The organism is Pseudomonas sp. CAN1, assembly GCF_030462585.1.
Lineage (GTDB): Bacteria > Pseudomonadota > Gammaproteobacteria > Pseudomonadales > Pseudomonadaceae > Pseudomonas.
Genome location: NZ_JASMRU010000011.1, coordinates 115,078 through 155,738, shown reverse-complemented (window position 1 = coordinate 155,738; position 40,661 = coordinate 115,078). Strand labels below are relative to the sequence as shown.

Annotated in this window: 36 protein-coding genes and 3 pseudogenes (1 of these 39 running past the window's edge); 22 read left to right on the top strand and 17 right to left on the bottom strand. The window is 65.7% G+C overall.

What is annotated here, in order from left to right; translation table 11 throughout:
- A pseudogene (locus tag QO207_RS16855) lies at positions 1 to 344 on the bottom strand (SDR family NAD(P)-dependent oxidoreductase); the annotation flags it as partial.
- Between QO207_RS16855 and QO207_RS16850 the strand changes: the two are divergent.
- The 4 genes and pseudogenes from QO207_RS16850 to QO207_RS16835 form a co-directional block, all read left to right on the top strand.
- Positions 337 to 846 (top strand): annotated as a pseudogene (locus QO207_RS16850) (SDR family NAD(P)-dependent oxidoreductase); the annotation flags it as partial. The pseudogenes QO207_RS16855 and QO207_RS16850 overlap by 8 nt on opposite strands.
- 33 nt (positions 847 to 879) lie before the next feature.
- Complete coding sequence (locus QO207_RS16845; protein WP_301533484.1) at positions 880 to 1,563, top strand: VIT1/CCC1 transporter family protein; 684 nt, start codon at positions 880 to 882, stop codon at positions 1,561 to 1,563.
- A gap of 276 nt (positions 1,564 to 1,839) precedes the next feature.
- Positions 1,840 to 2,178: a ribonuclease E inhibitor RraB gene (locus tag QO207_RS16840; RefSeq protein ID WP_253451827.1), complete on the top strand. Its 339-nt coding sequence runs from the start codon at positions 1,840 to 1,842 to the stop codon at positions 2,176 to 2,178.
- Positions 2,179 to 2,393: 215 nt separating this feature from the next.
- Positions 2,394 to 3,098 carry a type 1 glutamine amidotransferase gene (locus QO207_RS16835; protein WP_301533490.1) on the top strand — a complete coding sequence of 235 codons (705 nt, stop codon included), beginning with the start codon at positions 2,394 to 2,396 and terminating at the stop codon, positions 3,096 to 3,098.
- 233 nt (positions 3,099 to 3,331) lie between these two features.
- On the opposite strand, the gene QO207_RS16830 is transcribed toward QO207_RS16835, so the two are convergent.
- The 5 genes from QO207_RS16830 to ydcS form a co-directional block, all read right to left on the bottom strand.
- Positions 3,332 to 4,756 (bottom strand): gamma-aminobutyraldehyde dehydrogenase, encoded by a 1,425-nt coding sequence (locus QO207_RS16830; protein WP_301533483.1) that lies wholly within the window; start codon positions 4,754 to 4,756, stop codon positions 3,332 to 3,334.
- A gap of 159 nt (positions 4,757 to 4,915) precedes the next feature.
- Positions 4,916 to 5,737, bottom strand: a complete 822-nt coding sequence (locus QO207_RS16825) for an ABC transporter permease (protein ID WP_205335075.1) — start codon at positions 5,735 to 5,737, stop codon at positions 4,916 to 4,918.
- Positions 5,727 to 6,578 (bottom strand): ABC transporter permease, encoded by an 852-nt coding sequence (locus QO207_RS16820; RefSeq protein ID WP_301533489.1) that lies wholly within the window; start codon positions 6,576 to 6,578, stop codon positions 5,727 to 5,729. The genes QO207_RS16825 and QO207_RS16820 overlap by 11 nt, the downstream gene beginning before the upstream one ends.
- A 47-nt stretch (positions 6,579 to 6,625) precedes the next feature.
- Positions 6,626 to 7,645 carry an ABC transporter ATP-binding protein gene (locus QO207_RS16815; protein ID WP_301533482.1) on the bottom strand — a complete coding sequence of 340 codons (1,020 nt, stop codon included), beginning with the start codon at positions 7,643 to 7,645 and terminating at the stop codon, positions 6,626 to 6,628.
- A 190-nt stretch (positions 7,646 to 7,835) separates the two neighbouring features.
- A complete protein-coding gene (gene ydcS, locus QO207_RS16810) occupies positions 7,836 to 9,002 on the bottom strand; it encodes a putative ABC transporter substrate-binding protein YdcS (RefSeq protein ID WP_301533481.1) in 1,167 nt (388 codons plus the stop codon).
- A 328-nt stretch (positions 9,003 to 9,330) separates the two neighbouring features.
- On the opposite strand from ydcS, the gene QO207_RS16805 reads away from it, so the two are divergent.
- From QO207_RS16805 to QO207_RS16790, 4 genes are all read left to right on the top strand, one after another.
- Positions 9,331 to 10,743, top strand: coding sequence for a circularly permuted type 2 ATP-grasp protein (locus QO207_RS16805; protein ID WP_207887153.1), 1,413 nt, complete (start codon positions 9,331 to 9,333; stop codon positions 10,741 to 10,743).
- A 2-nt stretch (positions 10,744 to 10,745) separates the two neighbouring features.
- On the top strand, positions 10,746 to 11,696 hold the full coding sequence (locus QO207_RS16800) for an alpha-E domain-containing protein (protein ID WP_301533480.1): 951 nt from the start codon (positions 10,746 to 10,748) through the stop codon (positions 11,694 to 11,696).
- The gene (locus QO207_RS16795; protein WP_301533479.1) at positions 11,693 to 12,502 is read left to right on the top strand and encodes a transglutaminase family protein; all 810 of its coding nucleotides are present in this window, start codon (positions 11,693 to 11,695) and stop codon (positions 12,500 to 12,502) included. The genes QO207_RS16800 and QO207_RS16795 overlap by 4 nt, the downstream gene beginning before the upstream one ends.
- Positions 12,503 to 12,569: 67 nt before the next feature.
- Positions 12,570 to 13,304 (top strand): proteasome-type protease, encoded by a 735-nt coding sequence (locus QO207_RS16790; protein WP_301533478.1) that lies wholly within the window; start codon positions 12,570 to 12,572, stop codon positions 13,302 to 13,304.
- A gap of 362 nt (positions 13,305 to 13,666) precedes the next feature.
- Here QO207_RS16790 and QO207_RS16785 read toward each other — a convergent pair whose 3' ends face one another.
- Positions 13,667 to 14,470 carry a cytochrome c gene (locus QO207_RS16785; protein WP_301533477.1) on the bottom strand — a complete coding sequence of 268 codons (804 nt, stop codon included), beginning with the start codon at positions 14,468 to 14,470 and terminating at the stop codon, positions 13,667 to 13,669.
- A gap of 675 nt (positions 14,471 to 15,145) precedes the next feature.
- Here QO207_RS16785 and QO207_RS16780 point away from each other — a divergent pair.
- The 4 genes from QO207_RS16780 (at position 15,146) to QO207_RS16765 (ending at position 20,273) form a co-directional block, all read left to right on the top strand.
- A complete protein-coding gene (locus QO207_RS16780) occupies positions 15,146 to 16,351 on the top strand; it encodes an acetyl-CoA C-acetyltransferase (protein WP_301533476.1) in 1,206 nt (401 codons plus the stop codon).
- Positions 16,352 to 16,455: 104 nt separating this feature from the next.
- Positions 16,456 to 18,600 carry a 3-hydroxyacyl-CoA dehydrogenase NAD-binding domain-containing protein gene (locus QO207_RS16775; RefSeq protein WP_301533475.1) on the top strand — a complete coding sequence of 715 codons (2,145 nt, stop codon included), beginning with the start codon at positions 16,456 to 16,458 and terminating at the stop codon, positions 18,598 to 18,600.
- A gap of 161 nt (positions 18,601 to 18,761) precedes the next feature.
- Complete coding sequence (locus QO207_RS16770; RefSeq protein ID WP_301533474.1) at positions 18,762 to 19,316, top strand: cysteine hydrolase family protein; 555 nt, start codon at positions 18,762 to 18,764, stop codon at positions 19,314 to 19,316.
- A 204-nt stretch (positions 19,317 to 19,520) separates the two neighbouring features.
- Positions 19,521 to 20,273 (top strand): amidotransferase, encoded by a 753-nt coding sequence (locus QO207_RS16765; RefSeq protein ID WP_301533473.1) that lies wholly within the window; start codon positions 19,521 to 19,523, stop codon positions 20,271 to 20,273.
- A 364-nt stretch (positions 20,274 to 20,637) separates the two neighbouring features.
- On the opposite strand, the gene QO207_RS16760 is transcribed toward QO207_RS16765, so the two are convergent.
- The 4 genes from QO207_RS16760 to QO207_RS16745 form a co-directional block, all read right to left on the bottom strand.
- Complete coding sequence (locus tag QO207_RS16760) at positions 20,638 to 21,609, bottom strand: magnesium and cobalt transport protein CorA (protein WP_301533472.1); 972 nt, start codon at positions 21,607 to 21,609, stop codon at positions 20,638 to 20,640.
- Between the two features lie 101 nt (positions 21,610 to 21,710).
- Complete coding sequence (locus tag QO207_RS16755; protein WP_301533471.1) at positions 21,711 to 21,932, bottom strand: hypothetical protein; 222 nt, start codon at positions 21,930 to 21,932, stop codon at positions 21,711 to 21,713.
- A gap of 357 nt (positions 21,933 to 22,289) precedes the next feature.
- Positions 22,290 to 22,484, bottom strand: a complete 195-nt coding sequence (locus QO207_RS16750; protein ID WP_301533470.1) for a hypothetical protein — start codon at positions 22,482 to 22,484, stop codon at positions 22,290 to 22,292.
- Between the two features lie 158 nt (positions 22,485 to 22,642).
- Entirely contained in the window at positions 22,643 to 23,332 is a 690-nt protein-coding gene (locus QO207_RS16745) for a crotonase/enoyl-CoA hydratase family protein (protein WP_301533469.1), read from the bottom strand.
- A gap of 236 nt (positions 23,333 to 23,568) precedes the next feature.
- On the opposite strand from QO207_RS16745, the gene QO207_RS16740 reads away from it, so the two are divergent.
- Both QO207_RS16740 and QO207_RS16735 read left to right on the top strand, forming a co-directional pair.
- Complete coding sequence (locus QO207_RS16740; protein ID WP_301533468.1) at positions 23,569 to 24,843, top strand: hypothetical protein; 1,275 nt, start codon at positions 23,569 to 23,571, stop codon at positions 24,841 to 24,843.
- 22 nt (positions 24,844 to 24,865) lie between these two features.
- Positions 24,866 to 25,150, top strand: a complete 285-nt coding sequence (locus tag QO207_RS16735) for a GNAT family N-acetyltransferase (RefSeq protein ID WP_017516909.1) — start codon at positions 24,866 to 24,868, stop codon at positions 25,148 to 25,150.
- Positions 25,151 to 25,355: 205 nt separating this feature from the next.
- Here QO207_RS16735 and QO207_RS16730 read toward each other — a convergent pair whose 3' ends face one another.
- Both QO207_RS16730 and QO207_RS16725 read right to left on the bottom strand, forming a co-directional pair.
- A complete protein-coding gene (locus tag QO207_RS16730) occupies positions 25,356 to 26,432 on the bottom strand; it encodes a 3-deoxy-7-phosphoheptulonate synthase (protein WP_301533467.1) in 1,077 nt (358 codons plus the stop codon).
- Positions 26,433 to 26,612: 180 nt separating this feature from the next.
- Positions 26,613 to 27,032 (bottom strand): PilZ domain-containing protein, encoded by a 420-nt coding sequence (locus QO207_RS16725; protein WP_301533466.1) that lies wholly within the window; start codon positions 27,030 to 27,032, stop codon positions 26,613 to 26,615.
- Here QO207_RS16725 and QO207_RS16720 point away from each other — a divergent pair.
- The 5 genes from QO207_RS16720 (at position 27,031) to cysB (ending at position 31,021) form a co-directional block, all read left to right on the top strand.
- Complete coding sequence (locus QO207_RS16720) at positions 27,031 to 27,417, top strand: thioredoxin (protein ID WP_301533465.1); 387 nt, start codon at positions 27,031 to 27,033, stop codon at positions 27,415 to 27,417. The two genes, QO207_RS16725 and QO207_RS16720, sit on opposite strands and share 2 nt — an antisense overlap.
- A 56-nt stretch (positions 27,418 to 27,473) precedes the next feature.
- Positions 27,474 to 28,364: a putative 2-dehydropantoate 2-reductase gene (locus tag QO207_RS16715; RefSeq protein ID WP_301533488.1), complete on the top strand. Its 891-nt coding sequence runs from the start codon at positions 27,474 to 27,476 to the stop codon at positions 28,362 to 28,364.
- A 21-nt stretch (positions 28,365 to 28,385) separates the two neighbouring features.
- Positions 28,386 to 29,297 carry a 5'-nucleotidase gene (locus QO207_RS16710; protein ID WP_301533464.1) on the top strand — a complete coding sequence of 304 codons (912 nt, stop codon included), beginning with the start codon at positions 28,386 to 28,388 and terminating at the stop codon, positions 29,295 to 29,297.
- Positions 29,298 to 29,393: 96 nt separating this feature from the next.
- Positions 29,394 to 29,879, top strand: a complete 486-nt coding sequence (locus tag QO207_RS16705; protein WP_301533463.1) for a universal stress protein — start codon at positions 29,394 to 29,396, stop codon at positions 29,877 to 29,879.
- Between the two features lie 167 nt (positions 29,880 to 30,046).
- Entirely contained in the window at positions 30,047 to 31,021 is a 975-nt protein-coding gene (gene cysB / locus QO207_RS16700; RefSeq protein ID WP_024765699.1) for an HTH-type transcriptional regulator CysB, read from the top strand.
- A 56-nt stretch (positions 31,022 to 31,077) separates the two neighbouring features.
- Here cysB and QO207_RS16695 read toward each other — a convergent pair whose 3' ends face one another.
- The 3 genes from QO207_RS16695 to QO207_RS16685 all read right to left on the bottom strand — a co-directional run bounded on the left by QO207_RS16695 (position 31,078) and on the right by QO207_RS16685 (position 33,520).
- Positions 31,078 to 32,262, bottom strand: a complete 1,185-nt coding sequence (locus tag QO207_RS16695; protein ID WP_301533462.1) for an MFS transporter — start codon at positions 32,260 to 32,262, stop codon at positions 31,078 to 31,080.
- Positions 32,263 to 32,355: 93 nt separating this feature from the next.
- Positions 32,356 to 32,700: a hypothetical protein gene (locus tag QO207_RS16690; RefSeq protein WP_301533461.1), complete on the bottom strand. Its 345-nt coding sequence runs from the start codon at positions 32,698 to 32,700 to the stop codon at positions 32,356 to 32,358.
- 85 nt (positions 32,701 to 32,785) lie between these two features.
- A complete protein-coding gene (locus QO207_RS16685; RefSeq protein WP_301533460.1) occupies positions 32,786 to 33,520 on the bottom strand; it encodes a phosphoadenylyl-sulfate reductase in 735 nt (244 codons plus the stop codon).
- Between the two features lie 189 nt (positions 33,521 to 33,709).
- Between QO207_RS16685 and thrH the strand changes: the two genes are divergently transcribed.
- Complete coding sequence (gene thrH, locus QO207_RS16680; RefSeq protein ID WP_301533459.1) at positions 33,710 to 34,327, top strand: bifunctional phosphoserine phosphatase/homoserine phosphotransferase ThrH; 618 nt, start codon at positions 33,710 to 33,712, stop codon at positions 34,325 to 34,327.
- Between the two features lie 267 nt (positions 34,328 to 34,594).
- On the opposite strand, the gene pabB is transcribed toward thrH, so the two are convergent.
- Positions 34,595 to 35,950 carry an aminodeoxychorismate synthase component I gene (pabB, locus tag QO207_RS16675; protein WP_301533458.1) on the bottom strand — a complete coding sequence of 452 codons (1,356 nt, stop codon included), beginning with the start codon at positions 35,948 to 35,950 and terminating at the stop codon, positions 34,595 to 34,597.
- Positions 35,951 to 36,112: 162 nt separating this feature from the next.
- Here pabB and QO207_RS16670 point away from each other — a divergent pair, with 162 nt between their 5' ends.
- Positions 36,113 to 38,821 (top strand): helix-turn-helix transcriptional regulator, encoded by a 2,709-nt coding sequence (locus QO207_RS16670; RefSeq protein WP_301533457.1) that lies wholly within the window; start codon positions 36,113 to 36,115, stop codon positions 38,819 to 38,821.
- 1 nt (position 38,822) lies between these two features.
- Positions 38,823 to 40,661 (top strand): annotated as a pseudogene (locus QO207_RS16665) (LuxR C-terminal-related transcriptional regulator); it runs 737 nt beyond the window's last position.

The following is a 40,661-nucleotide window of genomic DNA, read 5'->3' as shown; positions in this document are numbered from 1 at the left end:
GCCTGGCGCCACGCGGCCTTGGCGATGTCCTCGGCCACCAGGGTGACGCCCAGGCGGCGTAGCACTGCCTGGCGCAAGGTCTGGCTGGCGACCATCGGCGTGCGCACGAAGGGCGGCATCAGGTCGGCGACGCGGATGCCCAGCTCGCGCCATTCCAGTTCCAGCGCCTCGGTCAGCCCGCGCACGGCGAACTTCGACGCCGAGTAGCTGGCCATCTGCGGCACGCCGTAGAGCCCGGACGCCGAGCCCATGTTCAGCACCTGCGCGCCCGGCGTGCGCTTGAGGAACGGCAGCGCGGCGTAGCAGCAGTTGAGGACGCCCTGCACGTTGATGGCGATGATGCGCTTCGGCCGCTTCGAGGACATCAGCCTCGCCGAGCACAATCGCATCATCGCCATCAACGTGCAGGGCGTCCTCAACTGCTGCTACGCCGCGCTGCCGTTCCTCAAGCGCACGCCGGGCGCGCAGGTGCTGAACATGGGCTCGGCGTCCGGGCTCTACGGCGTGCCGCAGATGGCCAGCTACTCGGCGTCGAAGTTCGCCGTGCGCGGGCTGACCGAGGCGCTGGAACTGGAATGGCGCGAGCTGGGCATCCGCGTCGCCGACCTGATGCCGCCCTTCGTGCGCACGCCGATGGTCGCCAGCCAGACCTTCGAGCCGCCAGTGCTACGCCGCCTGGGCGTCACCCTGGTGGCCGAGGACATCGCCAAGGCCGCGTGGCGCCAGGCACAGAGCGGCGGCGTGCACCGGCCCATTGGCGCGATGTTCCGTGCCATGTACTGGTCCGGCCAGCTGTCGCCACCGGCGCTCAACCGCTGGGTGATGGCCTGGCTCAGCCGCGCTTGAGTAGACTGCAGGGGCGGCAGAGGAGGCCGTCCCATGCAGCCAACCCCGGAACCCCAGCCATCGGCCTGGCAGCGCGTGCTGCAGGACATCACGTCACCCTTCGACCGCATCAGCGAGATGACCTACGGGGTGATCATGACCCTGACCATCATCTCGGTGATTTCCGCCGCCAGCGGCGGGGCGACCCGGCAGGACCTGATCATCGCCGCACTGGGCTGCAACCTGGCCTGGGGCATTGTCGACGCGATGATGCTGCTGGTGCGCCTGCGCGTTGAACGGGTGCACCGCCATGGCCGCCTGCGCGCCCTGCGCAGGACTTCCAGCGATATCGACTTCCGCGAGGGCCTCGACGAGTTCCTGCCGCCGCGGCTGGTGGCCGTGCTGCAGCCCGATGAAGTCTGGCAGCTGCGCCAGCGCCTGATGCGCTCCGAGCTGGGCACCGGGCAGCTTCGCCATGGCGGCACGGAGGTCTGGCTGGCGGCGCTGCTGATCGTGCTGCTGGTCACCGGCATCACCCTGCCGCTGATCCTGCCGCTGTGGCTGGTGCCGGACGACCTGCTGGCGCTGCGCCTGGCCCAGGGCATCGGCGTGGTCATGCTGTTCGGCCTGGGCTGGCTGCTCAGTCGCTGGTCTGGCGATTCGCCCTGGCCGGGGGCACTGGGATTCATGGCGCTGGGTGTGGCCATGACCGGCCTGTGCATCGCGCTGGGCGGCTAGCGGCGCGGGGTTGCGCCCATCGCCGCCTGTCGCCGCCGAACGGTGCAAAGCGTCAAAGCAGCGGCACGTACCGTGGTCAGGCGCTACTCTGAGGAATGTGGCCGGTAGATTCCGTTGCGCCGCTCGGCGCGTTCGGCGGAGTTGGCCACCATTTCGGGGGACGTTGCAGCATTTGACGTTTCCCGGCGGCACACTGAAGTGCCCGGAACGCGCCCGTCCAGGGCGTGTTCGTTGGCGGGGAATACACTCTGAACGTCTCGAAAGGAGGTGCGTACCATGGAAAAGCCCCTCTCGGAGGATATCAGCGTCAACGTGTTGCGCCGGATGAAGGAAGGTGGCTTCGATTTCGCTCGTATTCATCCCATCGACTTTTTCGCCATCTTTTCCGATGAACAGAACGCCCGCAAAGCTGCCCGGCAGTTTCGCGGCGAATCGCTGAGAACCCAGGTCGAAGCGCGCGATGACGGCGGCTGGAACCTGCAGATCAGCAAGGTGATGTTCGCCACCCATGCCGCCATCGGCGATTTCGAGCACGACCTTGAGGAAGTCGTGTTGCCACTGGGCGGTACGCTCGATGGCTGGGGCGTGACCCAGGAGGTCACCTCCCTGCGTTGATCGCAACACGTCGTTGAGCCGTTTCCGGACGGCCGATCTTCTACCCGCACTCTTTACCCGTAAGAACGAGAATGCGCGCCGTCGCCACTGGTGACGGCGCGCCTTTCTTCGTCTGCCATGCAGCGCCCTGGCGGCAGCGCTGCAAGGACGCGCTTGCGGACACGCCAGGTTTCCTCGGCGCCAGCGATGCGGCAGACTGCGGCGCGGAGGTGAACATGACCGATATCCTGATCCTGACCCACGTCGATTTCTGCCCGCCCGGCCACCTGGGCGCGCTGCTCGACCGTCTGCAACTGCCGTTCGACGTGCTTCGCGCCGACCTGGGTGAGCTGCAAGGCTACGACCTGGAGCGGCCGAAAGCGGTTGCCATCATGGGCGGCCCGATGAGCGTGAACGACGACCTGCAATGGCTGCGCGACGAGATCGCCGCGATCCGCCGCTTCATCGCGCGCGACGTGCCGATGATCGGCCACTGCCTGGGCGGCCAGCTGCTGGCCAAGGCGCTGGGCGCCGACATCCATCGCCAGCCGTACACCGAGCTGGGCTGGCAGCCGATGCGCCGCCAGGAAGGGCAGAGCCCGTGGCTGGCGCACCTGCCCGAGGAGTTCCCGATCTACCAGTGGCATGGCGATACCTTCGACATTCCCCAAGGCGCCACGCGCTTGCTGTCCAGCCCCTGGTGCGAGAACCAGGGCTTCAGCTTCGGCGAGCGCATCCTCGGCCTGCAGGGCCACCCGGAGATGACCGAGGAGCTGGTGAGCGGCTGGGTCAACGGCTTCCCGGAATACCTGGACCCGAGCCAGCCGAGCCAGGAAAGCGCGGAGTCGATGCTGGCCGACCTGCCACAGAAGGTCGCGGCGATGAACCGCGTGGCGGAAGGTTTCTATCAGCATTGGCTGAAGCTGGCCGGGCTGATCTGACCGGCACCTCGCTTCACATCAATGGTGCATGACGCACCTCGTAGGATGGCGTGGAGCGCAGCGATACCCATCGATCCCGTGCACCGGCAGCATGGGTATCGCTGCGCTCCACCCATCCTACGTATCCGATCCCGCGAGGTGACGCTTTTCGTAGGAGCGAGCTTGCTCGCGAACAAGCCCCGGAGCCAGGGGTCGCGAGCAATGACGATGGCGTCCCCCTCGCTTGCAGGTACTCAATGCTTGAACATGATGTGCCGCGCCACGGTGTAGTCCTCCAGGCCGTACATGGACAGGTCCTTGCCGTAGCCGGACTGCTTGAAGCCGCCGTGGGGCATCTCGCTGCACAGCATGAAGTGCGTATTCACCCAGGTGCAGCCATATTGCAGGCGCGCCGCCACCCGTGAGGCGCGGCCGACATCCTTCGTCCACACCGACGAAGCAAGCCCGTAGTCGGAGTCGTTCGCCCAGCGCACCGCTTCGTCCGCATCGCTGAACGGGGTCACCGACACCACCGGGCCAAACACTTCGCGGCGGACGATCTCGTCGTCCTGCTGGGCGTTGGCCACCACCGTCGGTTCGTAGAAGAAGCCGTTGCCGCTGACCATCTTGCCGCCCGTGGCGATCTGGATGTGCGGGCTGGCCTTGGCGCGCTCGACGAAGCCGGACACGCGGTCGCGCTGGGCCGCGGTGATCAGCGGGCCAAGCTCGGTGTTCGGGTCGTTCTGCAGGCCGGTCTTGAGGCTGGATACCGCGCTGGCGAGGTCGGCGACAAAGTTGTCGTAGACCTTCTTGCCGGCGTAGATGCGGCAAGCGGCGGTGCAATCCTGCCCGGCGTTGTAGAAGCCGAAGGTGCGGATGCCGGCGATCACGTCTTCCAGGTCGGCGTCGTCGAAGACGATCACCGGGGCCTTGCCGCCCAGTTCCATGTGCAGGCGCTTCACGCTGTCGGCGGCGCTCTTGATGATGGCCTTGCCGGTGCCCACCGAGCCCGTCAGCGAAACCATGCGCACCAGGTCGTGGCTGACCAGCGGAGCGCCCACGCTCGGGCCGCGGCCGAACACCAGGTTGACCACGCCGGCAGGGAACAGCTCGGCGATGAATTCGGCAACTCGCAGAGCGGTGAGCGGTGTCTGCTCGGACGGCTTGAGCACTACGCAGTTGCCGGCGGCCAGAGCCGGGCCGAGCTTCCACGCGGCCATCATCAGCGGATAGTTCCACGGCGCGATGGAGGCGACCACGCCCACCGGGTCGCGGCGGATCATCGAGGTGAAGCCGGGCAGGTATTCGCCGGCCGCGGAGCCGGGCAGCACACGGCAGGCGCCGGCGAAGAAACGGAACACGTCGGCGATGGCCGGGATTTCGTCGTTCAGCGCGGCGGCGTAGGGCTTGCCGCAGTTGTCGGACTCCAGCCTGGCCAGCTCCTCGGCGTGCTCCTCGATGCGGTCGGCGAGGCGCAGCAGGAGCATGGCGCGGTCTTTCGGCGCGGTCTGCGACCAGCCGTCGAAGGCCGCGTTGGCGGCGCGCACGGCGCTGTCCACCTGGGCTTCGCTGGCCTCGGCGATCTGGCCGATCACCGTGCCGGTGGCGGGGTTGAGGATATCCAGCGCGGCGCCTTCGCCGGCGACGAACTGGCCGTTGATCAGGAGTTTGGTTTGCATCGGAGTCTCCTTTTCTTCAGTGGGTTTCCCTCTCCCCAACCCTCTCCCTGAAGGGAGAGGGGGCTGTCCGTGCCGGCGGAGGCCGTAGTTTCTTCCTGCGCCGATCTGGTCCCCTCTCCCTTCAGGGGGAGGGCTAGGGAGGAGGTGTTTGGCACAGAGTCACTTGCCGCTCCCCGCCACGTCGCTGGTCCCGCGCGTCAGGTAGTAGGCACCGAGAATTGGCAGCATGGTGGCGAGCATCACCAGCATGGCGACGACATTGGTGATGGGCACGTCGCGCGGGCGGGTCAGCTGGTTGAGCAGCCACAGCGGCAGGGTGCGCTCGTGGCCGGCGGTGAAGGTGGTGACGATGATCTCGTCGAACGACAGGGCGAAGGCCAGCATGCCGCCGGCCAGCAGCGCCGTGGCGATGTTCGGCAGGATGATGTAGCGGAAGGTCTGCCAGCCGTCGGCGCCCAGGTCCATGCTCGCCTCGATCAGGCTGAAGGAGGTGCGGCGGAAGCGGGCGATCACGTTGTTGTAGACGATCACTACGCAGAAGGTCGCGTGGCCGATGACGATGGTCAGGAAGCCTGGTTCGATGCCCAGCGTCTTGAACGCCGAGAGCAGGGCGATACCGGTGATGATGCCGGGTAGCGCGATGGGCAGGATCAGCATCAGCGAGATGCTCTCCTTGCCGAAGAAGTCGCGGCGGTACAGCGCGCCGGCGGCCAGCGTGCCGAGGACCATGGCGATCAGCGTGGCGACGCAGGCGATCTTCACCGACAGCCAGATGGAGTCGAGCACGTCGCCGCGCTGGAAAGCGATGCTGAACCACTTCAGGGTGAAGCCCTGCAGCGGGAAGCTGTAGGCCGACTCCTCGGTGTTGAAGGCGTAGAGCAGGATCACCAGGATCGGGAAATGCAGGAACACCAGCCCGCCCCAGGCCGCCAGGCGCAGGAACCAGGAGGGGCGATCGGTGGAATGTGCGTCAGAGCGCATCGAAGGCCCCCAGCCGCTTGGCGATGGAGAGATAGACGGCGATCAGCACGATGGGCACCAGGGTGAAGGCCGCCGCCAGCGGCATGTTGCCCACCGCGCCTTGCTGCACGTAGACCATGGTGCCGATGAACAGCCCGCTGGGGCCCACCAGCTGCGGGATGATGAAGTCGCCCAGGGTCAGGCTGAAGGTGAAGATCGAGCCGGCCACCACGCCGGGGAAGGCCAGCGGCAGGATCACCTGGAAGAAGGTCTGCCGCGGGTGCGCGCCGAGGTCCGCCGAGGCCTGCAGCAGCGTCGGCGGCAGGCGCTCCAGGGCGGCCTGGATCGGCAGGATCATGAATGGCAGCCAGATGTAGGTGAACACCCAGAAGCGCCCCAGGTGCGAGGTGGACAGGGTGTTGCCGCCCACGCCGGGGACTTCCAGCAGCAGGTCCAGCATGCCGAGCAGGTGCAGGTGCTCGATCACCCAGTAGAGGATGCCGCCCTTGGCCAGGATCACCGTCCAGGCGTAGGCCTTGACGATGTAGCTGGCCCACATGGGCAGCATCACTGCGATGTAGAAGAACGCCTTTTCCTTCGGCCCGGCGTAGCGCGCCATGTAGTAGGCGATGGGGAAGGCGAGGATGGCGCTGGCCACCGACACGGCAATCGCCATGCTGAAGGTGCGCAGGACGATGTCGTAGTTGGCCGGGTTGAACAGGGCCTGGTAGTTGGCCAGGGTCAGGTCCGGCGTCACCGCCATGGTGAAGTCGTCGAAGGTGTAGAAGCTCTGCCAGAGCAGGGCGAACAGCGAGCCGATGTAGATCACCCCGAACCACAGCAGCGGCGGGATCAGCAGCATCAGCAGGTAGAGCGTGCTGCGCCGGTAGAGGAAGCTGGAGATCGCTCTCACGGCGCCGGTTCCTCCAGCAGCGGCACCAGCGCGCTGCGCGCCCAGCTGGCGGTGACCGCATCGCCGGGTTTCGGCCGTGGTTCCTCGCGCTCGCCGTTGGGCAGGGCGGCGACCAGGCGCACGCCGTTTTCCAGTTCGATCTCGTAGCGGCTGCTGGCGCCCATGTACTGCACGTCGAACAGCGTGCCGCTGACTTCCAGCTCGCCTTCGCCAGCGCGGCCGAAGCGCACGTGCTCGGGGCGCAGCGAGTGCGGCCGCGATTCGCCCAGCAGGCGTTGGGCGAGGTCGCCGCGCAGCACGTTGGCGGTGCCGACGAACTCGGCGACAAAACGAGTGGCGGGGCGGCGGTAGAGGTTGCCGGGGGTGTCGACCTGCTCGATGCGGCCCTTGTTGAACACCGCCACGCGGTCGGACATGGACAGCGCTTCGCTCTGGTCATGGGTGACGAAGATGAAGGTGATGCCGAGCTGGCGCTGCAGTTTCTTCAGCTCCACCTGCATCTGCTCACGTAGCTTGAGGTCCAGCGCGCCGAGGGGTTCGTCCAGCAGCAGGACGCGCGGGCGATTGACCAGGGCGCGGGCCAGGGCGACGCGCTGGCGCTGGCCGCCGGAAAGCTGCGCCGGCTTGCGCTTGCCGTAGCCGGCCAGGGCGACCATGCCGAGGGCCTCTTCGGCGCGGTGGTAGCGCTCGGCCTTGGCCACGCCCTTCACCTTCAGGCCGTAGGCGACGTTGTCCAGCACATTCATGTGCGGGAACAGCGCGTAGTCCTGGAACACCGTGTTGACGTCGCGCTCGTAGGGCGGCAGGCCCGAAGCTTCCGCACCGTGGATGCGGATGGAGCCGGAGGTGGGTTGCTCGAAGCCGGCGATCAGCCGCAGGCAGGTGGTCTTGCCCGAGCCGGAAGGGCCGAGCATGGAGAAGAACTCGCCGTCGCGGATCTCGATGGACACCGCATCGACGGCGCGCACCTCGCCGTAGTGACGGCTGACGTCGGTGAACTGGACGGCTGTGGTCATGCTGCTGGCTACCTGAATGGCGGGGGCTGCATCAGAAAAGGTAGCGCATGGGCGCGCGGCCGCTCGGGAGGGACATGCTCTTAGTAGGAGCGAGGGGGACGCCTAGTTCTTGCTCGCGAACAGCCCCGCAGCGGAGGCTGGTTCGCGAGCAAGCTCGCTCCTACAGGTCAGCAGTGAAGCGGGGGCTTCGTCACCTACCACCCATGATCGCAATGTAGTCCTGCGTCCACCGGCTATAAGGCACGCACTGCCCCTGGGCGCACTTGGCCTGCGGGGTCTTCCAGAAGGCGATGCGGTCGAACTGGTCGTAGCCGTTGGTGGCGCAACCCTGGGCGCCCAGCAGCTGGCTGCCGGTGCAACCGGCGGGGGAGGCCGGCACCGAGCCGAACCAGGCGGCGACGTCGCCCTGCACCTTGGGCTCCAGCGACCAGTTCAGCCACTTGTAGGCGCACACCGGGTGCTTGGCGTCCACGTGCAGCATGGTGGTGTCGGCCCAGCCGGTAACGCCTTCGCCGGGGATGGTCGAGGCGATCGGCTGCTTCTCGCCCTGCAGCGCGTTGACCTGGTAGGGCCAGGAGCCGGAAGCGGCGACGCCCTCGTTCTTGAAGTCGCTCATCTGCACTGTCGCGTCGTGCCAGTAGCGGTGGATCAGCTTCTGCTGGCCGCGCAGCAGCTTCAGCGCGGCGGCGTACTGTTCCTCGTTGAGCTCGTAAGGGTCCTGGATGCCCAGCTTGGGCTCGGCGGTCTTCAGGTAAAGCGCCGCGTCGGCGATGTAGATCGGGCCGTCGTAGGCCTGCACGCGGCCCTTGTTGCTCTTGCCGTCTGGCAGCTTCTGCTCGGTGAACACCACGCTCCAGCTGTCCGGCGCCTTGGGGAACACCTTGCTGTTGTACATCAGTACGTTCGGCCCCCACTGGTAGGGCGTGCCGTAGTGCTTGCCGTCCACGGTGTGCCAGGGCGCGTCCTGCAGGCGCTTGTCGACGTTCTTCCAGTTGGGCACCAGGGCGATGTTGATCGGCTGCACGCGCTTGCCGTAGACCAGCCGCAGCGAGGCGTCACCGGAGGCGGTGACCAGGTCGTAGCCGCCCTTGGCCATCAGGCTGACCATCTCGTCGGAGGTGGCGGCGGTCTTCACGTTGACCTTGCAGCCAGTGTCCTTCTCGAACTGGCTGACCCAGTCATAGTTCTTGTCGCTCTCGCCACGCTCGATGTAACCGGGCCAGGCAATGATATCGAGGGCGCCCTCGGCCTGGCCGAGCTGCTTGAGCTCCTCGGCGGCCTGCAGTGAGGCGCTGGAAAGCAGGCCGACACCGGCGAAGGCCAGCGCCGCGACTTTCACTAGAGACACAGATGACATGGACGGACTCCTGTTGTTCTTCGTTGTGGGAGCCACTGCGGAACCAGCGCGCAGAAATTTGGCACCTCTGTTGACCGCTGCGTGTCCATGGGGAATGGCCACGCTCTTGCAGCGTAGTTCTGGCCCCGGAGGCTGACAAGAAAGCCCCGGCGCGGCCCGTGGCCCCAAAACGGGCGCGGCGCGCGGGGGCTGCAGCGGTTTCGCACCATGGCAGTGCGGCCTGCTTAAACAGCCTTTGCAAGTCATTGAATGGACAGGAAATCGACCTCTGGCACGGGCCTTGCGACAGCGCCTTTAGCCGAGTGAGAGCGGCAACAAGGAGTGGAAGATGGCTCGGGTGTTCTATGACGAAATGCATGACGCCGCTGGCGCCTGCCGACCGCACTACACGGAGTTCGCCCGCTGGCTGGCGGACATGCCCGGCGAACAACTGCAACAGCGCCGCCGCGAGGCCGACCTGCTGTTCTATCGCGCCGGTATCACCTTCACCCTCTATGGCGACGATCAGGGCACCGAACGGCTGATCCCCTTCGACACCATCCCGCGCAGCATCCCCGCCAGCGAATGGAAGATCATCGAAGCCGGCTGCATCCAGCGCGTGCAGGCGCTCAACCTGTTCCTCGCCGACCTCTACCACGACCAGCGCATCCTCAAGGAAGGCCTGATCCCGCCCGAGCAGGTCCTCGCCAACGACCAGTACCAGTTGGCCATGCAAGGCCTGGACGTGCCCGGTAACGTGTACGCGCACATCGCCGGCATCGACCTGGTGCGCGACGGCAACGGCGCCTACTACGTCCTCGAAGACAACCTGCGCACCCCCAGCGGCGTCTCCTACATGCTGGAGAACCGCAAGATGATGATGCGCCTGTTCCCCGAGCTGTTCGGCGCCCAGCGCATCGCGCCCATCGACCATTACCCGAACCTGCTGCTCGACACCCTGCGCCAGGCCAGCGAAGTGGAGCAGCCGTGCGTGGTGGTGCTGACGCCCGGCCGCTTCAACAGCGCCTATTTCGAGCACGCCTTTTTGGCACGCGAGATGGGCGTGGAGCTGGTGGAAGGCGCCGACCTGTTCGTCCGCGACGAGCGCGTCTACATGCGCACCACCGCCGGCCCGATGCCGGTGGACGTGATCTATCGCCGGGTCGACGACGACTTCCTCGACCCGCTGGCCTTCAACCCCGACTCCATGCTCGGCGTGCCCGGCTTGCTGGCCGCCTACCGCGCGGGCAACGTGGTGCTGGCCAACGCCATCGGCACCGGCGTCGCCGATGACAAGTCGGTCTATCCCTACGTGCCGGAGATGATCCGCTTCTACCTCGACCAGGAGCCGATCCTGCACAACGTGCCGACCTGGCAGTGCCGCCGGCCGCAGGACCTGTCCCACGTGCTGGCGCACCTGCCCGAGCTGGTGGTGAAGGAGGCCCAGGGCTCCGGCGGCTACGGCATGCTGGTCGGCCCGGCGGCCAGCAGCGCCGAGATCGAAGCCTTCCGCGCCCGCCTGATGGCGCGCCCGGAGGCCTACATCGCACAGCCGACCCTGAGCCTGTCGACCTGCCCGACCTTCGTCGAGAACGGCATCGCCCCGCGCCATATCGACCTGCGGCCGTTCGTGCTCTCCGCGCCGGACAACGTGCGCCTGGTCCCCGGCGGGCTGACCCGCGTGGCGCTGCGCGAAGGCTCGCTGGTCGTCAACTCGTCACAAGGTGGCGGTACCAAGGACACCTGGGTGGTGGAGGACTAAGCATGCTCAGCAGAACCGCTTCCGACCTGTACTGGATGTCGCGTTACCTGGAGCGCGCCGAGAACCTCGCGCGCATGCTCGACGTGTCCTACTCGCTGTCGCTGATGCCCCAGGACGGCCGTGGCGACGGCCTGGAAGAACTGGCCATGCCGCTGCTGATCACCGCCAACCTCGACGCCTATCTCGCCCGCCACGGCGAGCTGCACGCCGAGCGCCTGCTGAACTTCTTCGCCCTCGATGCGCAGAACCCGGCGAGCATCTATTCCTGCTTCGGCGCGGCCCGTGCCGGCGCCCACGCGGTGCGCGGACGGATCACCACCGACATGTGGGAGAACATCAACGCCACCTGGCTGGAGATGCGCGACATCGCCCACCAGGGGCTGCTGCGCTACGGCATCAGCCACTTCTGCGAATGGGTGAAGGACCGCTCGCACCTGTTCCGCGGTGCCACCTTCGGCACCAGCATGCGCAACGACGCCTTCCACTTCATCCGCCTGGGCACCTACATCGAGCGCGCCGACAACACCCTGCGCCTGCTCGATGCGCGGCATCAGGTGCTCGGCGAGCACAGCGCCGGCCCGGCCGAAGGCACGGCGCGCGGCTACTACCAGTGGACCGCGCTGCTGCGCGCGCTGTCGGCGTTCGAGGGTTACACCGAGTTGTACCGCGACGCCCTCAACGCGCGGAACATCGCCGAACTCCTGCTGCTGCGCGAGGACGTGCCGCGCTCGCTGCTGGCCTGCGCCGAGGAACTGCGCCAGATCCTCGCCAGCCTGCCCGGCATCAACGGCCGCCCGGCCCAGCGTCTGGCCGCCGAGCTGGAAGCGCGGGTGCGCTACACCGGCATCGACGAGGTGCTGGGCAGTGGCCTGCATCCCTGGATCACCGACCACATCGGGCTGGTGCGCCAGCTCGCCAACGCCATTCACAGCTCGTACCTGGAGGCCGCATGAAACTCTCCATCCGCCATGACACCACCTACCGCTACGAAGACCAGGTGCGCGCGAGCATCCAGTACCTGCGTCTGACTCCGCAGGAAAGCGAGCGCCAACACGTGCTCGACTGGCAACTGCACCTGCCGCGCCCGGCGCACCCGCAGCGTGACGCCTACGGCAACATCCTCCACGTGCTGACCCTGGACGAACCCCACGAGGCCATCGTCATCGCTGCCCACGGCCACGTGGAGATCGACGTGGAGAACGAGCGCGAGCACGATCACCTGTCGCCACTGCCGTTCCTGCGCAGCACCCGCCTGACCCAGGCCGACGGCGCGCTGCAGGAATTCGCCCGCGCCCAGTGCGCCGAAGGCCGCGACCGCAAGGCGATGGTCCGGCTGATGCAGGCGCTGAACGAACGCATCGCCTACGTACCCGGTTCGACCCAGGTGGACAGCACCGCCGCCGAAGCCTTCGCGGCCGGGCAGGGGGTCTGCCAGGACCACGCCCACGCCTTCCTCGCCTGCCTGCGCTACCTCGGCGTGCCGGCGCGCTACGTCTCCGGCTACCTCTACACCGATGTCGAGGAACACCTGGCCAGCCACGCCTGGGTGGAAGCCTGGCTGGACGACGCCTGGTACAGCTTCGACGTGACCAACGTGCTGGACCGCCCGGAGCGCCACCTGAAGCTGGCGGTGGGCCTGGACTACCTCGACGCCTGCCCGGTGCGCGGCATGCGCCGGGGCGGTGGCGGCGAGCAGATGCACGCCCGTGTCACCGTGGCGCCGGGGCATCTGCAGCAGATGCAGCAGGCGCAGCAGTGAGGATGCGTGGCACAAGCAACGGCACCGGCTTAAGATCGGTGCCAGTTCCTGCCGCCATGAGAAAGCCATGACCTATTGCGTCGCCATGAACCTCGCCCAGGGCCTGGTCTTCGTTTCCGATTCGCGCACCAACGCCGGCGTCGACAACATCGCGGTGTTCCGCAAGCTGCATGTCTTCGGCACGCCGGGGGAGCGCCTGATCGTGGTGCAGAGCGCCGGCAACCTGGCCACCTCGCAATCGGTGATCAGCACGCTGCGCCAGCGCATGGGCGGCGACGGGCCGAACCTCGGCACGGTGGAGAACCTCTTCGAGGCGGCTCGCCTGGTCGGCGCGACGCTGCGCGAAGTGGTCGACCACGACGAGAATATCGGCCAGAACCAGGGCGTCGACCTGGGCAGCTCCTTCCTCGTCGGCGGGCAGATCGGCACGGAAGTGCCGCGGCTGTTCAACGTCTACCCGCAGGGCAACTTCATCGAATCCTGCCGCGATACGCCGTACTTCCAGATCGGCGAGAGCAAGTACGGCAAGCCGATCATCGACCGCGCCATGAGCTACGCCACGCCGCTGGAGCAGGCCCTGCGCTGCGCGCTGATCAGCTTCGACTCGACCATCCGCAGCAACCTCTCGGTGGGCATGCCGCTGGACCTGCTGGTGTACCGCGAGGGCAGCCTGGAAGTGCCGGCGGGATATCGCATCCAGGAGGGTGATGCGTATTTCGAGGGGATTCGCAACCAGTGGGGCGCGGGGTTGCGTCAACTGCTGGGCGAACTGCCGGCACCGCCGGGGGATTACTGGCACTGAGCGCGGTCGCAGGGGCGGGCCGCTCTTGTAGGAGCGGATCTTATCCGCGATGCCGACCGCCAGGTCGGTGCTCCAGCCTGCGCTTTGTGTCCCGGCTGCGCCGGGATTTCGCGGAGAAGCTCCGCTCCTGCAGGTTCAGCTCACCGCGCGGCTCTTCGTAGGAGCGAGCTTGCTCGCGAACAGCCGCCACGCCGATCCTGACGACCTGCACCGTAGGGCGAGTAACCTGGAACAGGTTATCCGCCGATGCCTCGACGGCGGATAACGCTGGCGCGTTATGCGCCCTACAAAAGCCGGTTGGCTGGGGCGGGTTCGCGCCGAGCCTGACGACCTGCGCCGTAGGACGAATAACCTGGAACAGGTTATCCGCCAGCCTTCACCTTCCGCCCCGCCATGTGCTTCAGGTAGGCGACGATCTGCTCCAGTTCAGCATCGCTGATAACGTCCGCAGCAAAGCCCTTCATCCGCGCTTCCGGCCAGTGCCGCAGGCTCTGCGGGTCGCGGATGTACTGCTTGAGATAGCCCGGCGCAAAGTATTCGGTGGGGTTGTGCGGGATGTTCAGGTCGGGGCCGAACTGCGAGTCGCCGGCACCGTTCAGGCGGTGGCAGGCCAGGCAGTTCTTCTGGAACTGGGCAAAGCCCTTCTGTACCGATTCAGAGGCATTCTTCGCCGGCAGCAGCGCCGGGAAACGCTCGGCCAAGGGTTTGAGATAACGAATGCTGGCGACCTGGAATGGCCATTGCTCCGGGCCGATGCCGGCAGCTTTCGGGTCGGTCCACACCAGGTAGAACGGCCCGGCGGAAGGTTTGCCTGCGGCCAGCGGCGGCCAGGGCTTGGCCGGTTCCTCGATGGCCAGCCAGGCGCGCGAGCCTTGCTCTTCCAGCAGCGGAGCAGCGGGAAGCTCGGCGGCAAAGCCGTCCAGCGCCACGGCCTGCAGGTGGTCGGCCGGTTTCACACCTTGCAGCAGCGCGGCCAGCGGCACTGCGCGGTAATGCATGGTGCGGTTGTAGGAGACGTCGGCGGGAATCTCGATGTCCTGCGCCTTGGGATTGGCCAGCAGCTGTTCGCTAGTGAGCTCGTGCTTGCCGTCGGGCAGTTCCAGGCTGAGGGTGGCGGCGAAAGCAGAGGGGCAGAGCAGGAGCAGCGTCAGCAGCAGAGGGCGCATGGTCGCATCCGTGGCGGGAAAGGGCCGCGGAACATTAGCAGAGGCGTGCGCACTTCAGGAGGGGAGGTGGCTCGTCCCGCGCTGCGTTGACCGTGGCTCGCGGATGGCGGCGCGCGGTGCGCAGCGGCGGGATGGCCGGTTGCTGGCCCTAGCCGACCAGACGACTCAGATTGGGAATGATCAGTACGACGGTGGTTGCGAAGACGATCAGACTTGCCTGACGCCATTTTCTCGATTGTTTGTCCATGATGTCCTTCCGCCTTTCTTGTTCTTGGCACGGCCTTCCAACTGCCTGTTTCAGAGCAGCGCATGCCTTGGCTTCTGGTTTATCGAGCCGAGCCGGCAAAACCCGGCAACGGCACTCTTCGCATCATCTGCCTGATTGAGTCTAAGCCTAGTGCCGCGCGGGCTTAGACCATCTGGCAGCAAATCCTGCAGCTTCAGGCATATTCCCTCTATATGACCGGGCCGTGACAGCTCTGTTCAGCTTTTCGACCGTTCGTCTGCCGGCTGCGATAACCGCTTTCCAGAGCCTTCGGCCTGCCCGCCGCCGGTCGGTGGCTGAGCGTGGCGGTCAATTGCGCTGAGCGCTGCGGTCATTGCCCCTGGCCGACAGGCCGCTAAGGTAGGCCGACACGCCACGCCTGCGTGACGACAACTCTAAGAGAGAACGCCATGACCGAAGCATTCATTTACGACGCGGTGCGTACTCCCCGCGGCAAGGGCAAGAAGGACGGCGCGCTGCACAGCGTCAAGCCGGTCAACCTGATGGCCGGTGTCCTGCGTGCGCTGCAGCAGCGCAACCAACTCGATACCGCMCAGGTCGACGACATCGTCCTGGGCTGCGTGACCCCGGTGGGCGACCAGGGCTCGGACATCGCCAAGACCGCCGCGCTGGTCGCCGACTGGGACGAGCAGGTCGCCGGCGTACAGATCAACCGCTTCTGTGCCTCGGGCCTGGAAGCGGTCAACCTGGGCGCCATGAAGGTGCGCTCGGGCTTCGAGGACCTGGTGGTGGTCGGCGGCGTGGAATCCATGTCCCGCGTGCCCATGGGCTCCGACGGCGGCGCCTGGGCGCTGGACCCGGAAACCAACCTGCACACCAGCTTCGTGCCCCAGGGTATCGGCGCCGACCTGATCGCCACCCTGGAAGGCTTCAGCCGCGCCGACGTCGACGCCTTCGCCCTGCGCTCCCAGCAGAAGGCCGCCAAGGCCCGCGCCGAAGGGCTGTTCGGCAAGTCGCTGGTGCCGGTGACCGACCAGAACGGTATCGTCCTGCTCGACCATGACGAATTCATCCGCGCCGACTCCACCCTCGAAGGCCTCGGCGCGCTCAAGCCCAGCTTCGAGATGATGGGGCAGATGGGCTTCGACGCCAGCGCGCTGCGCAAGTACAGCTTCGTCGAACGCATCGAGCACGTGCACACGCCGGGCAACAGCTCGGGCATCGTCGACGGCGCCACCGCCATGCTCATCGGCTCCGAGGCCAAGGGTCGCGAGCTGGGCCTGAAGGCCCGCGGGCGCATCGTCGCCACCGCGGTGACCAGCACCGACCCGACCATCATGCTCACCGGCCCCGCGCCGGCAACGCGCAAGGCGCTGGCCAAGGCCGGGCTGAAGGCCGAGGACATCGACCTCTTTGAGGTGAACGAAGCCTTCGCCTCGGTGGTGATGAAGTTCATGAAGGACATGGGCGTGCCGGAGAGCAAGGTCAACGTCAACGGCGGCTCCATCGCCATGGGCCACCCGCTGGGCGCCACCGGCTGCATGATCCTCGGCACCCTGCTGGATGAACTGGAGCGGCGCAATTTGCGCTACGGCCTGGCCACCCTCTGCGTGGGCGGCGGCATGGGCATTGCCACCATCATCGAACGAATCTGATCTTGTAGGAGCGAGGGGGACGCCTAGTCCTTGCTCGCGAACCGCCTAGAGCTTCGCGAGCAAGCTCGCTCCTACAGGTCTCCCAACCTGGGAAGAGAACAAAAATGACCGATGCCATCCGTTACGACAAAGGCCAGGACAACATCGTCGTCCTGACCATGGACATGCCCGGCCAGAGCGCCAACACCATGAACGGTGTCTACCGCGAGGCCATGGCCGCCACCGTGGCGCGCCTGGAAGCCGAGAAGGAGTCGATCGCCGGCGTGGTGATCACTTCCGCGAAGAAGACCTTCTTCGCCGGCGGCGACCTGAATGAACTGATCAAGGTGACCAGGGCCGACGCCCAGGCCTTCTACGAAGGCATCCTGGTGCTCAAGGGCCAGCTGCGCCGCCTGGAAACCCTCGGCAAGCCGGTGGTCGCCGCCATCAACGGCGCGGCCCTGGGCGGCGGCTGGGAAATCTGCCTGGCCTGCCACCACCGCATCGCCCTGGACGAAAGCCACGTCCAGCTCGGCCTGCCGGAAGTCACCCTGGGCCTGCTGCCCGGTGGCGGCGGCGTGGTGCGCATGGTGCGCCTGCTCGGCCTGGAGAAGGCCTTGCCGTACCTGGCCGAAGGCAAGAAGGTGCGCCCGGACCAGGCGCTCAAGGCCGGCCTGATCCATCAGCTGGCCTCCAGCCGCGAAGACATGCTGGCCAAGGCCCGCGAGTGGATCGCCGCCAACCCGGCCGCCAAGCAGCCGTGGGACAGCGCCGGCTACAAGATCCCCGGCGGCACCCCATCCAGCCCGGCTGTGGCGCAGATGCTGGCCATCGCCCCATCGGTGCTGCGCGACAAGACCAAGGGTTGCTTCCCGGCGCCGGAGAAGATCATGTGCGCCGCTGTCGAAGGTGCGCAGGTCGACTTCGACACCGCGCAGCTGATCGAGGCGCGCTACTTCACCGAGCTGACCACCGGCCAGGTGGCGAAGAACATGATCGGCACCTTCTGGTTCCAGCTCAATGAGATCAACGCCGGCAAGTCCCGCCCGCAGGGCATCCCGCCGCAGCAGACGAAGAAGGTCGGGGTGGTCGGCGCCGGCATGATGGGCGCGGGCATCGCCTACGTCTCGGCCGCCGCCGGCATCGAGGTGGTACTCAAGGATGTTTCCATCGAGTCGGCCGAGAAGGGCAAGGCCTACTCCGCCGGCCTGCTGGACAAGAAGGTCGGCCGCGGCCAGATGAGCGCCGACAAGCGCGATGCCTTCCTCGCGCGGATCAAACCGACCGCCAGTGATGCCGACTTCGAAGGCTGCGACCTGATCATCGAAGCGGTGTTCGAGGACCGTGGCCTCAAGGCCAAGGTCAGCGCCGCCGCCGAGTCCGCTGCGCTGCCCGATGCGGTGATCGCCTCCAACACCTCGACCCTGCCGATCACCGGCCTGGCCGAAGCCGTGGCGCAGCCGCAGAAATTCATCGGCCTGCACTTCTTCAGCCCGGTGGACAAGATGCCGCTGGTGGAGATCATCCGCGGCGAGAAGACCGACGATGCTACCCTGGCCCGCGCCTTCGACTACGTCCTGCAGATCAAGAAGACCCCGATCGTCGTCCACGACAGCCGCGGCTTCTTCACCTCCCGCGTGTTCGGCACCTTCACCAACGAAGGCCTGGCCATGCTCGGCGAGGGCGTGTCGGCGGCGATGATCGAGAACCAGGCGCGCCAGGCCGGCATGCCGGTGGGCCCGCTGGCGATCAGCGACGAAGTGTCGATGAGCCTGATGACCCACATCCGCGAGCAGACCCGCAAGGACCTGGAAGCCGAAGGCAAGCAGTTGCCCAGGCACCCCGCGTTTGCCGTGGTGGACCTGATGGTCAACGAGTACAAGCGCCCGGGCAAAGCCGCTGGCGCCGGTTTCTACGACTATCCCGCCAACGGCAAGAAGCACCTGTGGCCGGAGCTGAAGCAGCGCTTCGAGAAGGCTGACGCGCAGATCTCCGCCGAGGACGTGCGCGACCGCATCCTCTTCGTGCAGGCCATCGAGACGGTGCGCTGCGTGGAGGAGGGCGTACTGACCTCCACCGCCGACGCCAACATCGGCTCGATCTTCGGCATCGGCTTCGCGGCCTGGAGCGGCGGTGCGCTGCAGTTCATCAACCAGTACGGCCTGAAGGATTTCGTCGCCCGCGCCCAGTACCTGGCCGAGCAGTACGGCGAACGCTTCCTGCCGCCGGCGCTGTTGCTGGAGAAGGCGGCGCGTAACGAGCCTTTCTGACGGGCTCTTCGTAGGAGCGAGCTTGCTCGCGAACAGCCCCGCTGTGAGCCTGGGTTCGCGAGCAAGCTCGCTCCTACAGAAAGCAACCGGCCTCATGGCCGGTTTTTTCTTGCTTGTGCAAGTCGTAGGATTGCGCCTTCCCCTTCAGCAGGACCGCCCCGATGACGCCTCCCGCCTTGTTGATCATCGACCAGCAGAAAGGCATGCGTGACAGCCCCGAGCCGCGCAACAACCCGCAGGCCGAGCAGCGCATCGGCGAGCTGCTGGCCGCCTGGCGCCGGCAGGGTTGGCCGCTGGTGCATGTCCGCCACCTCTCGCGCACGCCGGGCTCACCGTTCTGGCCTGGGCAGCCGGGCGCCGAGTTCCAGGAGGCGCTGGCGCCGCTGGACCACGAACACGTGGTGGAGAAGAACGTCCCCGACGCTTTCATCCACAGCGGCCTGGAGCGTTGGCTGCGTGTGCGCGGTATCGAGACGGTGGTGATCTGCGGCGTCAGCACCAACAACTCGGTGGAGGCTACGGCGCGTACGGCGGGCAATCTCGGCTTCGCCACACAGGTAGTGGCAGACGCCTGTTTCGCCTTCGCCAAGCCCGATTTCAACGGCCTGCAGCGCAGCGCCGAGGAGGTCCACGCCATGTCCCTGGCCAACCTGCAGGGCGAGTACGCCCAGGTGCTGGACACGAACAGGGTGCTGCAACAGCTGTCCATTGGCTGAATCCTTGCCGACCGGCCGTCACTCCTGTGCATCCGTGCAATTGAAGGAAGTCGGTTTTTCCGGTATTTCCCCTGAAATTCCTACACAAGAATCAGCCTCGGCATCTTGTGTGGTGAAAAAATAGGGCGTAATTTTCACGCGCGTTTCATCAGTGTCAGGATAACCACTCTTATCAGCCGCCAACCCCCCAGGAATCACCCCTGCATGTCGTTGCACATCTGCATTCTGGAAACCGACATCCTCCGCCCCGAACTCATCGATCAGTACAAGGGCTATGGCTGGATGTTCCAGCAACTGTTCGCCAAGCAACCCGTTCCGGCCGAGTTCACGGTCTACAACGTGGTGGAAGGGCATTACCCGCCCGAAGATGAGAAGTTCGACGCGTACCTGGTGACCGGCAGCAAGGCGGATTCGTTCGGCACTGATCCCTGGATCCAGACCCTCAAGGACTACGTGCTCAAGCTCTACGAGCGCGGCGACAAGCTGCTGGGCGTGTGCTTCGGCCACCAGCTGCTGGCGCTGGTGCTGGGCGGCAAGACCGAGCGCGCGAGCCAGGGCTGGGGCGTGGGTATCCACGACTACCGCATCGAAGAGCAGCCGCAGTGGATGAGCCCGTCGCTGGGCGATGGCCTGACCCTGCTGGTCAGCCACCAGGACCAGGTCACCGAGCTGCCCCACGGCGCGCGCCGCATCGCCTCCAGCGACTTCTGCCCGAACGCCGCCTATGCCATCGGCGACCAGGTGCTGTGCTTCCAGGGCCACCCGGAGTTCCAGAGCGACTACTCCCAGGCGATCCTCGAACTGCGCAAGCACATCTTCAGCGAGCCGGTGTTCCAGTCCGGCATCGACAGCCTCGCGCGCCCGCACCAGGGTGCGGTCGTCGGCGAATGGATGATGCGCTTCGTCCAGCAGGGGCGTGACGAGAAGAACAAGGCCGAGAAGAAGAGCGCGGCCTGAGTCCTGCCGTGCTGACTGAAAACGCCGCTCATTCGAGCGGCGTTTTCGTTTGTGCCCCTCGGGCGGTGTTACGGGGGAGATGGGTGCGAGTTCGGGCCGATCGCGGACGGAGTCCGCTCCTACGCTAGCCGGCGGGTTTAGGAGCAACTGTCTTCTTCTGAAAATCCTTGCCGGGGTTCCCTCTCCCTAACCCTCTCCCTGAAGGGAGAGGGGACCGTATGGTGCAGGTTGAAACCAAAGCGTCAGCCGGCACGTGCGGCTCCCTCTCCCTTCAGGGAGAGGGCGGGGGAGAGGGTCGCCCATCGCTCAGGAGCGTCATGTAGGAGTGGACTCTGTCCGCGATTGCCTCCCGGCCCGTACGGGCTTAGAGCCAGTCGGCCTGCTTGAAGCTGACGTACAGCCCGACGCACCCCAGCGCCAGCAGCCCCATGATCAGGAAGTAGCCGTAGTGCCAGTGCAGTTCCGGGATGTACTCGAAGTTCATCCCGTAGATGCCGGCCACGGCGGTGGGGAAGGCGAGGATCGCTGCCCAGGCGGCGAACTTGCGCTGCACCACGCTCTGCCGGGATGACTCCAGCGCCAGGCCGACCTCGATGGTCTGGCTGGCCACGTCGCGCAGGGTGGTGAGGTCTTCCAGCAGGCGGTTCACATGGATCGCCACGTCGCGGRARTACGGGCGCATCTGCTTGTCGATAAAGGGGAAGTCCAGGCGCTGCAGTTCCTGGCAGATTTCCACCATCGGCGCGGCGTAGTGCTTGAGTTTGAGCACCTCGCGGCGCAGGCCGTAGATCTTCTCGATCTGCTCCTGGGTCAGCGGCTGGCGCAGCACCTGCTGCTCCACTTGCTCGATTTCCTCACGGATCGCTTCCACCACCGGTTCGTAATTGCTCATCACGAAGTCCAGCAGGGCGTAGAGCACGAAGTCGGTGCCGTGGGCCAGCAGCAGCGGCCGCGCTTCGCAACGCTGACGAACCTGCGAGTAGGACTGGGAGAAGCCATGGCGCGCACTGATGATGTAGCCGATCCCGGCGAACAGATGAGTTTCGACGAACATTAGCCGGCTGTCGGCGCGGATCGGCGAATAGATGACGATGAACAGCGCATCACCGAAGGTTTCCAGCTTCGGCCGGCTGTGCTTTTCCAGGGCGTCGGAGACGGCCAGTTCGTGGAGGTTGAATTGCCGTTGCAGGTTGAACATCTCCTCCGGGGTCGGCTCCTGCAGGCCGGTCCAGACGAAGTGGTCGGGCTGGCAGGCCCAGCGGTAACCGTCCTCCAGGGGGATATCGGAGACCTTGCGACCCTTGCTGTAGACGGCGGAAGCGACGACTCGGCCCATGGTGAAGCCCACCCTGCTGCTGGAAGTGGTGAGGAATCTGGCAGGGGTTGAGTGTTGGACAGCCTGGCGCGATACGCCAGCCGGTGGCTCGCAAGTGCGGCTCAGGAGTGCGGGGTGAGGGCGTCCTGCAAGCCTTGCAGTGCGACGGGTACGGCCTGGTTGAAGCGCTGGAACAGTCCGGTGCGGTCGACGTTGTCCACCGGAACCCGGTGCGCTGCGTCGTAGCCGGCACCCAGGGCGGTGATCACCAGGATCACGATGGTGTACAGGCCCAGGGCGGCGAGGGCGCCGTTGCGGGCGTAGCGGTGGGCTTGGCGATTCATGCTGGCGACTCGGGCTCGGGGAAGTGATGGCCCAGTGTCGCTTCGCTCATCCGGCTTGAATAACGATGCCGGTTGGTTCCGGGTATCAGGCAAATTGATGGCTGCCGACGGCGGCGGGACCAGGCGCAGGTTTGCGCAAGGCAGGGGGCTGTCGGGCGATTGCGGGACGGTTGATGGCGGGGCGATGGCGGGTTTCATGTTCGCGTGACCCTCTTCAGGGAGGGGCGGCGGCCGCGGCACAGAGGCTCCAGGGTTGCGTCATCGGTCCGGAAAGGCCCGGCTTCACGCCGGGCTTTTCGCTTCGGGCTCGACTGCATGACGTCACCTGCTGCAGGCGGCTGTCGGGGTGTGAAGGTCTCAGCCCTGCTTGGCGGCGGCTTCGACGTTCACCTGGCTGGCGGATTGCTCGCTCTGCTGCTGTTGCTGGATGGCTGCCTGGGTCAGGTGAACCATGCGGTCCTGCATCAGCGGGGACTCTTCGGCGAAGCTGGCCTGGGCGGCAAAGGCGGTAGCGGCGGCCAGTACGCTGGCGGCGATGATGTTGAGTTTCATGATGAACACCTCCGGTTGGGTTTCTTTGCGTTCATCTATAGGTTAATGCGTAATAATTTTTGAAAAATAGCAAACAGGCTTAATCAGTGTTGCCTTTTTGGTAATAGTGTGGGAATGAAAAAGCCCGGCAGCAGGCCGGGCTTGTTGTCATCTGGCGGTCAGGCCAGGTGGTTCTTGTCCAGCTCGATGGACTTGTCGAGGGTTTCCAGCAGCTGCTTGCGCACCTTCAGCTTGGTGTTGCGGTGGGCAGTCATGTTCAGCTTCTTCAGATGCTGGGCGGCTTCCTGGGCGGCGGCCTGGAGCTGTTCGGCCGGCACCACCTTGTCGAGGAAGCCGGCATCCACGGCGTCGCGCGGGTTGAACATCTCGGCGTTCACCACCGAGCGGGTGAAGGCGGAGCGGCGCAGGCGGTCACGGGCCAGCTCGATGCCGACGTGGTGCATGGTCATGCCGATGGCCACTTCGTTCAGGCCGATCTGGAACGGGCCGTCGACGCCGATGCGGTAGTCCGCCGAGAGCAGGATGAAGGCGCCCTTGGCCACCGCGTGGCCGGTGCAGGCGACGATGACGGGGAACGGGTGGGACAGCATGCGGCGGGCCAGGGTGGAGCCGGCGGCCACCAGGTTCACGGCGTTTTCCGGGCCGGAGGTCATCACCTTGAGGTCGTAGCCGCCGGAGAGGATGCCCGGCTGGCCGGTGACGATGACGATGGCGCGATCCTTCTCCGCTTGGTCCAGGGCCTGGTTGAAGGCCTCGATCACCGCCGGGGAGATGGCGTTCACCTTGCCGTTGTTGAGGGTCAGGGTGGCGATACCGTCTTCGAATTGGTAGCTGATCAGCTCACTCATGGCAGAGAGTCCTGGGTTGGGGGCCGTGGGTTGGAAGTGGCCAGAACATACTGACGCAGGCCAGGTGCGTAAAGCGTTTTGACTGACTGGCTGGTCAGTCTTTGCCGACGAATATCGGGCTATTTCTGTGCGCTATGCACGCAATTTCAGACGCGCCTCGTGGAGAGGTTCCGGGCGTACTGTTAAGCTGCCAGCATCCCGCGCCCTACCTCGCACAATCCAGGATGTGCATCTCCATGTCGAAGATCCTCAAGTGGTCCCTGCTTGCCATCGTCGCGATCGCCGTGATCATCAAGGCGTCGCTCTGGCTGTCCGTGCGCAGCGTAGTGAATGACGCCATTGCCCGCGTCTCGCCGTTCATGGATATCAGCTATGGCGGTATCTCCTCGTCCTTCGACGGCCGGGTCGGCCTGCAGAACGTGGTGATACGCGTGCCCATGGCCAACGACAGCCTGAAGGTCGCCCACGCCCAGTTGAAATTCAACGGCCTGCGCGAGCTGCTGAGCTTCAAGGAGAGCCTGGCCGACGGCAAGCTGCCGGAGCAGATGGCAGTCGACCTGCAGGGCGTCGAGCTGCAGATCCACGGTCCGTTCATGCAGTCGCTGTACTCCCAGCCGGCGGAGAAGAGCGCCTTCACCGCCATGAGCCAGGTGGCCTGTGGCAACGTGCGCAACATCGGCGTCGACGAGCTCCTGCAGATGGGTTATCGCACCCTGGAGTCGAACATCGAGTTCTCCTACAACCGCCAGCCGGGCGCGCAGACGCTGACCTTCGACCTGCGCAGCGACACCCGCGACATGCTCGACATGCACACCAGCATGACCCTGATGAACATCTCCGACCGCCCGGGCGACATGCGCGTGAATCCGCCGCGGGTTTCCCGCGTCACCGTCGAGATGAACGACAACCAGTACCAGCGCCGGGTCGGCGAGTTCTGCCGCGGCAAGCTCGGCCTCGACCAGCAGGCCTACACCGCGCTGTCGCTGGAGCAGTTCGACAAGGCCCTGCGCCAGCAGCGCATCGCCCTCGACAAGCCGGTGCTGGAAGCCTACGGCCGCTACCTGGCCGATCCGCGCTCGCTGCGCATCGAGCTGGCGCCGACCGAGGGCATGGCCTGGGACGGGCTGCAATTTTTCGAGCCGAAAGATGTGATTCAGATGCTGCATCCGACCGTCATAGTGAACCAGCAACCGGTTTCCCCGTTGGGGTTCGCCTGGGTCGATCCGTTGAAGAAAAAAATCACGCCTGAAAGCGATCTTCAACTGGTTTCGGCCCAAGAAACGGTTGAGTCGCAGGCCAGAACGCAGCAATATGAGTTCGTTAGCGTTGAAAGCCTTGCCCAGTACACCGGCAAGCGCCTGCAGTTCATCACGTTCGATGGTGCCTATTACCAGGGTGTGCTGCACAAGGTGGAGAACGGTCGAGCCTACATCACTGTCCTGCTTGGGACCGGCTCGGCGGAAATGTTCCTCCGCCTGAACAAGATCAATCAGGTGCGGGTCATGTTGTGAGGCCCCCGGAAGGAGAGAGCAAGTGAGTGAGTCGTTGTCCATCCAGCATGATGAAACCAGCCACCAGTTCGTAACGACTGTTGACGGTCATCGCGCCTATCTGGCCTACATGGATCTGGGCAAGCAGACGCTCGATATCTATCGCACTTTCGTTCCGGACAGCCTGCGTGGCCGCGGCATCGCCGCCGCCCTCACCGAGCACGCGCTGCAGTACGCCGAGCGCAAGGGCTACAGCGTCATCCCGTCGTGCTCCTACGTCGAGCGCTACCTGGAACGCCGCCAGCGCCACACCGATACCGCGCTCTGACCTCGGATCGCAGACATGAAAAAGCCCGGCCAATGCCGGGCTTTTTCTTTGGCTCTTCGTAGGAGCGAGCTTGCTCGCGAATTGCCTGACGCTGGCGGAGACTCTGTTCGCGAGCAAGCTCGCTCCTGCAGGTTCAACCCGCGCGGCGGCGGAACAATAAAAAAAGCCGGGCAATCGCCCGGCTTTTTCAATCGTGCCTGAAGCCTCAGCCGCGCTGACGCTTGGGCAGGACTTCCTTGAGCTTGCTGTGCATGCTGCGCACGGCCTTCTCGGTGGTGTCCCAGTCGATGCAGGCGTCGGTGATCGATACGCCGTACTGCAGTTGGCACAGGTCCTTCGGGATCGGCTGCGCGCCCCAGCCCAGGTGGCTTTCCACCATCAGGCCGACGATGGAGTTGTTGCCTTCGGCGATCTGGTTGGCGACGTTGTCCATCACCAGCGGCTGCAGGGCCGGGTCCTTGTTGGAGTTGGCGTGGCTGCAGTCGACCATCACGTTCAGCGGGATCTTCGCCTTGGTCAGTTCCTGCTCGCAGAGCGCGACGCTGACCGAGTCGTAGTTCGGCTTGCCGTTGCCGCCGCGCAGGACCACGTGGCCGTAGCGGTTGCCCTTGGTGGTGACGATGGACACGCCGCCCTGCTGGTTGATACCGAGGAAGCGGTGCGGGCTGGAAACCGACTGCAGCGCGTTGATCGCCACGGTCAGGCTGCCATCGGTGCCGTTCTTGAAGCCGACCGCCGAGGACAGGCCGGAGGCCATCTCGCGGTGGGTCTGGGATTCGGTGGTGCGCGCGCCGATGGCCGACCAGCTGATCAGGTCTTGCAGGTACTGCGGGGAGATCGGGTCGAGCGCCTCGGTGGCGGTGGGCAGGCCCATCTCGGCGAGGTCGCGCAGCAGCTGGCGGCCGATGTGCAGGCCATCCTGGATCTTGAAGGAGTCGTCCAGGTACGGGTCGTTGATCAGGCCCTTCCAGCCAACGGTGGTGCGCGGCTTCTCGAAGTACACGCGCATCACCAGGAACAGCGTGTCGGAGACTTCCGCGGCCAGCACCTTGAGGCGCTCGGCGTATTCATGGGCCGCCTTGATGTCGTGGATCGAGCAGGGGCCGATCACCACGAACAGGCGGTGGTCCTTGCCGTCGAGGATGTCGCGGACGACCTGGCGGCCGTTGGCGACGGTGCGCAGGGCGGCGTCGGTCAGGGGGATTTCGCGCTTGAGCTGCTCCGGCGTGATCAGGGTCTCGTTGGAGGCAACGTTAAGGTCGTCGATCTGTAAATCAGCCATCGTGGTACTCAATCAGGTCACGGGTGCCGGCCGCCAGATATCCCCGTGCGATGGGGCGCAGGCAAAGGTGTCGCTAAGGGGAACCCGAACCTTAACCGTTCAGGCGTCGCCTCGACAATGGCTCGATGCAGGAAAATGCCCGCAATACGGGCATTTGCGCGACTTTCTGCGCGGCGCCGATCAGACCGCGCAAAACAACGGGAAGTCGGCGGCGTTCTGCGCGATCCACTCCAGCGCCAGCTCCTCGAATGGCAGGCTGCTGCCGCTGGCCTGCTCGCGCTGGCGGCGGTACTGCTCGATCTGGCAGACCTGCTCGACCATCCGCGCGCGGAACAGCGTGTCCTCGTCGATGAAGGCGATGCCTACGCGATAGTCGCTGTTCTGCTTGCGGCTCCAGGCCACCACCCCCGGATAGCAGGCAGAATCGCCCAGCAGGGGAATGCGCAGCTCGATGGAGGTGCCACGGCGAAAGCCCCGCGGCGAATTGCACGCGACGCCGCCGAGGCTGATATTGTGCAACCGCTGGCGCGGCAGGAAGGTCTGCTTGCGGATGACCAGCTCGACCGGAAAATCGCAAGGGTGACGCAGGAACTGACGCATGACGGAACGCTCCGACTGCAATCTTTTTAGTGTTGGCGACCTCAGTATAGTGCCGGCGCTGGAGCTGACCGACCTGGACGCCGACCGCCGGCTGCTGGAGCTGCCGGGCGTGTCGTTGCTGGTGTTCACCGGCGAGGGCTGCTCGACCTGTCGTTGGGCGAAGCAGGCGCTGCCGGGCTTTTCCCTGCCTATCGACCGCCTGTGCTGGATCGACGCCGGGCACAGTGGCGGCCTGGTCGAGCGCTATGAAGTCTTCCACTTGCCGTCCCTGTTCCTGGTGCGTGATGGCCGTTTCCTCGGCCCCGTTCACGCGTCGCTGCGCCCCGAACCCCTGACCCAAGCCCTGCGCGAAGCCCTGTCGCGCCCTGCTGAGGAACTGCCTTGAACACTCTGCGAATCGGCATCATCGGAACCGGCGCCATCGGCGGCTTCTACGGCCTGATGCTGGCCCGTGCCGGCCACGACGTGCACTTCCTGCTACGCAGCGAGTATCCCGCCGTCGCACAGAATGGCCTGCGCCTGAACAGCCAGGTGCACGGCGTGCTGAGCCTGTCGCCGGTAAACGCCTACGACGACGTGGCAAAGATGCCGCCCTGCGATTGGCTGCTGGTCGGTGCCAAGACCACCAGCAACGCCGACCTCGCGCCGCTGATCACCCAGGCTGCCGCGCAGGGGGCGAAGGTACTGCTGCTGCAGAACGGCCTCGCTGTGGAAGACGAACTGCGTGCGCTGCTGCCCGAGCACATTCACCTGCTGGGTGGCTTGTGCTTCATCTGCGTGCACCGCGCCGAGCCGGGCGTCATCGAACACCAGGCCTTCGGTGGGGTGAACATCGGCTATCACTCGGGCGCAGCGCAGGACGCCGAGGCGCGCCAAGCGATAGTGGAGGAGGGTGCAGCGCTGTTCCGCAGCGCTGGCCTGGACTCCAATGCCATGGCCAACCTGGAGCAGGCGCGCTGGCAGAAGCTGGTGTGGAACATTCCCTACAACGGCCTTTCCGTGCTGCTCGACAGTGGCACGCGGGCGATCATGGACAACCCCGACAGCCGCGCCCTGGTGGCCGAGCTGATGGAGGAAGTCATCGCCGGTGCCGCCGCCTGTGGCCACTCGCTGCCCCCGGGCATAGTCGGCGCGATGCTCAGCTCCACCGATGCCATGCCCGACTACCTGCCCAGCATGTACCATGACTTTGCCCAGCGCCGACCGCTGGAGCTGGGCGCGATCTACGCCGCGCCGCTGGAAGCGGCGCGCAAGGCCGGGCGCGAGCTGCCGAAGATCGAGGCGCTGTACCGCGCGTTGCGTTTCATCGACGCACGCAACCAGGCTCGCTGAGCCGCAGACCGGGGGACGGGCATGGCCAAAGGGCTGGGCGACAAGCTGGTGGTGGCGATTTCCTCGCGGGCGCTGTTCGACCTGCGGGAAAGCCATCAGATCTATGAAAGCGAAGGCGTCGAAGCCTATCGCCAGTACCAGATCGACCGCGAGGACGAAGTCCTGCCGCCGGGCGACGCCTTTGCCCTGGTGCAGAAGCTGCTTGCCCTCAACGGCGGCACCGACAGCGCGCCGGTGGAGGTTGTGCTGGTCTCGCGCAACAGCGCCGACACCGGCCTGCGCGTGTTCAATTCGATCCAGCACTACGGCCTGGACATCTCCCGCGCTGCCTTCGTCGGTGGCCGCAGTCCTTACCCGTACCTCAAGGCGTTCAACTGCCACCTGTTCCTCTCCACCCACATCGACGACGTGCGCAGCGCGCTGGATGCCGGCTTCGCCGCAGCGACCATCCTTTCCGGCGGCACCCGCCGCGAGGCCAACGGTGAGCTGCGCTTCGCCTTCGACGGCGATGCGGTGCTGTTCTCCGACGCTGCCGAGCGGGTTTTCCAGCAGGGCGGTCTTGAGGCCTTCCAGACCCACGAGCGCGAGTCCGCCCGCGAGCCGTTGGGTGGTGGACCGTTCAAGCCGTTCCTGGCGGCGCTCAACCGGGTGCAGCAGGCCTTCCCGCAGGAGTCCTGCCCGATCCGTACCGCGCTGGTCACTGCACGTTCCGCGCCGGCCCACGAGCGGGTGATCCGCACCCTGCGCGAGTGGAACATCCGCCTGGACGAGTCGCTGTTCCTCGGCGGCCTGGACAAGGCGGATTTCCTCGAAGCCTTCGCCGCCGACGTATTCTTCGACGACCAGCCGGGGCATTGCGAGAAGGCCCGTGAGGTGGTGGCGACCGGCCATGTTCCCCATGGCGTGAGCAACGAGCAGAAAGTCCGCGGATAGCCGCCTGGCCGCGACTTCCGGCCACCTGGGAGCGATTCCCGTTCTCCTGCTACGCTGCTGGATAGGCCCCGCCGCGCAGGCAGTCGAGGAGGCCGCATGATTCGATCGATTCTTTACGCCACCGACCTTGGCCTTTACGCCCCCTACGTCCTGCAACACGCACTTTCCCTGGCCCGCGCGTACAACGCCGAGCTCTACGTGGTGCACGCGGTCGAGCCGCTGGGGTTGTTCGCCGATTCGGTGCTGCAGACCTACCTGGACGAAGACACCCTCAAGGAGATGCGCACCCATGGCCTGGCGAACGTCATGGGCAGCATCGAGCAACGGGTGATGGAAGGCTTTCGCGACGAACTGGGGGAGGCGCGCCAGGATTCCGAGTTGATCCGTTCGGTGCGCGTGGTGCAGGGCGACCCGCCGATGGTGATCCTCGATGAGGCGCGGCGCCTGGCGGTGGACATCATCGTGGTCGGCAGCCACAGCCATGGGGAAGGGCTGAACACGCCACTGGGGCGCACCTCGGGGCGCCTGGTGCAGCTGGCCGAAGTGCCGGTCTACCTGGTGCCGATGCTGCAGCACCGCTGAAGGGCTATATGACGATCTGGCAGGCAAGCCCGGAATTTCCGTAAGGCTTTAGACGAATGGCATGCAGGGCGAAAAAAAACGTCTAGTTTTATTCCTTAAACCATTAATATGGTTATAAAACGAAAGCCCCTGATCGCGGGACGCGACATTCATTTCGAGGAAAGTCCATGAAGCTTCAGCAACTGCGCTATATCTGGGAAGTGGCGCACCACGATCTGAACGTCTCGGCCACCGCCCAAAGCCTGTACACCTCGCAACCCGGCATCAGCAAGCAGATCCGCCTGCTCGAAGACGAACTGGGCGTCGAGGTCTTTGCCCGCAGCGGCAAGCACCTGACTCGCGTCACCCCGGCCGGCGAGCGCATCATCACCACCGCCGGCGAGATCCTGCGCAAGGTCGAGAGCATCAAGCAGATCGCCCAGGAATTCTCCAACGAAAAGAAGGGCACGCTGTCCATCGCCACCACCCACACCCAGGCGCGCTATGCATTGCCTGGCGTGATCAGCGGCTTCATCAAGCAGTACCCGGACGTCTCCCTGCACATGCATCAGGGCACGCCGATGCAGATCGCCGAGATGGCCGCCGACGGCACCGTCGATTTCGCCATCGCCACCGAGGCGCTGGAGCTGTTCGGTGACCTGATCATGATGCCGTGCTACCGCTGGAACCGCTGCGTGATCGTGCCCCAGGGGCACCCGCTGACCAAGGTGCCGAAGCTGACCCTGGAGCTGCTCGCCGAGCAGCCCATCGTTACCTACGTGTTCGGCTTCACCGGCCGTTCCAAGCTCGACGAAGCCTTCAACCAGCGCGGCCTGGTACCGAAAGTGGTGTTCACCGCCGCCGACGCCGACGTGATCAAGACCTACGTGCGCCTGGGCCTGGGCGTCGGCATCGTCGCCCACATGGCGGTCGACCCGAAGCTCGACAGCGACCTGGTGATGCTCGACGCCAGCCACCTGTTCGAGTCCAGCGTGACCAAGATCGGTTTCCGTCGCGGCACCTTCCTGCGCGGCTTCATGTGCGACTTCATCGAGAAGTTCGCCCCGCACCTGACCCGCGACCTGCTGGCCAAGGCCGTGCAGTGCCACAACAAGACCGAGCTGGACGAACTGTTCGACGGCATCGAACTGCCGGTCTACTGATCGCGCCACGCAGCAGAAAAAAGCCCGGCCGATGCCGGGCTTTTTCATGTCTGACTTCAGTGGATACGCCAGCGCAGCAACAGCAGGGCGACGAAGGCCAGCGCCGCGCCGACGAGGAAGGTCCAACTGGCGCCGAGGCTCTGCCACAGCCAGCCGGCCAGTACGCTGGCCAGCAGCATGGCCAGGCCGCTGGCGAGGTTGAACACGCCGAACGCAGTGCCCTTGAGGTCGGCCAGCGTGGTGTCGGCGATCAGCGTCGCCAGCAGGCCCTGGGTGAAGCCCATGTGTAGGCCCCAGAGTGCCACGCCGAGCAGCAGCCCGGCGGTCGAATCGGTCCAGGCCAGCAGCAGGTCGGCGGCCACCAGCAGGAGCATGCCGATGGCCAGCAGGCCGGTGCGGTCGGTGCGGTCCGACCACCAGCCCACCGGGTAGGCCGAGAGCATGAACAGCAGGGCCATTACCACCATGACCAGCGGCGTCCAGGCCGTGGGCAGGCCGATGTCATGGGCGCGCAGCACCAGGAAGGCTTCGCTGAAGCGGGCGAGGGTGAATACCGCGCCGATGCCGACCACCCACCAGTAGCGGGCCGGGAAGCTGCGCAGCGCATCGCCGTGGATTGGCGAGCGGAAACGCTGAGTGCCTTCGGCGGCTTCCGGCTCCTTGACGAAGAACAGGATGGCCAGCACCGCCAGAGCAGCGGGAATGCAGGCGAACCAGAACACCAGCGGCAGGTTGTTGCCCAGCCAGAGCATCAGCGCGATGGCCAGCAGCGGGCCGGCGAAGGCGCCGACGGTATCCATGGACTGGCGCAGGCCAAAGCAGGCGCCACGGATCGACGGTGGCGCGACGTCGGCGATCAGCGCGTCCCGCGGAGCTCCGCGGATGCCCTTGCCGATACGGTCGAGCAGACGTGCGGCAAAGATCGTCTCGGCGGAACTGGCCAGCGGGAACAGCGGCTTGGACAGCGCCGCCAGGCCATAGCCGAACAGCACCAGGCCCTTGCGCCGGCCGAGGAAGTCGCTGATGGCGCCGGAGAACACCTTGACGATCAGTGCGGTGGCTTCGGCGATACCTTCGATCAGCCCCACCATCACCATGCTCAGCCCGAGGCTGCCGACCAGGAACAGTGGCAGCAGGCTGTGCAGCAGTTCTGAGGAAACATCCATGAACAGGCTGACGAAACCCAGCGCCCAGACGGTGCCGGGAATGCGAGGACGAGTGCGATCCGAGCCGTCGGCCATGGGGAAACGTCCTTGTGCATCAGGGGAGGGGGAAACAGTCTGGCCGATCGGCCATCAAGAAAGCGTCAAGTGCGACGCTTGCAGCCCGGCTGCTTACAAGCGATCCAGGTCGTCGCGCTGGGCCAGTTCGGCCAGGGCTTCGCGGGAGTCCAGCGGCAGTTCGCCACGGCCTTCGAGCACTTCGTGGAGGAAGCTCATGAACACCGTGTAGACGACCTCGCGGCCATCATCATGGCGGACGACGAAGAACGGCGCGGTGTCCACGCCGTACTGTGCAGCGACCAGCCAGCCGGTGCTGGCGGGGTTGCGCTCGTCGGCGACCAGGGTGCGGTCGATGCGCTCCAGGTAACCGCCCTTGGCCAGGCGTTCATGGACTTCGCGGCATTTGCGGCAGTCCTGGCCATCGGCCAGGACTTTCTTCACCAGGGTGATGCGCATGGGATCGGCTCCGCCGCAGGCATGCAGGCGTCCGATCCTGGCTGCGGGCTGACTAAGAAGTTTCCGTCAGCCAAAGGGTAAGGCGTCAGGCCTTGCTGATCAAATTGCCGGCGTGCAGGCCGCATTCCTTCTGCGTGGCTTCTTCCCACCACCAGCGGCCTTCGCGCTCGTGCTGGTTGGGCAGCACGGGGCGGGTGCAGGGCTCGCAACCGATGCTGATGAAGCCGCGCTCGTGCAGGCTGTTGTAGGGGATTTCCAGCATGCGGATGTAGGCCCAGACGTCCTCGCTGCTCATGTTGGCCAGCGGGTTGAACTTGTACAGCGGCTTGTCCGGGGTGGAGAAGGCGCCGTCCACTTCGACCACGGCGACCTGGCTGCGGGTGCCGGGGCTCTGGTCCTTGCGCTGGCCGGTGGCCCAGGCGCTGACGGTGGACAGCTTGCGCTTGAGCGGCTCGATCTTGCGGATGCCGCAGCACTCGCCGTGGCCGTCCTTGAAGAAGCTGTACAGGCCCTTTTCCTTGACGAAGGGTTCCAGCAGGCGCGGGTCCGGGGTCATCACCTCGATGGCGATGCCGTAGTGCTCGCGGACCTGCTCGATGAAGCGGTAGGTTTCCGGGTGCAGGCGGCCGGTGTCCAGGCTGAACACCTTGACGTTCTTGTTGAGCTTCCAGGCCATGTCCACCAGCACCACATCCTCGGCGCCGCTGAAGGAAATCCACAGGTCGTCGCCGAAGTGTTCGAAGGCGAGCTTCAGAACATCCTGCGGGGATTTGTTGGCATAGCTCGCGGCGATTTCCGCGATATCGAACGGATGGCTCATCAGGCGGTATTCCTAGTTTTATTGGCGCAGGGCGCTCTGTGGGCGCGATGGTAGCAAAGAGGCGGATATGCCCCTAAATAACCATCAGGAAGGTGGACTGTGGTGTTTGGGTATAAGTGGCGCGTTGCGCCGCCCCGAGCGAGCGGCTAGAGTGCCGCCTCTCAAGTCAAACCTGCGGGGAAATCGTTCGTGGAAATCGCCTGTCTCGACCTGGAAGGGGTTCTGGTTCCGGAAATCTGGATCGCCTTCGCTGAAAAAACCGGTATCGAAGCGCTCAAGGCGACGACTCGCGATATTCCGGATTACGACGTGCTGATGAAGCAGCGTCTGCGCATCCTCGACGAGCACGGCCTGAAGCTGTCCGACATCCAGGAAGTGATCGCCACCCTGAAGCCGCTGGAAGGCGCGGTGGAGTTCGTCGACTGGCTGCGCGAGCGCTTCCAGGTGGTGATCCTCTCTGACACCTTCTACGAGTTCTCCCAGCCGCTGATGCGCCAGCTCGGTTTCCCGACCCTGCTGTGCCACAAGCTGATCACCGACGAGACCGATCGCGTCGTCAGCTACCAGCTGCGCCAGAAGGATCCGAAGCGCCAGTCGGTCATCGCCTTCAAGAGCCTGTACTACCGCGTGATTGCCGCTGGCGACTCGTACAACGACACCACCATGCTCTCCGAGGCCCACGCTGGCATCCTGTTCCACGCGCCGGATAACGTGATTCGCGAGTTCCCGCAGTTCCCGGCGGTGCACACCTATGAGGACCTGAAGCAGGAATTCCTCAAGGCGTCCAACCGCCCGCTCAGCCTGTAAGACTGGCTGTGACGAAAAAGCCCCGCAGATGCGGGGCTTTTTCTTTTCCGCGCTTCGTTTGCGGGCTTCTTGTAGGAGCGGATCTTATCCGCGAACCGGCCGACAGGCCGGCCTGACAGACTTCGCGGACAAGGTCCGCTCCTACGGAAAACACTCCCCCGCAGCCGCTTTTTGTAGGAGCGAGCTTGCTCGCGAACAGATTCGCCGGCAGCGCCTGAGCTGGGCGGGTTCGCGAGCAAGCTCGCTCCTACAAGGGGCGCTCCAGGCTCAGAGGCTTTCCAGCGTCCGCAGCAGCACGTCCACCTTGGTCAGCGACTCCTCGTACTCTTCTTCCCAGTTCGAGTCGGCGACTATGCCGCCGCCGGCCCAGCAGCTCGCCTGGCCGTCCTTCACCAGTACGGTGCGGATGGCGATTGAGCTGTCCATCTCGCCGCGCACGTCGAGGTAGAGCAGGCTGCCGCAGTAGATGCTGCGCTGGGTCGGTTCCAGCTCGTCGATGATCTGCATGGCACGCACCTTGGGTGCGCCGGTGATGGAGCCACCGGGGAAGCTGCCTTCGAGCAGGTCCAGTGCGTCCTTGCCGGCCGCCAGTTCGCCACGCACGCTGCTGACCAGATGGTGGACATTGGGGTAGGTCTCCACCGCGAACAGCTCGGGCACGCGCACGCTGCCGGGGTGGCAGCTGCGGCCCAGGTCGTTGCGCAGCAGGTCGACGATCATCAGGTTTTCGGCGCGGTCCTTCTCGCTGGCGAGCAGGGCGTCGGCGTTGGCCTGGTCGGCGTCGGGAGTTTCGCCACGCGGGCGGGTGCCCTTGATCGGGCGGGTTTCCACCTGGCCGCCGTGGAGCTGGATGAAGCGCTCCGGCGACAGGCTGAGGACAGCGCCTTCAGGCAGTTCCAGGTAACCAGCAAAAGGCGTAGGGCAGGCCTCGCGCAGCGCCCGGTAGGCCAGCCACGGCGAGCCGCTGCAGGGCGCGCGGAAGCGCTGGGTGTAGTTCACCTGGTAGCAGTCGCCGGCCAGGATGTAGCCGTGCACGCGCTCCAGCGCATCGCGGTACTGCTCGCGGCTGAGGTCAGGGCGGAACGCTGTGGCAAGGCGGAAGGGTGGCAACGCCTGATCATCGCCAGTGCCTGCGTCAGCACCCTCGAACAGCGCGATCAGCCGCTGCCGTTCGCCCTGCGCCAGGGCCGGGTGGAACACCAGCTGGCTGCTGCGTTCGTCGTGATCGCTGACCAGCGCCCAGGCATACAGGCCCAGGCGCGCATCGGGCAGGTCAAGGTCGTCGTGGTTCGGAGCGGGCAGGCGCTCGATGCGCCGGCCGAAGTCATATCCGAGATACCCGATCATTCCGCCGACGAATGGCACTTTGCGATTGCCGGGCACTCTTGCTTCGCCCAGGCTCTGCAACGCGGTACGCACGCGAGCAAAAAAGCTCTTGGCCGATTCGTCGGCGGTCGGTGCCAGTTCTGCCAATGGCCAGGCGCTCAGAAGGTCATAGCGTCCACGTGTGGCAATGGGTCGACCGGCATCCAGGAGGACGGCGCCGGGTGCGCGATGGATCAGGGAGAAGCGTTCACCCGGGTCTTCCTGGTAGGGAAGCGGGTGCAGAAAACAGTCAGGCATGGGTAACAGCGTGCAGGGAAATGGGGTGATCAGGTCGGCTGAAGTATCGATCCTAGAGCTATTTCTTCAGTTTACGTAGGAAAAGCATTCTGATAAGAAGTGACGAATCCCACGCGGACGATGCTCCGTACCAACAACGATAATGACATAGGGATACAGGCCGTGGATGTAGTGCTCGAGCCCGCAGCCGGCAGCCTTCTGCGCTCCAGATTAACACCCCCTCGGGTGCCTGCTGATTATTTGATTCGTCCCGCGGTCCAGAATGCCCTGGACCGACATCCTTTTGCCTCGATACTGCTGTTCTCCGCACCCGCCGGTTTCGGCAAGACCACCGCGCTGGCGGCGCTCGCCGGTGCCCGTGCCAGCCAGGGCCACAGCGTCGCCTGGCTGTCGCTGGACAATGACGACGACGATCCCGGCCGCTTCTGCCTGAAGCTCATCCAGGCCCTGGCCACCGCCGTGCCCGGGGTTGGCGAGGACGCGCTGGGCTATGTGCGCAACACCATGCGCGTGCCCGTGGTCGCGGTCATGGAAAGCCTGCTGATGGACCTCTCCCGCGACGAGCGCAAGGTCCTGCTGGTACTCGACGACCTGCATGAGATCACCCACCCCGACGTTTTCGCCGGCCTCAATCGCCTGGTGCAATACGCGCCGCCCGGCCTCACCCTGGTCATCGGCAGCCGCTCCCAGCCACCGCTGAACCTCGCCACCTGGCGCGCCAAGGGGCTGCTGCTGGAGGTGGGCCAGGACGAGCTGCGCCTGTCCCGCGATGAAACCCGCGAGTACCTGGCCCGCGATGGCCTGCAACTCGAAGATAGCTGCCTGCAGTCGCTGCACAACCAGACCGAAGGTTGGATGGCGGGGGTACATCTGGTGAGCCTGTGGCTACGCCAGCAGCCCGGTGCTCCCGAAGACCTCAAGCTGCTGAGCAGCGACAAGGCGGCGGTGGGCGACTACCTGCTGCGCGCGGTGTTCGAACGCCTGCCGGCGGACGTGCAGAACGCGCTGCTGTCGCTGGGCATCGCCAACCGCCTGAATGGCGACCTGGCCAACACCCTGACCGGCCGCCAGGACGGCCAGGCGCTGCTGGAGCACCTGGACAGCATGCAGCTGTTCCTCCTGCCGCTGGATCGTGACCGCCAGTGGTACCGCTTCCACCAGCTGTTCGCCGATTTCCTTCGTGCCCGTTTGCGCGAGCGCGACCCGGAGCGTTTCAAGCAGCTGCATTTCAACGCCAGCCTGTGGTTCACCAACCACCACATGCCGACCCTGGCCATCGAGCACGCCTGCCTCGCCGAGGACCCGGAGATGCTCGCCGCGCTGGTGGACGGCTGCGGCCTGGAGCTGATCAACCGCGGCCAGCTCTACCTGATCTCGCGCTGGCGCCGCCACGTGCCGGACGAGATCGCCGAGCGCTACCCGATCCTGGTGCTCAGCGATGTCTGGACCCGTGCCTCGGAGCTCAGCCTGCCCGAAGCCAACCGCATGATCGACGAGCTGCTGGCGCGCTGGGGCGACCACAAGGGCAGCGGCCCGATGGGCGACCAGTATCTCTCGGCGCTGGCGGTGAAGGCTGTACTGGCGCTGCAGAAGGACGACCTGGAGCAGTGCATCACCCTGGCGCGGCGGGTGGAAAGCCAGCTGGGGCAGAACTCCGCCTTCCTCGAAGGTGCCATCCTGCTGATCGCCGCGTTCGCCCAGGTGGTGCGCGGCCAGGCCGAGCAGGCGCGGCGCCTGATGGGCCTGGCGCAGCAGCGCAACCACTTCCTCGACGGCCGCTACCTGCACATGCAGTCCTGCACCATCGAGGTGGTGCTGGCGCTGGAGCAGGGCCAGGTGAAGCAGGCGCAGATGCTCATCGAGCGCGTCCGCGAGCAGGCCATGCCGCTGTTCGACAAACGCTCCCAGGCCCTCGCGCTGCCGGCCATTGCCGAGGCGCTGACGGCCTACTACCGCATCGAGCTGGACGGCCTGGAAGAACGCCTGCGCTGGGCGCTGGGCCGGGTCGACGTGGTCAATCCCATCGATCTCTACGCCCAGGGCATGCAATGCCTGGCGCGCATCCAGCGCCTGCAGGGGCGCGGCAAGGAATCCCTGGCCACCCTCGGGCTGATGCAGACCCTGGCCTCGCGCAACCAGTCCTGGCGCTTCTTCGCCATGGCGGTGGGCGAGGAGATCAACCTGATCCTCCAGGAGACCGCCACCGACCGCTGCAAGCGCGCCGAGCAGCGGCTCAAGGCGATCGACTGGGCAAAGCTGGCCAGCCACTACAAGCACATGCCGTTCAACCCGGTGCTCTGGGTGCAGGGCATCAGCCGCATCCGCCTGCTCCAGGCGCGCGGGCATTTCAGCGAGGCGCTGCACGAGATCACCCAGCTGCGCGGCATGCTCCAGCCGGGCTGGCACGGCCTGCAACGGCTGCGCCTGGACCTGCTGGCGGCGCTGAGCTACCAGCGCCTGGGCTACCAGGAACGCTCCCACAGCCTGCTCGGCCAATGCCTGATCGGCGCCGAGCGGGAAGGGGTGCGGAGCATTTTCATCGAGGAAGGCGAGGGGATTCGCCAGTTGCTCCAGCAGCTGGAATCCACCGAGCGACAACCGGCGCTGCAGGTCTTCATTCGCGCAATGTTGACCGTCTGGCCGGGGCAGGAAGCACGCAGGTTGCCCGAGGTGCTCGAGGAAGGTCTGACCGACCGCGAGCGCGAGGTGGTGTGCCTGGCGGCCCAGGGACTCTCCAACGAGGAGATCGGCCAGCAGCTGTCGCTGGCCCTGGGCACCGTCAAATGGCACCTGCACAACATCTACGAGAAGCTCAAGGTGCGCAATCGGACCCAAGCGATACGCCGTGCCCGCGAGCTGAGTCTGCTCTGACATGACGACCCTGACCACCCTGCCGCAGCAGCCCATGCCGCTGCTGCGCACCAAGCTGTTCCCGCCGCGCACCGACAGCGATTCGCTGCTGCCGCGCCGGGCCCTGATCGACCGCCTCTACGCCAACCGCCAGCAGCGCGTGCTGATCCTCAGTGCGCCGGCCGGCTTCGGCAAGAGCACCATCCTCAGCCTGTTCCGCCAGCGCCTGAAGGCCGACGGCGCCAAGGTCGCCTGGATGTCCTGCGACGAAGGCGACAGTGAGCCGCAACGCCTGGTGCAGTACCTGGTGGCGAGCATCCGCAGCGTCGAGGAGGACTTCGGCGCCAACACCTCCAACCTGCTGCAGTCGGACATGACCCTGCCGCTGGAAGGCATCATCGACGCCTTCCTTTCCGACCTGCGCCGGCTGGAAGGGCCGCTCTACCTGCTGCTCGACGACTTCCACCAGATTCGCCACCCGGCCCTGGCCCACGGTGCGCGCTACCTGATCGAGCACCTGCCGGAAAACATCCGCCTGGTCACCAGCACCCGCTATCGCCCGCGCTTCCTGGTGGACGAGCCGGGCCTGGCGCCCTGGGCGTTCTGCCTCAGCGGCGACGACCTGCGCCTGACCCGCGAGGAAGCCGACACCTTCCTCACCGAGCTCAAGCAGCTTCAGCTCACCGACAGCGAACTGAAGTTGCTGCACCCGAACCGCTGCAGCAGTTCCTCGACCAGACCTCGGTGCTCGACGAATTCTGCGCCGAGCTGTGCAACGCCCTGACCGGTCGCCGCGACGGCCTGGACATGCTGATGCGGCTGCAGAACGAGCAGCTGTTCATCATTCCGCTGGACGACCAGCGCGAGTGGTTCCGCTACCACCACCTGTTCGCCGAATTCCTCCAGGGACGCCTGTCGCGCAACTCCGATCCGACGCCGCTGCTGCATGCGGCGGCGCGCTGGTGCGAGAGCCGCGACATGGCCGACCGTGCGATCAAGTACGCCCTGCGCGCCCGCGACTACGCCTTCGCCGCCGACCTGCTGGAGCGCCAGGGCGCCAAGCTGATCGCCGGCAACCGTGTCTACGGCATCCTCGGCATGCTCGGCAGCATCCCCGCCGAGGTGATCCGCGAGCATCCGGTGTTCCAGATCTTCTATGCCTGGCAGCTGGCCTTCGAGCAGAAGTTCGCCGAGGCCGAGGCGCTGATCGAGGAGCTCAGCGTCCGGCTGCTGCAAGGGCAAGGCAAGGTCCGGCATTTCGGCATGGCCGAACTGCTGGCGGTGGCGCAGGTGCTCAAGGCGCTGGTGCTGCTCTACCAGGACAAGCTGGAAGCCTGCCTGAAGGTGGCGCGCCAGTGGCTGGCGCTGGTGCCGGGCAACCAGCCGGTATTCCGCGCCAGCCTGTCGTGCATCCAGGCCGCTGCCTACGCGCTGCTCGGTGACTATGCAGAGGCCGCCAATGCCATCGGCGTCGCTCGCGAATGCCTGCGCATGGCGGACAGCGAATACCTGCAGGTGGTGGTCAGCATGATCGAATCGCTTATCTGCAAGGAGCGCGGCGAACTGGAGCGCGGCCGCACCATCGCCGAGAGCGCGCGCAGCCGCGTCGAGCGGGTCTTCGGTCGGCGCAGCCGGGTCGGCGGACCGCTGTCCCTGGCCTACGCCGACCTGTTGTATGAGCAGGATCGCCACGCCGCGATCCTCGCCGAATTGCCGCTGGCGACCACCTGGCGCGACGTCGCCACGCCGGTGGAGCTGATCAGCCGCGGCCAGTTGGTGATGGCGCGGGCGCGTTTCTTCGCCGGCGAGGCCGAACAGGGCCTGGCCCAGCTCGACGAATGGCTGGTTGGCCTGCAGTCGC

What these genes read in the sequence shown, in the direction of transcription:
- QO207_RS16825 (WP_205335075.1), bottom strand. Translation starts at nt 5,737, where the DNA reads ATGCGCTCTGACGCACATTCCACCGATCGCCCCTCCTGGTTCCTGCGC.
- QO207_RS16840 (WP_253451827.1), top strand. Translation starts at nt 1,840, where the DNA reads ATGGAAAAGCCCCTCTCGGAGGATATCAGCGTCAACGTGTTGCGCCGG.
- QO207_RS16745 (WP_301533469.1), bottom strand. Translation starts at nt 23,332, where the DNA reads ATGAGTGAGCTGATCAGCTACCAATTCGAAGACGGTATCGCCACCCTG.
- QO207_RS16755 (WP_301533471.1), bottom strand. Translation starts at nt 21,932, where the DNA reads ATGAATCGCCAAGCCCACCGCTACGCCCGCAACGGCGCCCTCGCCGCC.
- ydcS (WP_301533481.1), bottom strand. Translation starts at nt 9,002, where the DNA reads ATGTCATCTGTGTCTCTAGTGAAAGTCGCGGCGCTGGCCTTCGCCGGT.
- QO207_RS16785 (WP_301533477.1), bottom strand. Translation starts at nt 14,470, where the DNA reads ATGCGCCCTCTGCTGCTGACGCTGCTCCTGCTCTGCCCCTCTGCTTTC.
- QO207_RS16685 (WP_301533460.1), bottom strand. Translation starts at nt 33,520, where the DNA reads ATGAGCCATCCGTTCGATATCGCGGAAATCGCCGCGAGCTATGCCAAC.
- QO207_RS16705 (WP_301533463.1), top strand. Translation starts at nt 29,394, where the DNA reads ATGATTCGATCGATTCTTTACGCCACCGACCTTGGCCTTTACGCCCCC.
- QO207_RS16805 (WP_207887153.1), top strand. Translation starts at nt 9,331, where the DNA reads ATGGCTCGGGTGTTCTATGACGAAATGCATGACGCCGCTGGCGCCTGC.
- QO207_RS16830 (WP_301533483.1), bottom strand. Translation starts at nt 4,756, where the DNA reads ATGCAAACCAAACTCCTGATCAACGGCCAGTTCGTCGCCGGCGAAGGC.
- pabB (WP_301533458.1), bottom strand. Translation starts at nt 35,950, where the DNA reads ATGCCTGACTGTTTTCTGCACCCGCTTCCCTACCAGGAAGACCCGGGT.
- QO207_RS16815 (WP_301533482.1), bottom strand. Translation starts at nt 7,645, where the DNA reads ATGACCACAGCCGTCCAGTTCACCGACGTCAGCCGTCACTACGGCGAG.
- QO207_RS16800 (WP_301533480.1), top strand. Translation starts at nt 10,746, where the DNA reads ATGCTCAGCAGAACCGCTTCCGACCTGTACTGGATGTCGCGTTACCTG.
- QO207_RS16715 (WP_301533488.1), top strand. Translation starts at nt 27,474, where the DNA reads ATGCTGGCCCGTGCCGGCCACGACGTGCACTTCCTGCTACGCAGCGAG.
- QO207_RS16775 (WP_301533475.1), top strand. Translation starts at nt 16,456, where the DNA reads ATGACCGATGCCATCCGTTACGACAAAGGCCAGGACAACATCGTCGTC.
- QO207_RS16845 (WP_301533484.1), top strand. Translation starts at nt 880, where the DNA reads ATGCAGCCAACCCCGGAACCCCAGCCATCGGCCTGGCAGCGCGTGCTG.
- QO207_RS16790 (WP_301533478.1), top strand. Translation starts at nt 12,570, where the DNA reads ATGACCTATTGCGTCGCCATGAACCTCGCCCAGGGCCTGGTCTTCGTT.
- QO207_RS16765 (WP_301533473.1), top strand. Translation starts at nt 19,521, where the DNA reads ATGTCGTTGCACATCTGCATTCTGGAAACCGACATCCTCCGCCCCGAA.
- QO207_RS16750 (WP_301533470.1), bottom strand. Translation starts at nt 22,484, where the DNA reads ATGAAACTCAACATCATCGCCGCCAGCGTACTGGCCGCCGCTACCGCC.
- cysB (WP_024765699.1), top strand. Translation starts at nt 30,047, where the DNA reads ATGAAGCTTCAGCAACTGCGCTATATCTGGGAAGTGGCGCACCACGAT.
- QO207_RS16770 (WP_301533474.1), top strand. Translation starts at nt 18,762, where the DNA reads ATGACGCCTCCCGCCTTGTTGATCATCGACCAGCAGAAAGGCATGCGT.
- QO207_RS16730 (WP_301533467.1), bottom strand. Translation starts at nt 26,432, where the DNA reads ATGGCTGATTTACAGATCGACGACCTTAACGTTGCCTCCAACGAGACC.
- QO207_RS16695 (WP_301533462.1), bottom strand. Translation starts at nt 32,262, where the DNA reads ATGGCCGACGGCTCGGATCGCACTCGTCCTCGCATTCCCGGCACCGTC.
- QO207_RS16720 (WP_301533465.1), top strand. Translation starts at nt 27,031, where the DNA reads ATGACGGAACGCTCCGACTGCAATCTTTTTAGTGTTGGCGACCTCAGT.
- QO207_RS16710 (WP_301533464.1), top strand. Translation starts at nt 28,386, where the DNA reads ATGGCCAAAGGGCTGGGCGACAAGCTGGTGGTGGCGATTTCCTCGCGG.
- QO207_RS16690 (WP_301533461.1), bottom strand. Translation starts at nt 32,700, where the DNA reads ATGCGCATCACCCTGGTGAAGAAAGTCCTGGCCGATGGCCAGGACTGC.
- QO207_RS16820 (WP_301533489.1), bottom strand. Translation starts at nt 6,578, where the DNA reads ATGCTGCTGATCCCGCCGCTGCTGTGGTTCGGGGTGATCTACATCGGC.
- QO207_RS16725 (WP_301533466.1), bottom strand. Translation starts at nt 27,032, where the DNA reads ATGCGTCAGTTCCTGCGTCACCCTTGCGATTTTCCGGTCGAGCTGGTC.
- QO207_RS16740 (WP_301533468.1), top strand. Translation starts at nt 23,569, where the DNA reads ATGTCGAAGATCCTCAAGTGGTCCCTGCTTGCCATCGTCGCGATCGCC.
- QO207_RS16795 (WP_301533479.1), top strand. Translation starts at nt 11,693, where the DNA reads ATGAAACTCTCCATCCGCCATGACACCACCTACCGCTACGAAGACCAG.
- QO207_RS16835 (WP_301533490.1), top strand. Translation starts at nt 2,394, where the DNA reads ATGACCGATATCCTGATCCTGACCCACGTCGATTTCTGCCCGCCCGGC.